Source organism: Paenibacillus phyllosphaerae (genome assembly GCF_014192105.1).
Lineage (GTDB): Bacteria > Bacillota > Bacilli > Paenibacillales > Paenibacillaceae > Paenibacillus_Z > Paenibacillus_Z phyllosphaerae.
Map to the genome: position 1 here is coordinate 1 of NZ_JACHXK010000032.1, position 54467 is coordinate 54467.

At 53.7% G+C, this 54467-nt stretch carries 43 protein-coding genes; 32 read left to right on the forward strand and 11 right to left on the reverse strand.

All coding sequences use genetic code 11. The annotated features are described in order from the left end of the window. Positions 1–69: 69 nt before the first annotated feature. The 3 genes from FHS18_RS32035 to FHS18_RS32045 are packed head-to-tail and all read right to left on the reverse strand — an operon-like array spanning position 70 to position 3406. Positions 70–771 carry a Ger(x)C family spore germination protein gene (locus tag FHS18_RS32035; protein ID WP_183604477.1) on the reverse strand — a complete coding sequence of 234 codons (702 nt, stop codon included), beginning with the start codon at positions 769–771 and terminating at the stop codon, positions 70–72. Next, positions 768–1871, reverse strand: coding sequence for an endospore germination permease (locus FHS18_RS32040; RefSeq protein WP_183604478.1), 1104 nt, complete (start codon positions 1869–1871; stop codon positions 768–770). The genes FHS18_RS32035 and FHS18_RS32040 overlap by 4 nt, the downstream gene beginning before the upstream one ends. Continuing rightward, positions 1868–3406: a spore germination protein gene (locus FHS18_RS32045; RefSeq protein ID WP_183604479.1), complete on the reverse strand. Its 1539-nt coding sequence runs from the start codon at positions 3404–3406 to the stop codon at positions 1868–1870. The genes FHS18_RS32040 and FHS18_RS32045 overlap by 4 nt, the downstream gene beginning before the upstream one ends. Before the next feature lie 199 nt (positions 3407–3605). Between FHS18_RS32045 and FHS18_RS32050 the strand changes: the two genes are divergently transcribed. From FHS18_RS32050 to FHS18_RS32110, 13 genes are all read left to right on the forward strand, one after another. Further along, positions 3606–4496, forward strand: coding sequence for a carbohydrate ABC transporter permease (locus tag FHS18_RS32050; protein ID WP_183604480.1), 891 nt, complete (start codon positions 3606–3608; stop codon positions 4494–4496). Between the two features lie 11 nt (positions 4497–4507). After that, positions 4508–5344: a carbohydrate ABC transporter permease gene (locus FHS18_RS32055; RefSeq protein WP_183604481.1), complete on the forward strand. Its 837-nt coding sequence runs from the start codon at positions 4508–4510 to the stop codon at positions 5342–5344. 34 nt (positions 5345–5378) lie between these two features. Continuing rightward, positions 5379–7142 (forward strand): sensor histidine kinase, encoded by a 1764-nt coding sequence (locus tag FHS18_RS32060; protein WP_183604482.1) that lies wholly within the window; start codon positions 5379–5381, stop codon positions 7140–7142. Then, positions 7139–8752, forward strand: a complete 1614-nt coding sequence (locus FHS18_RS32065; RefSeq protein ID WP_183604483.1) for a helix-turn-helix domain-containing protein — start codon at positions 7139–7141, stop codon at positions 8750–8752. Before FHS18_RS32060 ends, FHS18_RS32065 begins: the two co-directional genes overlap by 4 nt. A gap of 163 nt (positions 8753–8915) precedes the next feature. Further along, entirely contained in the window at positions 8916–10325 is a 1410-nt protein-coding gene (locus FHS18_RS32070) for an ABC transporter substrate-binding protein (RefSeq protein ID WP_183604484.1), read from the forward strand. Positions 10326–10416: 91 nt separating this feature from the next. Continuing rightward, positions 10417–12297 (forward strand): alginate lyase family protein, encoded by a 1881-nt coding sequence (locus tag FHS18_RS32075; protein ID WP_183604485.1) that lies wholly within the window; start codon positions 10417–10419, stop codon positions 12295–12297. Between the two features lie 13 nt (positions 12298–12310). Then, complete coding sequence (locus tag FHS18_RS32080; protein ID WP_183604486.1) at positions 12311–14707, forward strand: hypothetical protein; 2397 nt, start codon at positions 12311–12313, stop codon at positions 14705–14707. Between the two features lie 40 nt (positions 14708–14747). Continuing rightward, complete coding sequence (locus tag FHS18_RS32085; protein WP_183604487.1) at positions 14748–15065, forward strand: cupin domain-containing protein; 318 nt, start codon at positions 14748–14750, stop codon at positions 15063–15065. A 225-nt stretch (positions 15066–15290) separates the two neighbouring features. Then, positions 15291–16067 carry a DeoR/GlpR family DNA-binding transcription regulator gene (locus tag FHS18_RS32090; RefSeq protein ID WP_183604488.1) on the forward strand — a complete coding sequence of 259 codons (777 nt, stop codon included), beginning with the start codon at positions 15291–15293 and terminating at the stop codon, positions 16065–16067. Beyond that, a complete protein-coding gene (locus FHS18_RS32095; protein ID WP_183604489.1) occupies positions 16060–16869 on the forward strand; it encodes a Cof-type HAD-IIB family hydrolase in 810 nt (269 codons plus the stop codon). Before FHS18_RS32090 ends, FHS18_RS32095 begins: the two co-directional genes overlap by 8 nt. A 17-nt stretch (positions 16870–16886) precedes the next feature. Then, entirely contained in the window at positions 16887–18089 is a 1203-nt protein-coding gene (locus FHS18_RS32100) for an MFS transporter (protein ID WP_183604490.1), read from the forward strand. A gap of 96 nt (positions 18090–18185) precedes the next feature. Beyond that, positions 18186–18737 (forward strand): hypothetical protein, encoded by a 552-nt coding sequence (locus tag FHS18_RS32105; protein WP_183604491.1) that lies wholly within the window; start codon positions 18186–18188, stop codon positions 18735–18737. Positions 18738–18996: 259 nt separating this feature from the next. Beyond that, on the forward strand, positions 18997–19578 hold the full coding sequence (locus tag FHS18_RS32110; protein WP_221401550.1) for a CotH kinase family protein: 582 nt from the start codon (positions 18997–18999) through the stop codon (positions 19576–19578). A 108-nt stretch (positions 19579–19686) separates the two neighbouring features. On the opposite strand, the gene FHS18_RS32115 is transcribed toward FHS18_RS32110, so the two are convergent. The 3 genes from FHS18_RS32115 to FHS18_RS32125 form a co-directional block, all read right to left on the reverse strand. Next, a complete protein-coding gene (locus FHS18_RS32115; protein ID WP_246428036.1) occupies positions 19687–20598 on the reverse strand; it encodes an S-layer homology domain-containing protein in 912 nt (303 codons plus the stop codon). An 83-nt stretch (positions 20599–20681) separates the two neighbouring features. After that, positions 20682–21662 (reverse strand): CgeB family protein, encoded by a 981-nt coding sequence (locus FHS18_RS32120; RefSeq protein ID WP_183604493.1) that lies wholly within the window; start codon positions 21660–21662, stop codon positions 20682–20684. 38 nt (positions 21663–21700) lie between these two features. After that, positions 21701–22699 carry a CgeB family protein gene (locus FHS18_RS32125; RefSeq protein WP_425497319.1) on the reverse strand — a complete coding sequence of 333 codons (999 nt, stop codon included), beginning with the start codon at positions 22697–22699 and terminating at the stop codon, positions 21701–21703. Positions 22700–22924: 225 nt separating this feature from the next. Between FHS18_RS32125 and FHS18_RS32130 the strand changes: the two genes are divergently transcribed. Together FHS18_RS32130 and FHS18_RS32135 are read left to right on the forward strand one after the other, a co-directional pair. Then, the gene (locus FHS18_RS32130; RefSeq protein ID WP_183604495.1) at positions 22925–24523 is read left to right on the forward strand and encodes a spore germination protein; all 1599 of its coding nucleotides are present in this window, start codon (positions 22925–22927) and stop codon (positions 24521–24523) included. Then, the gene (locus FHS18_RS32135) at positions 24516–25613 is read left to right on the forward strand and encodes a Ger(x)C family spore germination protein (RefSeq protein ID WP_183604496.1); all 1098 of its coding nucleotides are present in this window, start codon (positions 24516–24518) and stop codon (positions 25611–25613) included. Before FHS18_RS32130 ends, FHS18_RS32135 begins: the two co-directional genes overlap by 8 nt. Before the next feature lie 126 nt (positions 25614–25739). On the opposite strand, the gene FHS18_RS32140 is transcribed toward FHS18_RS32135, so the two are convergent. Continuing rightward, positions 25740–26825, reverse strand: coding sequence for a GerAB/ArcD/ProY family transporter (locus tag FHS18_RS32140; protein ID WP_183604497.1), 1086 nt, complete (start codon positions 26823–26825; stop codon positions 25740–25742). Positions 26826–27066: 241 nt separating this feature from the next. Here FHS18_RS32140 and FHS18_RS32145 point away from each other — a divergent pair, with 241 nt between their 5' ends. From FHS18_RS32145 to FHS18_RS32200, 12 genes are all read left to right on the forward strand, one after another. After that, the gene (locus tag FHS18_RS32145) at positions 27067–27777 is read left to right on the forward strand and encodes a metallophosphoesterase family protein (RefSeq protein ID WP_183604498.1); all 711 of its coding nucleotides are present in this window, start codon (positions 27067–27069) and stop codon (positions 27775–27777) included. 191 nt (positions 27778–27968) lie between these two features. Beyond that, the gene (locus FHS18_RS32150; RefSeq protein ID WP_183604499.1) at positions 27969–29147 is read left to right on the forward strand and encodes a polysaccharide lyase 6 family protein; all 1179 of its coding nucleotides are present in this window, start codon (positions 27969–27971) and stop codon (positions 29145–29147) included. Positions 29148–29168: 21 nt separating this feature from the next. After that, positions 29169–31523: an AraC family transcriptional regulator gene (locus FHS18_RS32155; protein ID WP_183604500.1), complete on the forward strand. Its 2355-nt coding sequence runs from the start codon at positions 29169–29171 to the stop codon at positions 31521–31523. A gap of 169 nt (positions 31524–31692) precedes the next feature. Next, on the forward strand, positions 31693–33366 hold the full coding sequence (locus FHS18_RS32160) for a type 2 periplasmic-binding domain-containing protein (protein WP_246428038.1): 1674 nt from the start codon (positions 31693–31695) through the stop codon (positions 33364–33366). 104 nt (positions 33367–33470) lie between these two features. Continuing rightward, positions 33471–34424: an ABC transporter permease gene (locus tag FHS18_RS32165; protein WP_183604501.1), complete on the forward strand. Its 954-nt coding sequence runs from the start codon at positions 33471–33473 to the stop codon at positions 34422–34424. A 12-nt stretch (positions 34425–34436) separates the two neighbouring features. Further along, the gene (locus tag FHS18_RS32170; RefSeq protein WP_183604502.1) at positions 34437–35312 is read left to right on the forward strand and encodes a carbohydrate ABC transporter permease; all 876 of its coding nucleotides are present in this window, start codon (positions 34437–34439) and stop codon (positions 35310–35312) included. A 19-nt stretch (positions 35313–35331) separates the two neighbouring features. After that, entirely contained in the window at positions 35332–36465 is a 1134-nt protein-coding gene (locus tag FHS18_RS32175; protein WP_183604503.1) for a glycoside hydrolase family 88 protein, read from the forward strand. Positions 36466–36571: 106 nt separating this feature from the next. Continuing rightward, on the forward strand, positions 36572–38866 hold the full coding sequence (locus FHS18_RS32180) for a chondroitinase-B domain-containing protein (protein WP_183604504.1): 2295 nt from the start codon (positions 36572–36574) through the stop codon (positions 38864–38866). A gap of 101 nt (positions 38867–38967) precedes the next feature. Then, positions 38968–39984, forward strand: coding sequence for a glycoside hydrolase family protein (locus FHS18_RS32185; protein WP_246428039.1), 1017 nt, complete (start codon positions 38968–38970; stop codon positions 39982–39984). A gap of 116 nt (positions 39985–40100) precedes the next feature. After that, the gene (locus tag FHS18_RS32190; protein ID WP_183604505.1) at positions 40101–40745 is read left to right on the forward strand and encodes a hypothetical protein; all 645 of its coding nucleotides are present in this window, start codon (positions 40101–40103) and stop codon (positions 40743–40745) included. Beyond that, on the forward strand, positions 40745–42451 hold the full coding sequence (locus FHS18_RS32195) for a GMC family oxidoreductase N-terminal domain-containing protein (protein WP_183604519.1): 1707 nt from the start codon (positions 40745–40747) through the stop codon (positions 42449–42451). The genes FHS18_RS32190 and FHS18_RS32195 overlap by 1 nt, the downstream gene beginning before the upstream one ends. Positions 42452–42523: 72 nt before the next feature. Next, a complete protein-coding gene (locus FHS18_RS32200) occupies positions 42524–43072 on the forward strand; it encodes a DUF3231 family protein (RefSeq protein ID WP_183604506.1) in 549 nt (182 codons plus the stop codon). A 125-nt stretch (positions 43073–43197) separates the two neighbouring features. Here the strand turns inward: FHS18_RS32200 and FHS18_RS32205 are convergent, their stop codons facing one another. The 3 genes from FHS18_RS32205 to FHS18_RS32215 form a co-directional block, all read right to left on the reverse strand. Further along, complete coding sequence (locus FHS18_RS32205) at positions 43198–45036, reverse strand: alpha/beta fold hydrolase (RefSeq protein ID WP_183604507.1); 1839 nt, start codon at positions 45034–45036, stop codon at positions 43198–43200. Between the two features lie 73 nt (positions 45037–45109). Then, positions 45110–45700: a TetR/AcrR family transcriptional regulator gene (locus tag FHS18_RS32210; protein ID WP_183604508.1), complete on the reverse strand. Its 591-nt coding sequence runs from the start codon at positions 45698–45700 to the stop codon at positions 45110–45112. Between the two features lie 96 nt (positions 45701–45796). Further along, positions 45797–47782: a beta-galactosidase trimerization domain-containing protein gene (locus tag FHS18_RS32215; protein ID WP_183604509.1), complete on the reverse strand. Its 1986-nt coding sequence runs from the start codon at positions 47780–47782 to the stop codon at positions 45797–45799. 134 nt (positions 47783–47916) lie between these two features. Between FHS18_RS32215 and FHS18_RS32220 the strand changes: the two genes are divergently transcribed. Then, positions 47917–48840, forward strand: coding sequence for an AraC family transcriptional regulator (locus FHS18_RS32220; protein WP_183604510.1), 924 nt, complete (start codon positions 47917–47919; stop codon positions 48838–48840). A gap of 14 nt (positions 48841–48854) precedes the next feature. Here the strand turns inward: FHS18_RS32220 and FHS18_RS32225 are convergent, their stop codons facing one another. Then, positions 48855–49703: an AraC family transcriptional regulator gene (locus FHS18_RS32225; protein WP_183604511.1), complete on the reverse strand. Its 849-nt coding sequence runs from the start codon at positions 49701–49703 to the stop codon at positions 48855–48857. Positions 49704–49809: 106 nt separating this feature from the next. On the opposite strand from FHS18_RS32225, the gene FHS18_RS32230 reads away from it, so the two are divergent. The 4 genes from FHS18_RS32230 to FHS18_RS32245 are packed head-to-tail and all read left to right on the forward strand — an operon-like array spanning position 49810 to position 54160. Next, on the forward strand, positions 49810–50718 hold the full coding sequence (locus FHS18_RS32230) for an aldo/keto reductase (protein WP_183604512.1): 909 nt from the start codon (positions 49810–49812) through the stop codon (positions 50716–50718). 12 nt (positions 50719–50730) lie between these two features. Next, entirely contained in the window at positions 50731–52686 is a 1956-nt protein-coding gene (locus FHS18_RS32235) for a DUF8034 domain-containing protein (protein ID WP_183604513.1), read from the forward strand. Then, positions 52677–53510, forward strand: coding sequence for an amidohydrolase family protein (locus FHS18_RS32240; RefSeq protein WP_183604514.1), 834 nt, complete (start codon positions 52677–52679; stop codon positions 53508–53510). The genes FHS18_RS32235 and FHS18_RS32240 overlap by 10 nt, the downstream gene beginning before the upstream one ends. Continuing rightward, positions 53507–54160: a hypothetical protein gene (locus tag FHS18_RS32245; protein WP_183604515.1), complete on the forward strand. Its 654-nt coding sequence runs from the start codon at positions 53507–53509 to the stop codon at positions 54158–54160. Before FHS18_RS32240 ends, FHS18_RS32245 begins: the two co-directional genes overlap by 4 nt. Positions 54161–54467 lie beyond the last annotated feature (307 nt).

The following is a 54467-nucleotide window of genomic DNA, read 5'->3' on the forward strand; positions in this document are numbered from 1 at the left end:
ACAAAACGGCGTCGCTTCCGACGTGATCCACAAAAGTACCTTCAAGAAGCCGAAACTAAGCATTGTATGTTAATTGGTCAGTCGTAGTTTTTTTTGAAGCATACGAAGCAGCATGGTTTCATTCATGGTCAAAGAAGCGGTATAACGCCCTTCATGATTAAGCAGTGCCGTTCGGGACAGCTGCAGCTCGGAATCCAGGTTAATTTGCGGAAGAGCAGGCGTCTGTCCCTTGTCCAAAATTGTCCGTTGAAGCTCTTGAAGCGTTGTCTCGACGCCCAAGGAACTTGAATTTACGGACTCTTGAAGGCTAATCAGCTGTAGCGGCAAAATCGGTTTGTCTTTGGGCTGGTACTTAAATAAATCGCGAAGCTGACCATCAAAAACCATAACGCGAGAGGTGAGAGGATTGCGCCCATCACGGAAGAAGACATCCAAATATCGAAACCACTCTTGTTTATTTTCCACCAGATGCTTACTGAGGACGATAACCTGAAGTTTACGTGGTTGGAAAACGCCGATTGCCCTTATTGCGGCTTTATTTCGGCCCGCACGAGGCGAGGGTGCATGGATGATAGTCTCTTGGGTTTTCTTCTTCGCATTTTTGTTGAAGGCCGGGATTGAACTATAAATGATTAAATCTCCATTCTCATCGAGGTCAAACCCGAGCACGAGCGTAAAAGCAGCTTCCTCCATATCCAGACGGTCGTAGCATCCCGAAAGCGTCAACAGTAAGGCGATTGCTATCGGCAGATTCAGGAAGCGTAGTTTCATAGTTGGTTCCTTTCCGTTTTCACTCGTCCATAAATCCATAACAATGCGATCAGACAACTGGGGGCTGCATATTCGATTGCAATCCCGGATTCGCCAAGCCATATACTAATTTTCTCAAGCTCATCATAAGTGGGGATATAGAATATGGAGCTTGTCCCGATCATGAAGAGGATCAGACGCAATGGTATTCGATGATCGGCTCTTCCCATAACCCAAGATAGACAGAACACCGTGAAATAAAGCGGCGGTATCCACGATAGGGAAAAGATAAAAGCGTAAAACGCGATGAACAAGCCCTCTACCTGTTCGATGAATGACAATTCGATCGATTTCAAGACATAGATCGCCGGTTGGTGGATGATTGTGGCTTCGTCAGGGCTTAAGAACATCGTGCAAATTAGCGTAATCGACAAATAAGATAAGATCGACAGACTGTTTGCGATCAGCAACGCGATAGGCGCTTTCTTCTGATGCTTAATAAAAGGATAAAGAATGATCGAAGAAACGAACCCGAGATAATAAAATAGGGTTCCCGGCACGGCTGATAAAACCGGCTGCCAGCCCCCTTTAAGTATCGGCAAAAGGTAGAGTACATGCAGATGCTTGACGGTATACATATAGACAAGCGGGATCCACAGCGAAATAAACACCGCGAATTCCGCATATCGTCCCACAATCCGGAGTCCATTGCGTACAATCGTATAGGTAGGCAGCAACAGCATGAGCATGATCAGGAATGCCGGCGTTTCCATCAGCATCCGTCCCTTGATTAATCGAACCGTATAGATCAACCCATCATAGGCGTACAGCAGAAAATACAAAGCAAACAGGATGGCGGCCGCTCGGCCGGCCCATGTGCCGAATTTTTGCTTCAATAAATCGAATAGCGTGCCATGAGGGCTTTTTTTCATGAGCTGAATGGTAATGAAACTGGCCGCCATGGTGATCAATCCGCTGATCAGGATCGTGATCCAGCCATCCGTTCCGACTTTAGTGGCCATCATGCCGGGGATTTCGATGAACCCGAAACTAACGGACATGCCATTGATCAGCATGATATATTGCATAAGCGTAATATCATTAAGTGCGTATGGTTTCACGATCCATCACCTTCTGGTTTATTATCGCCCTGCCTGACCGATTGCGTGGCGTGCACGCTAAGCGGACGTTTGGTCATTTTCCACAGCGGCGCCCGGATCAGCGTGTCTTTCCAGTCTGCGAATCGCATCGGAGCAAATGGACTTCCAAAGGGAGTGCCAAGCGATTCGAGCGCGATCAAGTGTCCTGTTAATGTCATTAAGCCGATGACGATGCCGAAAATGCCAAAGAACGAAGCCGCAATCATCATGAGGAAACGGATCAGGCGAACGCCTGCGACCAAATCGTAATTAGGCAAAATAAACGAAGCAATCGCGGTAAAGGCGACGACAATGACCATGATGTTGCTGATTAATCCCGCTTGAACGATCGCTTGGCCGATTACGATGCCTCCGACGATGCCGACCGTTTGTCCGACCGGAGCCGGCAGCCGAACCCCCGCTTCCCTCATCATCTCTAGCGTCAACTCCATGAAGATCGCTTCAATAAACGGCGAGAACGGCACGCTGCCTCGATTTTCGCCGATCGTAAGCAGCAGCTTTACCGGAATCAACTCAAAGTTATACGAGATAACGGCAATATAGAAAGCCGGCAAACAAATGGCCACAAAGAAGGCGAAGAAGCGAAGAAGGCGTATGAATGTCGCGATCGACCATCTTGTGCTGTAATCATCCACGCTTTGAAAAAAAGAAGTGAATGTGGTCGGACCGACGATAACGCTTGGCGAGCGGTCAACTAAGACCACCAATCGTCCTTGGGCTAATTGGGAAGCAGCCGTATCCGGCCGTTCGGTCAGCATCAACTGAGGAAAAGGCGAGTAGGGGTTATCCTCAATCAACTCAGAGAGCTCACCGGTATTAATGATCACGTCTACATCGATGCGACTGATACGATCTTGCAGCTCTTGCCTGATCTCAGGGTGGGCGACATCCTCCAGATAGAGCATGCTGACTCGGGTATCACCGCGCCTGCCGACTTGGAAGTTCCGGATCTTGAGCTCTTGATGAGGGAGATAGCGCCGGATAAGGGCTATATTCTGATCGACCGACTCGATAAAACCTTGATGCGCGCCTTTAAGCGAGGTCTCCAGCTGCGGATCCTCGATGGCTCGCTGGGGCCATCCCTGCGTGCCCATTGTCAACACTTCAGCGCTTCCATCCACGAATAACGCGCTGTTCCCCTTCAGGATGTTGCTCGTAATCGAAGCCCATTCATTTTGTACGGTCATACGTCCAACCGTCATCACGGCATGGTTGAATGGACCGCTGGCGTTCAGCAGAGGTTTGATCACATTATTATTGATCGAGTTCTTGTCGGTCAGGCCTTCGATATAGACGAGGGCAGCTTGTCCTCCCGTATCCCCAATGGGAATCATCCGAATATTCATATCCGGCGTTTCCGTAAATAAACGGCGCAGCACTTGAAGATTTTCTTCCAAGTCATAAGAAACAGGCTCGTAAGCCGCGACGGATGAGGCCGATCGGTTATTTGCTGCATGCGAAAAAGGTTTTCGGCGGAGCCATGACCGTACGTTCATCTCTTTCACCTCACCACGAAATTATTTCCAATTGACGGATTTCGTATGCGAAGGTGTTGCAGGCGAGATTCCCTTCTGCCGGGAAGAGGGAGGTCAGAACGATACAGTCGTTTCGTCCCCCCAGCTTCCCGTTTTGCCCTATCTCTTATCGCAAGCGTCATTTAATACAATGAAGCTATAAGAGGGAGGAGATGAAAGCATGCATAAAAATCGAATCGGAGCTTATTTGTTCAGTTTTCCCAGCTTCTTTCTGACAATCGCTCTTGGCATATATCCGGTGCTCTGGGCCCTTCGTTATATGTTCTATGATTATCAGGGGTATGGGACGCCGCGATTCATCGGGATCGGGAATTTCGAGCGGGTTGCTCGGGACGCCGAATTTTGGCAGTCGGTCGCGAACACCTTCGTATATGCGGGCGGAAAGTTAATCATCACGCTTCCTCTATCGCTAATCTTGGCCGTTATATTAAACCGCAAGCTCCGCGGTCGCCACATTTTTCGAGCGGTCTTTTTCCTGCCGACGATATTCAGCGCTTCGGTCATGTCTATCGTGTTCTATATCGTATTCAACTCGTACAACGGCATTATCAATCAATATCTGCTGAAGCTGGGAATCGTAACCGAGCCCGTGGACTGGCTTGGCGCAGGCTTCGCGATGCTGACGACGATCATTATCGCGGTATGGGGAGCCGTGGGGAACTATATGCTGCTCTTTATTGCCGGACTTCAGAATATTCCGGAGGATGTGTACGAGGCGGCCTCCATCGATGGCGTCAATCCTGCTCAGCGGCTGTGGTACATTACCATTCCGATGTTGGGGCCCGTGCTCCAGATGATCATTATGCTGGCGATCACAACCTCCTTGAAGGGTTACGAGAGCATCATGGTATTAACGGAAGGCGGCCCGTTCGGCAAGACGGAAGTCATGTATCTATACCTCTATAAGTTGTTCTTCCCGCTCACGACTACAGGCTCCTCCGTACAAAATATCGGTTACGGCAGCGCAGTCGGTTTCACGACGGCCATAATCGTCGGATTGGTGACGTGGATGTACTTCTGGTTGTCCAAAAAACTGAACAACGTCTATTAGGGGGGAAGACAATGATCATTCGCAAAATGCTGCTCCGCTCGCCGGTATGGGCGCTTCTGCTCATCACGGCTGGATTTATGCTATTCCCGATCGTAACCGCTATACTCGGCTCCTTCAAGACGAACTTGGAGCTCACGACAGGCGCGACGCTTCTCCCTGCCGATTGGCAATTCAAGAACTATGTGCAAGCCTGGAACCAAGCCGATTTCTCCGGCTTTACCTTTAATAGCATCTATGTAGCCGTCTTTGCTACGGCGGGCACGTTGCTCGTAGCGGCCATGGCAGCTTATGCGGTCGATCGCGTCGCTTTTAAGGGGAAGAAATTGTACATTTTCATCCAATCCTTTACGCTATTTATCTCGATTGGCGCGGTCGTTCTGCGGCCTCAATTCAATCTTATGGTAGCGATAGGTTTACAGAAATCGCTTTGGGGTGTCATAATCATTATCATCAGCGCGCATGCGACGGCGTTCTTCATGGTGATCGGCTTTTTCCGAGGCATACCGAAGGATCTGGACGAAGCCGCGTTGATCGATGGATGTAATTTCTATTCCACGTTCTGGCGAATCATTCTGCCGCTCCTGAAACCCGCATTGGCAGTCGTGGCGCTGTTTACGTTCCGGAATGCATGGAATGAATACATTCTGCCCCTGGTGTTCTCGCTATCGAGGCCCGATCTTCAGACGCTGCCCGTCGGATTGGCGAACTTGAGATACGGGGCAGGGGCAGCCGTCGAGAACCAACTGATGCTGGCCGGCGCTTGTATTTCGATCCTGCCTTTGCTGATCGTGTATGTATTCGCGAATCGCTCATTCATGCAAGTAACGGTAGGCTCCGTCAAAGGGTAAGCGCTTAATCCCATAGATTGAGGCGATGAATAACATGAAACGCATACTGAGAAAGATGTCGCTCAAAAGACGGCTGTGGGTTTCATTCGTATTCTTGACCGTCGTTTGTATATCTGTCACGGGAACCTATGTTTCCGTGTTTTTTTCTAATCAAATGAAAGCGCAAGCAGCCAAAACAAGCCAAGATACGCTTAACAAAACGGCGCAGGTATTCGACGAGCGCCTGCGCAATATCGTGGTGTCGATCTCCACCTTGATGATGGGCGAATCGTTCCAAGAAACGATGCGCGATGTGCAGGCGAATAATAAGCAAGACTATTTTAAGAGACTGTCGCAGCTGCAAACGCCTTTTGCCCAAATGATGATGACCGAACAATCGATCGATTCCGTATTGATCCATACGCCGATCGGGGATTTCTACCCGACGGAAAATAGGAGAAGCACAACTTCCTTCGAGGAGACTTACATCAATGAGATGATCGTAAACGCTCAAACAAGGTGGAGCACGCTGTGGATACGGGGGCATGAGGAGGAACTGTTCCGCAGAGGCAATCCGGTCATTTCCTTGGTGATCAAACCATTGTTCGAGCGAACGCTGCCGAACGTGTACGTTGTCGTCAATATTCAAGAAGAACGCTTATTAGAGCTCATTCATGCCCATCTGCAGGAGGGGAGCCTAAGGCAGCTCATCATGGACCGCAGCAGCATGCCGGTGTTCTCCTCTGTCCCCGTTAGTACGGACAATAGCAAGTCGTTGCAAGAAGCGATCGGCGACAGCTCCACGGGACACTTCGAATATGTTGCGGACAGCGGCCTCCCGTTCTTGGTCAATTACGCGGCGCTGGATATGAACGCGGATTGGATGCTCGTGGGGTACCAATCCAAGTCCGACTTGCTTGCTCCTGTCCGGCACATGCGCTGGACAATCGTAACGATCATGGGCGTCTGCGTCGTGCTTGCGCTCATCATGTCCAGCATGCTGTCGGAGCTCTTGTTAAAGCCGTTGTTCAAGCTGAGAAACTTGATGTTGAAGGTAGAGACCAACCATCTGGATGTCAAATTCGAGAGCGTGTTCGAAGATGAAATCAGCCAGGTCGGCTACAAATTCAACCGGATGCTCGAACAGATTAAGGAATTGATCGAAGAGGTCAGATCGACCGAGCAGGAGAAACGCAAATCGGAAATCAAGGCGCTGCAAGCGCAGATTGACCCCCATTTTCTCTATAACACCTTAAATACGATCTATTGGAAGAGCGAGATGCAAGAGCAACAAGCCGTCAGCGGGATGATCGTGTCGCTGTCGCAGCTGTTCCGGCTCGGCTTGAATAATGGCCATGAAATTACGACGCTGCGCCAAGAGCTCGAGCATGTATCGCAATATTTGAGTTTGCAGTCGATGTGCTATCCGGATTTGTTCTACTACGAAATCGCCGAAGTCGATGAAAAGCTATTAGATGTTCCCATTCTTAAGATCCTGCTGCAGCCCCTCGTCGAAAATTCGATCTTGCATGGCTTTCAGGAGCTGCCTCACCAGGGACGGATCCGAATCGAAACTTCGGCCCAAGACGGCATGTTAACGATAAGCGTGAACGATAACGGCGTCGGCATGGATGTTCATCAAGTCCAGCAGATGTTGAGCCGGCGGGGCAAAGAATGTTCAAGCTATGCGCTCTCCAATGTTCGCGCCAGACTCGCGCTCTATTACGGCAGCAAAGCTTCCTTCATCCTGGAAAGCGAATCCTGCGTGCGAACGTCTGTCAGATTGGTCATTCCTATTCGTGAGGTGATAGAAGAATGAACGAAATTACGTTGTGCATGATGGACGATGTGCCAGCGGTCATCGACGGCCTGCTTAAGTTGATCCCTTGGGAACAACACGGAATCCGAATCGTGGGCACGGCTACCAACGGCCACGAAGGACTGAAGCTCATTCGAGACAAGAAGCCGGACATCGTGCTTACCGATATCCGAATGCCGATGAGCAGCGGAATCGATATGATCCGAGAGTTGAAGGAGACGTGCGAGGTTTTTCCGAAGGTGATTTTCTTCAGCGGCTACTCCGATTTTGCCTATGCCCAGGAATCCGTCAGGCTTGGCGCCTTCGATTATTTGCTTAAGCCGTTCACCAAGCAGCAAATCGTCGACGTCGTCTTACGTGCCAAAGCGGAAATCGAATCCCAACGAATCGAACAGTCGGACCGGATGATGCTCGAGCGCAAATTAAGGGAGAGTCTGCCTTATTTACGCCAGGAGTACTTCCGTTTGTTGATTCGGCACGATGAGCTGCCTGAGCTGGCGAGCCAAAAATGGGATCTGCTCGGTATCGATATGGGAACCCGCGGATTTATCGTCATGTCCGTTCAGATCGACGAATTGATGAACCTGCGCACAACGCTGCCTCTGCGGGAATTGGAGCTGAGCAGCTTCGCCGTCCAGAACATCATGGAGGAGACTTTGAACAAGCAGACGAAAGGGATCGTGCTCCGAGAGCAGCTGGGACAGTTCGTTATCGTGCTGAACCTGGACGAGGATGCGGACGTGCTCGCTATGGCGGAAAGCTGCAAATATAACGTCAAGCATTATTCGAAGCGGGAGATATCGATTGGCGTGGGCAGTTGGGTCGAAGGGATTGCGAAACTCGGGCTATCGTATGAACAGGCCAAGACGGCGCTTAGCTACCAGTTCTACTCGGGGGCCAGCTGCATTATTTCCTACCGGGATATTGATCGGCAAGGCCATATGACGCCGCATTATTCCCCGGACAAGGAGACGGAACTGTTGTACTGCCTGCGCTCCGGGAACAGGGAGGGGACGGAACGATTGCTGGAGAGCATCTCGGAGGAATGCCTGCGATACCCGGCGCCGCCTGATCCCGATGTCATGACGAACCTCTTCTATGGGCTAGCCTTCTCCATGTACCGCGTGATTGCCGAGAAAGCCGAGCCGAAGCAGCGAATGTGGCTGGACGAACGATTGCGCGCCATGAAGAAAGGGAACTATTCGTCGACTTCCGAGCTTGTGCGGGATGTGAAGGATCTTGGGATCACGGGCTGCGAATGGCTGCAGAAGCGGCAGAAGAATGACGTAGGCAGGCTTATTCATCAAGCCTTGCGATATGTGAGCGAGCGTCTGGGCAGCGACCTTACGGTGCAGGAATGCGCCGGCGTCGTCCATTTGAGCCCGAGTTATTTCTCCAACTTGTTCAAGAAGGAAGTCGGAATGACCTTCATGCAGCACGTCACGTCTGCCCGAATGGAGAAGGCAAAGGAGCTGCTGCTGGAAGGGATGCAGGTACAGGATATTACATTCGAGCTCGGATATCGGGACAGGCCGTACTTCAGCGAACTGTTCAAGAAACATACGGGCATGACGCCGTCCGAATTCCGCATGAAGTACGAGCGCGTCTAGCCGCAAGCCGATTAAAGCGGAATCAAAGTGATTTTCTCCTCTTAGAATCGTGATTTTGCCCTTCATGGCCACAGACATATCGATGCTACACTTAGGTCAGTAAGGCAAATGGCAAGGCTTGAGCCGAAGGGACACGACTTGCCTAACAAAAGGGGGACTGTGAATGAAAAAACGATTCGTTACGAAAAGCACGGTTTCAGTCAGTTCACTGCTTGTCATGGCCATGCTTGCGGCCTGCTCGACGAACAACGGTACGAATACGGAGCAGACGCAATCGGCAGCGCAGCCGGAGAGTACGGCCGAGAAAACCAAAATCTCCTATTGGTCCATCGACCGGCATGATATGGATTACATGCAGCAGCAGGTGGATTCCTTTAACGCAACGAACACGGACAACATCGAAGTCGAGATGAAAGTCATGGCGGATAACTACAATCAGGCGGTTGAGGTTGCGTTCGCAAGCAAACAGGCGCCCGATATATTCCGAAGCGGGGATTTTCAGACTTTCGTGAGCAAAGGCTATTACGCCCAGCTGGACTCGCTGCTCAGCCAGGAGTTTCTGGCCAAGTTTGACGGCTTGCTGGTCGAAGATATTTATTCGAAGGACGGCCATGTCTATACGTTGCCGAACAGCGGCCAGTTCTGGCGCTTAATCTATAATGCGGATCTGATGGAGAAGGCCGGCTACGCCGAGCCGCCTAAGACGCTCGATGAGATGGTGGACGCGGCCAACAAAATAACGGAGCAAGGTAAATCTGCAGGCGTCTATGGGTTCGCGAGCAATTTCAAGAACGGCTCGGGCTTTACGCGTCCTGCCTTTGCATCGGGTTCATTGAGCTCGGCGACGAGCCATGAGGGATACAACTACCAGACCGGCGAATTCGACTTTGGCATGTATCGCGATATCGCATCCGCAATGCGCCAAATCAAGGAAGACGGCAGCATGATTCCCGGCGCCGAGTCGCTGGACATCGACCCGCTTCGCGCGCAATTCGCGCAAGGGAAAATCGGCATGTACGTGAACCACTCCAGCGAGCCGGCTGTCTACGCCTCCCAGTTCCCGACCGACATTCGTTGGGCCTCGGCGCTCGTGCCGACGAAGGACGGTCAGATGAATGGCGTAACCTGGGTGAATGCCGGCGGTTATCTTGGCATCAGCGCCCAGTCGGACAAACAGGAGGCAGCTGCCAAATTCCTCGAGTTCTTGTACGGCACGGAGCTTCGTGCGGAGTATCAGGAGAAAGGGCTGGGGCTGTCCGTCCTTCCTTACGTGAGCGAAGTGGCAGGCAAGCCTGAGCTGGCCGGGATCGATGGATTCCTCCCGACCAAGTACGATGGGATGTATCCCGTGACGCCGCTATCGATTACGGATACGAAGCTGGAAGGCAAGAAGTTCACCGATGTCTTCATTGAGTATATTCTAACGGGCAAACCGGATCTGGAAGAGGCGATCTCGGATTTGAATGCCAGGTATGCAAAAGCGCTCGCGGCCGCTCGTGCCGAGGGGCTGACGAATATTGAGGCGAATCCGTCATTCAATGCCGCAAGCCTCCAGGGGACGCTCGGCGAATAGGCGATAGGAGACGAAAAGGCTGCCCGCGTGCAGCCTTTTCCTATAAGGAATAGGAACCGCTGTTGCGACAAAAGGAAAGGCGGAGGAACCGATGGACCATCTATTCTTCAAGGCAGAGGACAGAAGCGAGTGGGGAACAAGCTACCGTCGGCTGTTCCCGCAGAAAACGGAAGAAGCGATTGCGGAGGCGGATCGCTGGTGCCAAGGCAGCAGCTTTCTCTGGAAAGGCCGCGAGATCGACATGGGCGACCCGATCGATTGGCTGCATAACCCGACGGGAGATAAGGAATTTACGTGGGGGATAAACCGATTCAAGCATCTGCGCGCGCTAGGTATCGCATATGCTTGCACCGGCGAAGAGAAATATGCGGCGAAAGCGCTGGAGCATATCCTCGGATGGATCGAAACTCAGCCGTATCCAAGGGAATTGCCCGCACAGGAGATCGTGTATTTCCAACGGCCGGGTCCTTGGCGGTTGCTCGAGACGGGACTTCGGCTTCGGCAGTGGGTCTATGCGTACCACTTCTTCCATGGATCGGACAGTTGGAACGAAGCGGAAGAGCGCCGATTTTTCGCATCGGTGAAGGAACATGCCTGGTTTCTGTCGACTTATCCCGCCAGCATAGAGATCAATCATTCCATCATGCATATGATCGGCTTGCTCAGCGCATCGCTAACGTTCGGATCTTGGGACGAAAGCGCAGCGTGGCGTGCATTTGCGATTGAGCGCCTTGAATCGTGTATCCGGGTCCAGGTGCTTCAAGACGGGGTACATACAGAGCTGACGCCGCACTATCACATGGTTTCGCTTGAACTGTTCATCGATTGCGCCGATATGCTCCGCAAGCGGGGGCTAACGTTCTCGGAGGAGTATGAACGCATACTTGCGGGTATGGTGCGATTCTCGCGCTGCATGACCAGGCAGGATGGGAGCATGGCGCCATTCGCGGACTCGTACGCCAGTCATCCGCCGGATGTGAATGCGGCTGCGCTGTACTATGGCCGTCCTGATTGGATTCTCCATGAGCAGATTCATGAGCAGTTCTGGACGGTTGGCCCCGAACGGCTGACGACATTGATCGAAGGTGCTGAGCATAACCAAGATATGCCGATTGCTAACGATGAAGGTCTGCCCTTTGCATTCCCGGAAGCGGGCTACTATGGGCTTGGCGACGCTCAGCACAAGCTGATCTTCGATGCAGCGGCGCTAGGCGGACCGCATGGACACGCAGACGCGCTTTCCTTCGAATTATGCGCTTACGGCGAAGCGTTGTTCGTCGATCCGGGCACGTATACCTATGTGGAGAATCCATGGCGCCGCTATTTCAAGAGCACGTCAGCGCATAACACGGTTCTGGTGGACGGTCAGGACCAAACCCCATACTTACGTACGCAGCGTTGGGGTACGCCAGAGGCGCAAGTTACCTTAACGAACTGGGAGCCAGAGAGACAGCTCATCTGCGCGGAACATAACGGCTATGAAGCGCGCGGCGTAACGCACTGCCGAGCCGTATGGTTTCTGCCGAGCGGGGAATGGGTCATCTATGACCGCTTGACCAGTACGGGAGCGCATACCTACCAGCATCGGCTGCATAGCAGGTTGTTGGAATGGAAGATCGAGAAGCTCGCTGAGCAACAGCATGCCGCATTCTACGCGAAAGGCGCCGGACTGCTTACTGGCCAACAGCCATTAGGCTGCGAAATGCTCGTGTTCGGACCGAAGACGATGGAGCTTGACGTGGAAGACAGCTGGGAATCGGTCCATCCGATGACGATGGCAGCCTTAAAGGTTGTACAAGGACTATTGACTACAGCGGAAGACGGTTGGTTCATCACCGTGCTCAAGCCTTTCGTTGGGGAGGGCGAGTTGCGGCCGGCAGAATGGCAAGTTCACGCCGAGCACGGACAGCCCGTCTTGAGCTGGATTCGGGGACGGGAAGCCGCTTATTTTCATCTGCCTGCCCAACAATGACGGAGGTGAGGACATGACATTCACGAACGGTTTTATCCATCATTATTACATTGCAGGACCGGTATTTACCGATTTCATCGCGGATAAAACAGACAAGAACCAGATCCGTTATGAGCAATACCTCAGATCCATCGTAGCTGACCGAGATCAGCCCGCTCCCGCTGGCAAGATCATCATCGGTGAGCTAAGCGAGCTTGGTCTTCCCTGGGAATATTACTATCCGAGCAGCGGCTTTGTTAATGTCAGCCAGTTCTCGTATACGCCGCAGAAGGTGGAGTTACTGGCAGCGACCTGTCTCGTTGCCCAAGAGGACATCGAGGTTCAAGCCATCGTCTGGACCTATACCGCACTGGATGTGTGGCTCGATGGCGAGAAGATCTGCTCGGTCCATGAACCCGTCTATAAACCGATCAAGAAACAGCCGATCACGTTGAATCTGACCAAAGGCCAGAACACGTTATTGATCCGCATGCAGAATTTGGCGGTCAGAGATACGCGGAATATATTCGGCATTCAACTCTTGGAGCACCTGGAGAAAATCGAGTCCGCGCATCCGGATGCCGGAAACGCCCAGCCGTTCCTTGATTTGGAGAACTGGTTAGCCGGTATCGAGTTGAAGGGGAATAAGCTCTACCTTCCGCAACATGCGCCATGCCGGGTTTATTTGAGCTACGATGACGATACTGCGGGCAGCGCTGGCATCGAGATCAGCAGTGAGAACATCGTGGATATCAATGAGCGTGCAACCCTAGCGGTTATTCATGGGGAAATCCAACATCGAACCATGAGCCGCAAAATCGAGTTGTTGGCGCATAAAAAGCCGACGTACCGCAAGCTGCCTTCCTTGGAAGCGACTCAAAGGGACATGTTCGATGAGTTGGCCGAATTGGGTACGGATTCGCCGTTTCGTCCTCTGCGCTTCGGCTTGTTCTACGTGCTGGCACGCTGGAATTCGGGAAATCGGTCCGAGCATGATGAAGCGCATATCATCCGGGCGATCGAGCAAATTGAACGAAGAGAAGACTGCTCTGACTTTCATCTGGCCGGTTTACTCCGTCTGATGCGGTTCCATTCCTTGCCCGAGGATATATCCGCAAGGGCACGACAAGCCATTCTGAATTACCGGTATTGGATGACGGAGAAGGGCTCTGACGGCATGTGCTTCTGGAGCGAGAACCATGCGCTGATGTTCTATATCTGCGCCTATATGGCCGGCGAGATGTACCCGGAGAAGCATTTTCCAAGATCGGATCGAACGGGCCTGGAAGTCAATCGAGTCGCCCGGCATAGGATACGGCAATGGCTTGCGGACGTAGAGGAATACGGTTTCGAGGAGTTCCTGAGCGCGGATTACATGTGCGTCACGCTTGGCGCCTTGCTTAATGTCGTTGATTTTGCGGAGGAAGAATCGTCACGCGCGTCGGGCTTAATCGATCTCATGCTGAAATCGTTTGCCTGCCACGCCTTCCGCGGGTCCATCGTTGCGCCGCAGGCGAGGATCTACCGTTCCGTCATTCTTCCCTTCACGCAATCCGCGCAGGCGCTCATTCATCTTCTGAATAACGATACGCCCGTCGGGAACAGCGAATGGATCGTCTTCTTAATGAAGAGCCGTTATCAGCTGCCTTATCATTATGCCAGCCTGATGGAAGAACCGATGAAGATGGAGTATCCAACCGGCAACGCCTATGTGAAACTTACCAAACACAGGCACTATATGTTGACCTCGGTGCAGTCGCCTCGATACGACGAGAGACCGTCGTTCTGGGAGAACAATAGCTTTGTGGAGTCCGTTGATATCGAATCCAATGATTATATCAAATCCTTTAACGAACGCTTTCACGGCACGTCCCGGTTTGAGCCCGGCGTGTATGGCTACCAGCAGCATATGTGGTATGCGGCGCTCGATAACGATACGGTCGTATTCACGAATCATCCCGGTGAGATGTCGGATGACGGAGGGATGCGCCCCGGTTATTGGTACGGGAACGGCGTTATGCCAGCCATCAAGCAGCAGGATAATCGGCTTGGCGTGATCTACGAGATCGGGGAAGAGCATCCGATCGCATTCACGCATTTGTTTTTCCCATCGGCCAAATTTCATGCCGTTGCGCATGTCGGGAATTGGTTGTTCGGTCAGAAGGACGGCGGCTATGTGGCGATTTGGTGCAGCGATGCCTTGCTCCCTCATCACGATCGCTTGATCGATTGCGAGTACCGGGCGTACGGGAGACGAATGGCCTATCTTTGCGAGTGCGCTTCAAGGGAGGAGTTTGCGACCCTCGATCCGTTCATCGCCTATTGTCAGCAGCTTCAACCGGCATTCGATTCCTATCAACTTCGGTTGTATACAGCCGATGGATATTCGTTAACCGCGAAGAAGTGCGATAACATCACGCAATATATTTAGTACGGGAATGACTAACTCTTAGACGAAGGTGGTTATGGCAATGGGTCGAATCAACGAGTGGGAGAACGCCGAGCCGGGCGTCAAGCGGAAAGTGTTCGCGCCGGGTCAGCATCTGATGATGATGGAAGTCCATTTTGAGGAAGGGGCGGAAGGCTACTTGCATCGCCATGTCCATGAGCAGTTATCTTATTGTCTGGAAGGGAAGCTGGAGTTCCGCATTAACGGAGAGATAACGCTCCTTGCGGCCGGCGAAACCATCTTGATCCCGAGCAATGCCGAACATGGATGCCGGGCACTGACGAAGAGCAGGCTATTGGATACCTTCACTCCGCTGAGAGAGGATTTGCTTAAAGAGTAGATCCTATCACGAATACAAATACGTTCAATCAAATCCGCTATTAACGCGGATTTTTTTTATTTGGTGCGCAAGTTACGAACTGCACAATTGCGCGCAAATATATGTCTTTACAAATAATACGCATCGTTATTGTTGCGTAATTGACGATATAAATATAAAATGACTTATATAATGTTGCATATCGACTTATAAAGACGCATAAGTCAGAAGAGGTGATCGTCAGTTATGTTCCAAGAAGAACGCATCCATATGATTATGGAACAAATCAACAAGAACAAGCGGATCGATATCAAGGACATCTGCCAACAGTTCGACGTTTCCCGCGATACGGCACGCCGGGACCTGTTAAGGATGGAAGAACTCGGGCTCGTCCTGCGCACGCATGGGGGAGCGGTCCTGCCGCAGAAGTCGAAGGAAATATTCGAATACAAGGAACGGTTGGTCAAGGAATCCAGCGTGAAGCGGGATATCGGGCAACTGGCCGCCTCACTCGTGAACAATGGCGATTTCATCATGATGGACGCGTCGACCACCGTGCAGTTCGCTGCCGAACATCTTACCGCGGAACAGGTCGTTACGGTCACGAATTCGATCGATATTGCGGACGCGTTGTCGCGGAAGAAAGGGGTACGAACCTACCTCTTGGGCGGAGAGCTGAACGTGCATCATCGTTTCCTCTTCGGGCAGGCTGCGATCGACAGTTTGGCCAATTATCAGGTGGACAAATTATTCCTGGGCGCGTGCGGGATTACGTCCAATGGCTTGTCTTATCCGGATGTGGAGGACGGCGTGGTGAAGCGCGAAATGATCAAGAAGGCGAAACAAGTCATCGTACTGGCGGACCATACGAAATTCGGCGACCAGATGTTCTACCAAATCGCAGGGCTGGACGCCATCGATCTGCTCATTACCGACCAGCAGCCAGATCGCCAATTCATGGAGAAACTTGCCGAGCATCATGTGGAATTGCTCGTCGTATCGGAGGAGGAGCTCGATGATTAAACTGATTGTTAGTGACTTGGACGGTACGCTCCTGGATCATGAGAAGCGTATTAACGAACGGGATCTCCGTGCCGTTGCCAAAGCGTATGAGCATGGGTTCGACCTCTGTATTGCGTCTGGACGGATGAAATCAGAGATTCAGATTCTATTGCAGCCCTTTGCGAATCGCTATTATGCGGTCGGCCAGAATGGGGCCACCGTTCATCTGAGAGACCAGCGAATGCTGGCATCGGCGGAGTTCTCTCCGGAGCTGTCGACGCAGCTGATCCAAGTGACGGGACGCGACGAGTTCATCCAATTCATTCATAGTAACGATGATTCGTACTACGTACGCGAGTGGAGTGAAGCTGTCGTGCCGTACGAAGCACGGATTATGACCGCGATCTCCACCCATGCCGACCTGGAGGGAGCCATCGCTTCGGACCATATGCGGTGCAGCAAGCTATCTTACTTCGGAGAGCTGGATAAGCTGGTCGAACTGCAAGCAAAGTTCGAGAACGGTTTCGCCGGCCAGATCGAAACCTTCATCAGCGATAAAGATTGTCTGGATGTGATGCCATGCAGCGTCTCCAAGGGAGACGCGTTAAAGCTGCTCATTCGGGAGCTCGGGATCGCGCCGGATGAGATCGCATGCATCGGCGATTCGTTCAACGATCTATCGATGTTTGCCTTAACGCCGCACAGCTTCGCGATGAGCGAGAGCCGTGAGGAGATCCGCAGCCGGGCGAGCGCGGTCGTGCATTCCGTTGCCGAAGCCATCGACCGGATCATTGCCTACAACTATACGTCCAGTACGAAATAGGGCAGGGAGATGAGCATATGAGACGAATGGTTTGGTTAGGCTGCTTCGCCTACTTTATGGTAGGGTTAGCTACCGTCGTATTCGGGGCTTTGCTGCCGGAGCTGCTGCAAGACTACGGCAAAAGCTACACGAGCGGCGGCCAGCTGGTATTCGCGCAGTTCGCGGGCTTCTTCCTTGGGGTAGCCTTGACCCCAAGATTGATTTATTGGCTCGGGTACCCGAGGATGATCTGGCTAGGAATGCTTAGCCTGACAATCATCCACGCAGTCTTCTTCTCCGAACCGATGTGGGGGCTCGTGATCGCATTCGCTGCGCTTAACGGCTGTGGGTTCGGCATTACGCAGACGGCGCTCGGCACTTATTTGCTCGAGACGACTGATCAAGCCGCGAAGACGATGAGCCGATTGGAGGTTGCATTCGGCATCGGCGCCTTATTCATGCCGATCATGACGGGCATGCTCATCGCCAAGGTTGACTGGATCTGGGCGTTCGCTATCGTATCGGTCGCCGCTTTCGTCAATCTGCTGTTCTGGACCAGAAGTGCGCTGACGGCTAGCCGTCATCAGCCAATGAAGACTGTCGCTACGGTGGACGCAGCCGGAGATGTCTCGATGGACAAAACGCCGGTATCTCCAGCATTGCTGCTCTTATTCGTAGGCTTCATCTTCCTCTATACCGGTCTGGAAACCAGCCTCAACAATTTCTTGCCTTCGATCTTCTCGCAGCAGTTCGCGCTCCATTCCTCGGACGCCAGCCTATCGGTGACGTTGTTATGGGTGGCGATGGTCGTCGGCCGGTTCGCCACGGGCTACATTGCCGATCGGATTCGGTACGATCGGTTCCTGCTGTACAGCGCGATCGGGGCAGGCTTAAGTCTGGCGTGCATGACGATGACCGGGCATCCGATCGCCGCCTTTGGCTTAGTCATGACGACAGGCCTGTTCTTATCCGGAATCTTCGCTGTTCTCATTGTGTATGCGAACCGAGTATTCGCGGGGAATACCAAGCGGATCACAAGCACGCTTATCGCATCGGGAGGCGTCGGCGGTGCTGTTTTGCCTTATGCGACGGGCTGGAGTATGGATACGATGTCAGCGTCCGGCACGGTCTGGCTGCTCGTCGGCTGCGCTTTCTTGATGCTGACGTGCATGCTCCGAATCAGGATGACCGCTCGTAGACGTAACGCTGTATCCGTGACGATCGATACTTTTGCGGGGTAGAGGAGTAGTTTATGTTATTGGACAGCGCTCCAATCGTTTGTGCTAATATGATAGAGGAATATTATCATTTCACACCGATAACTGGAGAGTCCTACGATGAGTTATACGCTAACTGTCAAGTTAAAGGGGCTAAGTGATCGCGTTATCCCCGACTGGCTATCCGAGATCAACAAATTCAACATGACAGCAGAAGTTCATCCTGATTTTTCGTTCGATACGCATACCGGTTTTCTTCCCTTCAAGATTATCTTGAACGATTGCCCTAATCGAGCTTTCAACCATACCGAACTCATGAGCGGCTTCGAATTGTTTATTCATTCTCTTGAGAGTAAAAGTGACCCTGGCCTATTAAGCAAGTGGTTTGGAAGAAAGAAACCGTTGAACCCGATAGAGGAAAAGCTGCACGAAGCAGAGACGGAACTCATCTTCAATATCAGCGCGCACGATAGTTTCGAGTTTAGAATGGGATGGTATTCAGCCGCCTCGCTTGCGCTCTTGTGTAATGGGGTGCTGGAAGATGTGCAAGAAGAGATCCAGTTGGAGGGGCAACAACTCTTCCGACACGCACTCAAAGTTGTCGTAGAAGATGAACGTACCCTTAGCGAAGATGAGTGGCACGTGCATAAGTTTGAAGGATGGTTGGGATAGCAGTAAACAGGCCGTAGTCCGATGTGTTCGGATTATGGCCTATTTCTATTGCTCGGCCTGCATACGAGTTAAGTTTCATTAAAGGTTTCGCGTGTAAGCTGATATCAATCACGCGCTCGCACTCATCTCGGCTCAATACCCTCGGTTAAGAAAGGGAGATTTCATGAAAACAAGATTGATTGCAAAAAATATCGGATACGTTCTCATATGCGCGACCATGTTGACGGCCTGCAGCCAAGTGTGAAAACAAATTGGCATTTTGCCGTGGGATTACAACTTATCGTTCGGCGGGTTCCAAGGCGGATCGGCATCGGACGTCGTCAACCTTGCGATCGATACGCTGGTATCAGGCATAAGCCTCGAGGAACGCCCGCTGCTCGCTAAGCTATTGGAAGTCCCCGAATATAAGGAGAAGTATCACGAGTATTTGCAACTGATTATCGATGGCTACTTTGCGGATGGAAAGTTCGAGGAAGCGGTCAATAAGCTGGATCAATTGATTTCGGATGAAGTGAAGAATGATCCTAGTTCCTTTACTACATTCGAGGCGTATCAAGAGGCCGTAGCCGAATTGACGAAATTAGGAACGCTTCGGGCGGAAAGCATTCAAGGGCAGCTTGATGGCGCAATTCCTTCTACAACCGAAGGACAGCAAGCGGATTCCAGCACGCTTATCGATTCGTCATCCGTGGATCTTACGAAGCTTGGGAATCAAGGCGGGAATAAAGGGCCGGGCGGAGGAGGCTTCGGAGGATCAGGCGATTTCCCTAGCCGCACGGACGGTGAGTTCCAACCGGGGATGAAACCGGAAAGCGAACAGCCGGCCGCTGATGCGCAATAGGAATCGGCTTCGTTAACAATCCAATAACGTATCCGATAAGAAAAAGACCAGAAGGCCCTTCGGGGATTCTGGTCTTTGGCGCGTACATTTGATTGAGTGATTTCCAGCTTATTGTCCCGATGTCAGAGGTGGATTAGGATCAATCGATGTGCCCGGATTGGACTCCGCATTAGGATCCGTGGACGTATCTGGATTCGCCCCTGCATTAGGATCCGTCGACGTATCTGGGTTCGCCCCCGCATTAGGATCCGTTGACGCACCCGGATTCGTCTGCGTTCCACCGCCCGTCGATGGGGTCGGAGTAGGCTCAGCCGGTGTAGTAGGCACGGACGGTTGCGTCGGTTCAGTCGGCTCGGGCTCTTCGGTCGCCGCTTGCTCAGCATCGATGATTTGTTTGGACTCATACGAGCCCAGAACGAGCAATTCGCGGGTCGCGTTGGTTTTACCGCCGAATGTGCCGTCTTCGACACTAGGAAGGAGCTTCAGTTCAAGCGCCAGTTCGACGTAGCCTTTTGCCCAGTTCGATACGGTCGGATCGTCGGACTGGGTATTCTTGTCGACCTCGGAATCCTTGTCAACCACTCGAACGAGGAACGTGGCTAGCTGTTCTTTGGTGACTGTGCCGGATGGATTAAACGTCCCATCACCAACGCCCTCCGTGACGCCTGCATTTTTGAGAGCCTCGATAAAAGGCAGCGCGTAACCGAAACCGGGATCGTCCGATACGACGTCTTTGAAGCTTGATGTTTCTAATTTTGTATCGATTTCAAGGCCCATGATAAGGGCACTGACTTTGGCGAATTGAGCGCGGTTCATTTCTTCTTGCAAGCCGAAGTGACCTTCAGAGACGCCGTTAAAAATGCCTGCCTGAATCATAGCATCGAATTTCGCTTTCGTTGCTTGATCCAGACTCTTCAGGTCATCAAAATCGGCCGTTGTCTTCGCAGCATTCGCAATGCCAACGACGCCGGACAAACCTAGCAGTGATGCAACCCCAAGACTTAGCAGCTTCTTCTTCATTCCACACATTCCCCCAATAAAGGTAATCGTATCCTAAATAATTGTTCGACGAGGGAGGATCATTCCCTTCACTCAACCTTCCATTAGGGGATTATTTTATGTTTCTTCAATTGGGCGATCATGTATTGGGCGCGTTTCTTGTAACTGTGCTCTCGTACCGCTTTTCTCGCATGATCGCGAATTTTCTCTCGTTCTTTGGGATGGTCTAAGTAGTAGCGGACCAATCGTCGCGTCTCGGCTGCGGAATTGGAGACAACCAAATCTTTTCCGGGCCGGAACAACCGTCTAATCTCGGGAGTATCGCTTGTCAGCAGAAAACCTCCCGAAGCTAGAATTTCATACGTTCGCTGCGTAACTTGCGTGAGTTGATTCTGAGGACCGATCATGATCTTGGAGGAGCTATAGATCTTGCTAGCCTCCGTGTAAGGCAAGTAGCCATGAATCCAATCCGAAGGGACTTTAACGCCGAGCACAGGCTCGACTTGACTCCACTGCCTGCCGTATATCTCGATGCGTGTCCAGTCCTCGACTAAGGGACGAACCAGGTGCTGCAGCGATTGAATACGATAATGCTGGGGATACTTCTGCAATATTTTGGAATAGCCGTTGGCGACCATGGAGATATCGCTTTGATATTGGGGACTGCTTTTCTCCCTTCGGTGGACGCTGTCATGATAACCGAAATCCATATGCGCGGAAGGTATGCCCATTTTCCGATACGCTTCGACTTTAGCGCGGCATATCGTGAACACAAAGTTTGGTTGGACGGTGCGTACATAGGGACGCGAGAACGTTTCGTGATGCGTCGGATCTTCCGTGGCCCAGAAGACGTGCGGGATTCCGGATCCTGCCACGTATTTTCGCACGAGTTGCCGCTTGTTCCTTCTATGCTCGGGCGTCCATCCCAGACTAATAATCAACTGCGGCTTGAAATCTTGAAGATGATGCAACAAGCTTTTCTCTGTCACGGGACCGGATATTCTCACATGGTGACCCGCTTCACGAAAACCGTTCGGAAGCCCGTGAATCCACATAGGGTGACTTTCTAGAAATAAGACTCTCATGATCGGCTCCTCCGGAGGTTATCTGTATGGGAGACTCGTTATCGATCAGCAATTATCCCGTGTTCTCTCAAGGTCGCAAGCATATCGCGTGCCCGGTTCGTATACGTATGAGATGAAATCGCTCGACGACCGTTGCGTCTAACTTTCTCGCGTTCTTTGGGATTGGCCAAGTAGTACCGAACAAGTCGAAGCGTCTCTTCCGGCGTCGAAGACATCGCTGCGTCTCGGCCGGACTTCAATAGGGCGCTGACGCCGGGAGTTCGGCAGGTGAGCATGAAAGCGCCCGAGCCGATCGCTTCATAGGTTCGTTGCGTAGCCATATCGGTATAGTTTTGCAATCCGATCATGATTTTCGCCGAGCTATAGACTTGGTTGGCATCCTTATAAGGAATGGGGCCTTTCAGGCAGCGCTTTGGTATTGCCGTTCCCAAATAAGGCTTCATTTTCTCCCAATTGCGCCCGTAGAAATCGATGTTGAACCCCGCTTCTAGAAGCGGTTTGATGAGGATATCGATGGCTTGCCGACGGTACAAGCGGGGATAGCGCTTCAATACAGCCGGATAAGCATTAGCGACGACCGCAATATCGGCCATATATTTGGCGACAGGCTGAACTTGTTGATGAACGTTCGGGTGATAGGCAAAATCCATATAAGAAGCGGGGAATCCTTCTTCGCGAAGAGCGACCGCCGTTTTCGCTGACACGGTAAACACATAGTCGGGTTTCATCCGCCTGAGCAGCGGAATCGTGAATACCTTCGTGAAATTGGGATCTTCCGTTGACCAATAGATGAGCGGGATATCGAAGCGGGTGGCGATCGTTCGTACGAGGCGTTGCTTAATTGGCGTATGATCGGGTCCCCAACCGACGGAAACCAGCAAATCTGGCTTGTATGTCATTAGTTGCTCGGCGAGGGATTGTTCACGGACGAGGCCGGACATCCTCACCTCATGCCCCAGATCACGTAGCCCGTCAGGCAGACCATACCGCCATAAGTTCCCACGTTCCAAAAATAGAATTCTGATCGCGCTCACCACCTGACCGAAGTTTCCATTTAGGCGTTATTATTATATTCGCAGAAAAGTTAGCGGTGTAGGCCGTGACAGATACAGGGGCATTCGATTTGCCTTGAGCCGGAACAATCTGGTGAAGCAACGCTAGTAATGGGGAGCAGGCGTATTCGGCGTACGAAATGTTAATATTGGTATCCTTGGTTATAATACACAAATACAACCATGATTTGAATCTTTTGGAGGAGGGAAATGCGTTTGTTTAGGTGGTTACAAAGTCAAAAACATTCGGGCGAAAACATCAACTCGAATCAACCGAGATCAACGGATCTTCCTCTTCTGAATGATCAAGAAGAAGCGTTATGCACCGAACTGGCTATTAACGAAGAAAAGCTTAGGGATTCATTTCGAGCATGTACCGATATCGTCTTTCGTTCCGTCAGCAGCAGTCCCAAAGTACTTTTGATTTTCGCCGATGGTTTAATCGATACTAGAACGCTGGATGAAGTTGTGTTGTTGCCAATCCTTAATGGAACTTCAAACAGGTTGGACGGGGACGCGATTACGGCAGAGATCATTCAGGATCAGTTGCTTGCTATTGCGCAAATTCAAACGGTTTCTACGATTAACGAAGTGACCGATGGCATATTGAAAGCGAATATCGCGTTATTGGTAGCAGGAGAAAACAAAGCCATAATCGCGGATCTCAAAGGATTCGAGAAACGCTCGGTCCAGGAGCCTGCGGCAGAGGCCTCTGTTCGCGGGCCCCGAGACGGCTTTACGGAAACGTTGCGTATCAATACAAGCCTCATACGCCGACGAATTCGGAGCTCGAGACTGAAGATCGAATCGATTACGATTGGCCGCGTCTCTCAGACCGATATCGCGATTATATATATCGAAGGTATCGTATCTCTGACCATTCTGGAGGAAGTCCGCAGAAGAATCGGCCGAATCCAAATTGACGGGGTGATTGAATCCGGTTATATCGAAGAGTTTATTGAAGATGTCACTTGGTCTCCATTCCCGCAAATCCAAAATACCGAGCGTCCCGATATCGTTTGCGCCAGTCTGCTCGAAGGGAAAGTCGCGATTATCGTCGATAACACCCCGTTTGCGCTTATCGCTCCGATGACATTTTGGACGGGATTGCAGGCGGTTGAAGATTACTACGAACGTTCCATCTATACGACCTTCATTCGATTTGTTCGTTACTCCTTATTTAATATCGCTCTGCTGCTTCCGTCTATGTACGTCGCACTCTCAACTTTTCATCAGCAGCTAATTCCCATGAACCTGCTCATCAGTATCGCTAATTCCAGGGAAGGCGTCCCGTTTCCGACTTTCGTCGAAACGTTATTGATGGAATTTATGTTCGAGGGGCTCAGGGAAGCGGGCATTCGCATGCCTAAAGCTGTCGGCTCGGCCGTTAGCATTGTCGGAGCACTCGTTATTGGGCAAGCCGCCGTTCAAGCAGGGATCGTATCCGCGCCCGTCGTTATCGTCGTAGCCACGACAGGGATCGCATCGTTTGCTATTCCTCGTTATAATTTCGGGACCGCATACCGGCTTCTCCGATTCCCAATGTTGATATTCGCAGGGATTCTAGGGCTGTATGGGATTATAGGAGGATTATTCCTCATGATCGTACATCTTCTTGGCCTGCGTTCCTTCGGAGTTCCGTATATGAGTCCGGTCATCCCGCAAATCCCCCAAAGTCTAAAGGACGTTTTCATACGCGCGCCTAGATGGATGATGACCGAGCGACCTTCCTTTGCCGGAGCCAATAAAAAGCGCATTCCGGAGGGTCAACAACCAAACCCAACACGAAGGAGTGAGCAAAATGAGTAGGAGATGGCGTTGCATCTGTCTGATCCTCCCGCTCATGTTCGTAACAGGTTGTTGGGACAGTTCGGAAGTCAACGATCTTGCCATTGAACTCGCCTGGGGGATAGATAAATCCCCAAACAAAAAAGTAAGGATCAGTATTCAGTCCATCATTCCATCGAAAATAAGCGGCGGGCAGGGAGAAGGTGCAGGCGGCACAAGCAAGGGTAAACCTTTCTTTGTCGTCTCGGGCGATGGGATCAATACGCTGGATGCGATTCAGCGCATTCAGACCAAGCTTTCCAGACAAGTGTTCCGCGGCCATCGACGGGTCATTGTAATTGGGGAATCCATGGCTAGACAAGGCATCAAGGATGTCATTGATACTTATACAAGAGATCCCAACCTGAAACTTCGTACCGATATTTTTATCGTTAAGGGGAGTACCGCCAAGGATTTCTTGCAAGTGTCTTACCCGCTTGAGAATATTCCGGGTCTTGGGGTCCTGGGAGAGTATAATCAGTTGGGAACCCTCATGGAATTGGGATTCTTAAACTTCTTGCTAGCCGCAACCAGCGAAGGGAAGAGTCCGTCCGTACCTGCGGTTGCCATTGGCATGAACGCTGCCTCCCAAGATGAAGGAAGCAAGAAAGGTCAACCCGGTACGGATAACGAGGGGTTCCGAATCGTAGGGACGGGCATTTTTAATAAGGAATTAAAGTTACTCGGATTCGTTAATTTAGAGGAAGGGCGGGCATTGCGATGGGTATCCGGGAAGTTAAAGAAGATGACGGTATCGACGACGTTACCGGATGAGACAGGCGATGTTAGTATGGACATCTACAATCTAGGCGAGAAGATTCAACCGTCTATTCACGGCAATAAGTTGAATATCCAAGTTACGTTAACAGGGGATGGCGCGATTCGTGAAAACAACACGAATCTAGACCTTACGCAGGTTGACAATATTGCGTTTCTCCAAGGGGAACTGAATAAACACATTGAAGAAACGGTTCTTCATACGATTACCAAAGTGCAAAAAAATATGGGACTGACGTGTTTGGATTCAGCGATGTCATTCGCATTAAAAATCTTCGACTGTGGAAATCCTTAGCGAACGACTGGGAAACGGAGTTTAGGGAAGCCGAGGTTTCCGTATCTGCAAAATTAAAGGTTCGAAGAATCGGAATAACGGGGCCATCTTTACAGTTAAATCCGAAAGAAGTAAAGAAATGAAGGTTCATTGCTTCATCTGCCGCAGCCATGTAACAAGAAGAAGAAGGATTGGCAAGACTAAGAGCAAAGGCACCCAAATATAGGGTACGAGTATTTCAAAGTGATGACGGTAAATGTGTTCCGATATGTTTTGTGACATCGTCATCCCGAGGACCAGCGTGATGGCGCTTCCCGGGATGATAAGCACGCGGTAATTCTTCATGCGCGTTAATTGCTGAAAGCCCCTTACTGCCGCGAACATATGCACGACGCTTTTCAGAAGTGCCGTCATTAAAAAATAAAGGACGCCGAACATCTGTAAGTTTTCAATAAAGTTGCCGATACTGATTAAACCCAATACGGTGTAAAGCGGATACAGAAAACTCGAAAACATCCCGCCGAATATTAAGATCGCCATCACATCTAAGCAGGTTAGCATGAGGCCAGACATGATCGTGGCGAGAATCGTGACCTTCATCACTTTTTCAGGATGTTTGGTCTCTGGCCATAACATAGCAAGGACGATTGTTTCACCAAAGGATTGCGTGATGCCTGCAGGATAAACAACCTTCCAGACAGGCTCCCACCCATGCTCGAGAACAGGCAGTATATTATTAATCCGCACGGCACCGGAGCCTGAAAGAAGAATCACTTCAATGATAAACATAATCAAAATGACGGGGAGGAACATTTCTCCCAATCTAGATACGAGCTCAATGCCGCCATACACGGAATAGGCAATGATGAAGACGAATACCCCTGTAATAACGAGCAGCGGCGTTTTCGTCAATACGGTTGTCGAGACCATGTCCCGGATATCCGCAATGATCCGTCCGACAACATACAGTGACATTAATGGGTATAGAAAAGCAAGCGGCATCCCGAGCCAGCGCCCTAATTGCGCCGGAAACCACTGGACAAACGTTAATCCTGGATTCTTTTTCATTAAAGCGATGTAGACCAGAACAAGGAAGACGCCAAGAAAACAGGAAACCAACTGACCAATCCACGCATCCCGCCCGGCAGAGCCGCCGAAACCGAATATAATGGTCGTGCCTAATTGAAAGATAAAGGTTATGGCGAATAGCTGATACATGGAAATTTTATTCATTGGATCCTTTCGAAACGAAGTGGGAGGGTTCAGTTCTAACCGTTAGCAGTTATTATTTCCAATGGAATTTTAGGGTAATCAATACGTTGCATATTTTTACATTTTCGATGTCCATTTCAAGAATTGCGGATCGGAAGTCGAACGATTTGAAGGCGGTTTTAGCTTCTGACGATTTAACGAAGTTCCATCTTTTTATATAAAAGAGGGAGCGGGAGTTAAAAGCAGAGGAGCTGAACCAAATATGAAAGCATTAATTATTTCGGATATTCACAGCAACGTCCATGCGCTGGAGGCGATCCGCAAGGCAGAGCCGGATTGTGACCGGATCTATTGCGCGGGAGATCTTGTCGACTATGGCCCTTTTCCGCGGGAAGCCATCGAATGGGTGCACAAGAACGATGCGATTTGCGTTCGCGGCAATCACGATGACGCGATTATTGACTTATACCGCAACGGCAATGGCGGGCACGATGTGTCAGCGGATGAGATCAGATGGGCGCATCGCAATGCAAGGCTGCTTAGCGAAGTGGAAATTACCTTCCTCGAGAACATGCCTGTCTACCGCACCTTCGAGTTGGACGGCTATAACTACACGATGCAGCATCTGTACGACAACTATTCGACGATCGACAGCTTGCCCAAGTACGATGCGTTTTGGTCGGAGCGGTGCGGCGGGACTAGCGATGCCAAAGAAAATCGTCGCATTATTTTCGGACATACGCACCGTAGATGCATTCACTATTTGAGCGATACCAGTCTGTGGCTGAATCCGGGAAGCGTGTCTTACCGGCGACGCGACGATCCGTCCAAAGAAGCGCACTATATCACGATAACGGATGGCGTATTGGCGTTGAGAAGCCTTGCCTATGACCGCGCGCCGCTGCTCGAAGCAACTCGAAGTTTACGGTTGAAGGAAGAGGAGTTGAAGACCGCATACTTCTTTTTCGGATAGGCAGGCGTAATCGGTTCGAGCCGCAAGTGTGCGAATAACAAGCCATTTTTACATTTTAATGATTGCTTCATTTATTAACACTATGGCATGGAAGACGGATCTTCCATAATAAAGGCTGTGAAGTAGCGGATAGGATCCTGCGTAGGCGCGGGAAATCCTATCCGCCTATTCTATAGGGAGCAGGTGGGAAGATGACTTCGATGTATCGGGTATCGAATAGCGACGAGTTGGCGGCAGCCATGGGACGGGCAGAACCTGGATCCTCCATCCTGTTGGCAGACGGCGTTTACGAACGTCACGAAGATTACCTCTTAGAAGGCAAAGAGGGATCGGACACGGCCATATTAAGTATCCGCGCGGTAAATAAAGGAAAAGCGACGATCGCCGGCGAATCAAGTATACGCATCGTGAACTCCGCTTACGTAGAGGTCTGGGGGTTGAATCTCCAGGTCGAGCGGCGCGAATCTATCGTACTGGACGGTTCGAGGCACGTCAGGATCGCTCGGAACAGATTCAAGCCAAGGCAGGTTGGGGCGGAATATAGCCTGCTATCTGTCGTGGGAAGCGGCAGCGGCTGGAACCGGATCGAACGCAACGAGTTCGGACCGAAGGCAGACCCCGGACCACTCGTTATTTTTGATGGCGATGGGGAACGAATCTCGCAGCATGACGTGATCGAATACAATTATTTTCATGATATCGGACCGCGCGTCGCCAATGGGCTTGAAGCGATCCGGCTCGGCTTATCCGGCATCTCGCTCTCGGACGGATACATTACGATTCAACGCAACTTGTTCGAGAATTGCGATGGAGAGCCCGAGATCATTTCGGTTAAGAGCGGCAGGAATACGATTCGCTACAATACCTTTCTGAACTCCGCCGGGCAAGTAACCGCTCGTCACGGCCATGGGAATCGCTTTCATCATAATGCGTTCATTGGGGACGGCGTGAAGGAAGAGATGGGCGGGTTTCGCATATACGGCAACGATCATCACATTAGCGATAATTATATGGAGAACTTGACGCTGGATGCGCTTCTCATTGACGGCGGCAACTACGACGGCGGGCCGGACGGCTATCCCGAGGCGCCGACACCGGAGGAACTGAGGAAACATTGGCGCGTCTATCGTGCCCATGTCGTGAATAATACGATTGTCGATTGTCGTCACGGCATTACGCTCGGCAAGCGTATTCCGTATGCGCCGGAACAAAGTGTAATCGCTTACAACCGTGTATGCGGGGAGCAGCCGACCATTCATGAATATCGGCCGTCTCCGGCGGTTTGTATCCATAATCATAAAGCGGATGCCGCGGATATTCGCCGCCCGGCCATTCTGACAAGAGCGGAGGTCGGTCCCGACTCCGAATAAAGCTGACATGGAGGAGAGCCTATGGCCCAAACTCGAAACCGGTGGACCATCGATCTGAAGCAGCTCCGGCACAACAATCGCAGCGTATTCCTGACTTGGATGCTATCTTACGTCTCGGTGCTGCTCGTGCCCATTCTGATCAGCGGCGTCATATACGGCGCGACGCTGAACGTGGTGAAGGCCGAGATTAACCGTGCCAACCAATCCATTCTGCTGCAAATGGAGCAAGCCATAGATAGCCAGTTCAAAGGGATTGAGAGTTTAAGCCTCGAGGTAAGCCTTAACAGACGGATCGCGGCCTTCATGAAGGCCGATGAGCGGCTGTCGGATTCGGATCACTATGAAATCTACGAGATCGCCAATGATTTGCGCGTGTACGAAATCGCTAACGATTTTCTTGAAGGCATCTATGTCTATTACATCAATAGCGATGCCGTCATCGCTAGTAACGACCGAATGAACAGCGAAGGGTTATACGATCACATCCGCCTGGAAGAGCATATGCCGTACCAATCGTTCCGGGAATACCTGAACCAATGGTACATTAAGGGCTATCGCTCGGTTGTGGTGTCGGAAGCGAATGAGTGGAAACCTACGGTCATGTACGCCCGGAATGTGACGTCAACGATCATGAATCAGCAGGGCGCTGTCTTGCTGTTCATGATTGACCGCAGCAAGCTGCTGGAACAAGCGCCGGCGCCTGAGGAAGGCACGATCCTTGTTCTGGATGAAGATAATCGATTCATTGCGTCTACCGGCGAACCACTGGCGGAACTTGCGGTCCAATACGGCGATATGCCGGAAGAATCGGGGCAGCTGGAGATCGAGTCTGCCGGCCGACGGCTTGTTGCCTCCTACACCACCTCATCCATTACGGGATGGAAATACGTCATGACGCTGCCGGCGAACGTATACCACCAGAAGATGAACGTGGTCGAGCAATTGATTATCGTCAGCATCTTGCTGTGCCTCATTGTCGGCGGAGCCGTTACGTATTGGCTGCTGAAGCGGAACTATCTGCCGATCCATGCGCTGATTCAGAGCTTGTCGTTCAAGGCCGGCGTTACGTTCGATCGCGGCTCCAACGAATACACCTTTCTGGAGAAGGCGCTGAGCAGCACCTTCCATGAGAAGGAAGAGCTTCATAACAAATTGAATCAGCATAACAATACGCTCAGATCGCATTTCCTGCAGCGGCTGCTAAAGGGGCAGCTCGACAGCCATATACCGCTGCACGAATCGTTCTCCGCCTATGACCTGCGCTTTTCGCAAGACGGATTTTCCGTCATCCTGCTGAGAATCGAGCATTTCGGCAAGTTCCATCGGGAGAATGAGGATCAGGTGCACAACAAGCGGCTGCTGCAATTCCTGATCGCCAACGTGGTGGAAGAGGTCGCGCGAAAGTCCTCCCACGCCTACGCGGTAGAGCTGGACCGGGAGTTGCTCGCCTGTATCATTAACCACTCGCTTGCCTCCCCGGCGGAGCAGCGGGAGAAGCTTCGGCACATCGCGGATGAAACGATGTCGTTCATCGCCGATCATGCCCATGTTCAATTGACCGCTGCCGTCAGCGCGCAGCAGGAAGGCGAATACGGCATCTTCCAGGCGTTCCAGGAAGCGGTCGAGGCGATGGAATACCGTATCGTGGTTGGCAGCGGGGGTATCATCCATTACGGGGACCTCAAGGGCGGCGACGGCCAAGCGACCGCTGCAGGCGGCTACTTCTATCCGCTCAAAGCCGAGCAGCAATTGATCGTTATGGTGCGCGAAGGCCAACTCGATAAGGCAAAAGCATTCGTCATGGAGATCATCCAGAAGAATGTGACGACGGAGCCGTTTTCATTTCATGCCGCCAAATGCCTCCTGTTCGACCTGATGGCCACGCTGCAAAAAGCGATCAGCGAAATCCGAATCGTGGGCAAGCCGGATGTGCCGGATGGCGTGCGCGCCATTGAACGCCTCATGCAATGCCAGACGGTAGGGGAGATGCGCGGCCAGCTCTTCGAATTGTTGGAGCTTCTGTGCGCCTACGTGAACAATAACCGCGATTACAGCAGCAATCCGCTGATCGATAAGGTCATGAAATACGTCAACGATTATTACCGGGACGAGAACCTGAATATCTCGACGATCGGCGAAGCTTTCTCCATGGCGCCGTCGTATATTTCCAAACTGTTCAAGGAGCTTGCAGGCGAATCGCTGCTCGACTACATCAACAAGACGCGGCTGGCGCAGGCCAAATTGCTGCTTACCGGCGAGAAATATACGGTCAGCGAAATATCGGTAATGGTCGGTTATAACGATGTGAATACCTTCCATCGCATATTCAAAAAGTTCGAAGGGATTACGCCTGGGCGCTACAGGGAAGTCAAGTAGCTCCCGGGCTTTCTTTTGAAGAAAAGCAGTAAACTTGCGGTTTTGCTGCACTTGTTTTTGAGGAATTGCAGTAATTTTTAGGTTTTGACAATAGCCTGCGGCACGGGTTGAAGTTACGATGAAAGCGTTCACACCAACTAAATCGAGACGATAGGAACGGAGGAGCACTATGGCGGAAAATCGCAACGGCAAGAAGCGTAAACGGCTGCAGCTCACACTGGGGATCGCGATGGCATTATCAATGTTGTTAAGCGCATGCTCCAACAATAATGGGAATGCCGGCAACCAGAACAAGACAGAGCCGGCTAATAGCGCCGTCAATAATTCGGACACTAGCAGCGATAGCAAAGGCGACGACGGGGCGCCTAAGCCGGTTTATCCGATGGATACCAAAGATACGTTCTCGTACTGGGCTCCCATCAACGGCAACCTCATTACATTCGCGACGAATTTGGGGGAGGCTCCGATCGGCAAGGCGATTGCGGAAGCGACAGGCGTGAAAGTGTCCTACATCCACCCGACCGACGGTCAAGCGGAAGAGCAGTTTAATCTGTTGTTGGCTTCCAGCAAGCTGCCGGACGTGCTCGAGTACGATTGGAGCATCTATCCGGGCGGACCGGAGAAGGCGATCGCGGACGGGGTTATCGTGCCGCTTAACGATCTGATCGACCAATACGCGCCTAACCTGAAGAAGATGCTCGAAGCGGATCCGGAGCTGGATAAAATGGTGAAAACCGACAGCGGCCAATACTACGCTTTCCCGATGGTGCGCAACTCGGAAGGCGTCGTCTTCCGCGGGCCCATCCTGCGCAAAGACTGGCTGGATGAACTGGGGCTGCAAGTTCCCGTAACGATTGACGATTGGCATACGGTCCTGACGGCGTTCAAAGAGAAGAAAGGAGCCGTGGCTCCGCTGACCGCGCAATACGCCGGTAAGATGAACCTGCAGGACGCGTTCTTCGGCGCGTACAAAACTTCGCACGGCTTCTACCTTGACGATGAAGGCAACGTGAAATACGGTCCGCTCGATCCGCAATATAAGGATGTCATGACGTTGTTCCGCCAGTGGTATTCCGAAGGGTTGATCGATAAAGACTTCCCGATCGTCGAACGCAACACGCTCGACAAGCGGATGCTTAACGGCGAGTCCGGGGCGACCGTTTACCTCCTTGGCGGCGGTCTGGGCAAATGGCTGGAGTCCGGCAAAGCCCAAAACCCGGCTTTTGACCTCGTGGCGGCTCCATATCCGGTGTTGCAAGCAGGCGATAAACCGTTCACCGGACAGCGCGATTTCAAATATAACCCGAAAGCAAGCGCAGCCGTGACGACCTCGGCCGAAAACCTGGAAACGATCGTCAAATGGCTCGACTTCGCATTCAGCGAGCAAGGAACGATGATGTACAACTTCGGCGTGGAAGGCGAGAGCTACACCATGGCGGGCGGCGTGCCGACTTTCACGGATATGATCGTGAAGAACGACAAGTACACGTCGCAGCAGATGCTGGCGCAATATACGGTGCCGAACGGTCCTTATCCGATGCATGAGCAGAAGACGACCAACACGTTCCCGCAACAGGACGAGGCGGTCCGGATCTGGTCGGAGACCGATGCGGCGAAGCATATCATGCCCGTGTTCATTACGCCTACGGCCGATGAGAGCAAGAAGGTAGCGCAGACGATGACGGCCATCAGCACGTATCTGGAAGAAATGTTCATCAAATTCATCATGGGCAACGAGTCGCTTGATAACTACGACAGCTTCGTCAAGCAGTTGGAAGATATGGGTATCCGCGATGTCATCAGCATCTATCAAGGCGCCCTGGATCGCTACAACGACAGGTAACTTCCAGCATCGTCCCGCCGCAGGCCGCAAGCCGCCGCGGGGGCAGGGGAATGGCGCCGCCACCCCCTTCCGACGATGCCGCATGTGAATAGGAGGAGTAGGAGATGGCTCAGTTGAAGCTGGGACGCAGCAGAGTCGCACATGCCGGGCGTCTGCCGCTTAATATCGCGAAAGATATCGTGAAGAACAAGTATTTGTACATCATGCTTGCTCCTGTATTGGCCTATTTCATTATTTTTCATTACGTTCCGATGTATGGCGCGGTCATCGCCTTCAAGGATTTTAACCCTCGTCTTGGGATCGGGGGCAGCGAGTGGGTGGGGTTTGCGCATTTCCGAGACTTTTTCGGCGGCATGTACTTCTGGCGGGTGCTCAAAAACACGCTGATGATCAGCTTCTACGATCTTCTCTTCGGTTTTCCCGCGCCGCTTATTCTTGCCTTGCTGCTGAATGAAGTGAAGAATGCGCTGTTCAAGCGCTCGGTTCAGACGATTACGTATTTGCCGCATTTTATTTCGCTGGTCATTATTGGCGGCATGATCAAGGATTTCACGAGCAGCGACGGCGTCATCAACGATATTATCGCGTTTTTCGGCGGCGAGAGGATTACGATGCTGCTGGATCCGTCTTATTTTCGGACCATCTTCGTGTCGTCGAATATATGGCAGCATGTAGGCTGGGGGACGATTATCTATCTGGCCGCGCTGTCCGCGATCGATCCCGAGCAATACGAAGCTTGCAAGATTGACGGAGGGGGCCGCTGGAAGCAGATGCTCCATGTCACGCTGCCCGGACTGCTGCCCGTGTTCGTGATCTTGCTCATCTTGGACATTGGCCGAATCATGAGCGTCGGCTTCGAGAAAGTCATTCTGTTATACAACCCGACCACTTACGTGACGGCGGATGTCATCTCTTCCTATGTGTACCGGATCGGGCTTCAAGATTTTCAGTACAGTTTCAGCTCGGCCGTCGGGTTGTTCAACTCCGTGATTAACTTCGCGCTGGTGATCGGCTCCAACTGGATCAGCCGGAAGCTGAACAATACGGGGCTGTGGTAGAGGAGGGTTCGCATGCGAGTAAGCTTGGGTGAACGTCTATTCCGGGTCTGCAATACGTTATTCTTGTCCGCGCTCATGATCGCGACCGTGTACCCGATTCTATACGTGGCATTCGCTTCCTTCAGCGAACCGGCACTGATGATGGCGCACAAAGGGATTCTGTGGAAGCCGCTGGGCTTCTCGCTGGAGACATACGGAGCGGTATTCAGCAACCCGATGATTCTGCTCGGCTACCGCAACACGTTATTCATCGTCATAGTCGGCGTGGCGCTCAATTTGCTGCTCACTTCTTTTGCCGCATACGCCTTGTCCAGGAAGACGCTGCAGTACCGCAAACAGTTGACTTTGTTTATCGTGTTCACCATGTTCTTCGGCGGCGGCTTAATTCCGTTCTACTTGCTGGTCAAAGGATTGGGCCTTGCGGATACGCTGTGGGCGCTGATCCTGCCTACCGCAATAAGCGCGTTTAACTTCATTATCATGCGAACCTCGTTCGAGGCGGTGCCGGATGCGCTGGAAGAGTCGGCCAAGATCGACGGCGCCAACGACTTCGGGATTCTCTTCCGCATCTACCTGCCGCTGTGCAAGCCGGTGCTTGCCGTGGTAGGCCTGTATTACGGGGTAAGCCATTGGAACTCGTGGTTCAACGCCATGATCTTCTTGCAGGATCGGTCGCTGTACCCGCTGCAGCTCATCCTGCGTGAAATCTTGATCATCGGCGAGGCGAACGCCATGGCGGAGGGAGCATCCCAGGATGAAATCATCATATTGGGCGAGACCTTGAAATACGCCACGATTATGGTAGCGACCCTCCCGATCTTCATCGTATACCCGTTCTTGCAGAAGTATTTCGTGAAAGGCGCCTTAATCGGCGCGATTAAAGGCTAGCAGAAGGAGTGGAATTCAAATGATGAGCCATGAAAACGTGAAGCTGCAACCGGCCGAGTTATCGGCTTGGTGGGACAAAGTGAAGACGAAGGTCGATCGTATGATCGAAGCGGGCTGGACAGAGGCGCCGCATGTGTCGGCAGCGGGCAAATATGACCAGATTAAAGTGGATCAGTGGATCTCGGGATTCTGGCCGGGCATTCTGTGGTTGATGTACGAAATGACCGGCGAGCGGCGTTACCGGGATGAAGCGGAGCCTTGGGACGAGCGCATGGAGCAATGTTTCTTGCGCGACAACCATTTCCACCACGACGTGGGCTTTCAATTCCTGCCGACATCGGTTATCCGCTACAAGCTGACCGGCGACCCGGACGCACGGCGGCGCGGGCTGTTCGCCGCCAACTATCTGGCAGGCCGGTATAACCCGGCCGGGCAGTTCATTCGGGCCTGGCCCCGCAACCAGACGGGGTGGTCGATCATCGATTCCATGATGAATTTACCGCTATTGTTCTGGGCGAGCGAAGAAAGCGACGATCCGCGCTTCAAGCATATCGCGGTCGCCCATGCGGATATGGTGCTCCGCTCGTTCATCCGCGACGACGGTTCGGTGCATCATATCGTGATCTTCGATCCGGAGACGGGCCAAGTGGAGCGTTATGACGGCGGGCAAGGTTTCGCGCCGCAATCGTCCTGGTCGCGCGGCCAGGCATGGGCGCTCTACGGGATGAGCTGCGCTTACCGCTATACGGGCGAGATCCGTTACTTGAATGCGGCGAAGCGGGTGGCGCATTATTTCATCAGCGCGCTTCCGGAGGACGATGTGCCTCATTGGGATTTCCGTGCGGCGGCCGACTTGACGGACGAACCTCGCGATACTTCCGCGGCAAGCTGCGCTGCATCCGGCCTGATCGATATCGCGTCGCAAGTGTCGCCTGAGGAAGCCGCTTTATACCAGCGCGCGGCGACGCGCATTCTTAGCTCGCTGTCGAACAACTACAGTACGCTCGACCAGCCGGAGTATGAAGGCATCCTGCTCGGCGCAACCGGGCATAAGCCGGTCAACAGCAACGTCAACGTATCGCTGATTTACGGCGATTACTACTATATCGAGGCTTTGGCGAAGTGCAAAGGATGGGGACGGCACATTTTCTAATCGAGAGGAGTGTAGACGTTTTCTCGTCTTGAGAGGAGGTGCGATCGCAAGCGAGGGCATGATTTCATAACCATCAATTCATCATGGAGAGGATGAAGAATGAATCATGGGAACCAAAAGGATGGCGTGCGTGATACTGTTCTGTCTGTTGGTTGCGTTATTACCGGGTGCGGCGACAGCTGCCGACGCGAAGTTCTCGATTGGCAGCTCCGGCGTGACGTCGAGCGGACACGACGGCAACGTTCCCGCGAACACGGTGGACGGCGATCTCGGCACGCGTTGGTCGGCAAGCGGCGACGGGCAATGGATCCAATACGATCTAGGCGCAAACAGCAAGGTGTCTTCCGTCAAAATTGCTTTCCTGAACGGGTCGAGCCGCACCTCGACGTTTGATATTCTAACGTCTACGGACGGTACCGCATTCACGACCGTCATCAGCGGGGTGGTGAGCGGCCTTGCGGAAGGCCTGCAATCGTTCGATATTCCGGATGTCGATCCTGCCCGCTATGTGCGGATCGTCGGACACGGCAATTCCTCCAACCTATGGAACAGCTATACAGAGGTTGAACTGTATGGTACCGCGAGCAGTCCTCCGGCGGGCACCGGCAAGCTGGCGATTACCATACCGCAGCTGATGGCCAGCGGAGATGACGGCAATATCGTCGCGCATACCATCGACGGGGATCTGGGCACGCGCTGGTCGTCGAGCGGCGATGGGGAGTGGGTCCAATACGGCCTTGAATCGAGCAAACAGGTGGAATACGTGAAGATCGCCTTCACCAACGGGGCGGCGCGTACGTTCACCTTCGATATCCAGACTTCCTATGACGGCCACAACTTCAGTACGGTTCTGCCGAGCGCGGTCAGCAGTCTGAGCAACAGTTTGCAGACGTTTGATTTTGCCGATGTCGCCCCGGTCCGCTATGTTCGCATCGTCGGACACGGCAACTCGGTGAATGCCTGGAACAGCTATGCTGAGGTCGAAATATATGGCAGCGCTGCAAGCGGCACCGGCAGCGAAGGATCGGTCGTCGAAGTAAGCACGTCCGCGCAGTTGGCTGCCGAGCTGGCAACCGCCGCTTCAGGCAAAACGATCGTGCTGGCCAACGGTACGTATTCGAGCGCAAGCCCGTTCGTGGTGCAGAACAAGAACGGCACCGTGAACGCGCCCATCGTCATTAAGGCGAAAAACCGCGGGCAGGCCATCATCTCCGGCGCATCGGGCTTCCGCGTCGAGAATGCCTCGCATGTGGTGCTGGACGGATTGAAATTTATGAACACGACCAATGCCGCGGTGGTGTTGGAAGGCTCGCATCATGTGCGGCTGACCCGCAATACGTTCGCGCTGCCAAGTTCGGGCGGCGACCTGATGTGGCTGCAAGTGCGGGGTACGAACAGCCATCACAACCGTATCGACCGCAATGACTTCGGGCCAAAGAGCGACACCAGCCCGCTGATCGCTTACGAAGGGGAGAACGGCACGGGGCAAATTTCGCAATACGACATGATCGAATACAATTACTTCCATGATGTCGGCCCATGGGTTGACAACGGTAAGGAGACGATCCGTCTCGGATTGTCCGGGCTTACGCTCTCACACGGCTATAATACGGTCCAATACAATGTGTTCGAGAACTGCGACGGCGAGCCGGAAATCGTATCGGTCAAGAGCAGCAGCAACACGTTGCGCTTCAATACATTCCTCACGTCCAAAGGCAGCCTGACGCTGCGGCACGGCCATAACAACAGCGTATACGGCAACTTCTTCCTCGGGGATGGCGCGGAGTCGGATCAAGAAGGCATCCGGTTATTCGGCAATGACCATAAGATCTATAACAACTACTTCGAGAATTTGACAGGCGAAGCCATCTACTTGCCTAACGGCGATTTCGACGGCGGCACTACAGGTTCGCCTCCGAGCCCGACGGCCGAACAATTACGACTGCAATGGAAAGTGTACCGGGCGTATATCGTCAACAATACGATCGTGAACAGCGCGACCGGCATCGTCATCGGCTCTGGCAAAGCGTACGCGCCGCAGGATTCCGTCGTGGCGAACAATATCGTGCGCAACAGCGCCGGCACGCTATACTACGAGGCGGCAACAACGAACACGCTGTTCCAGGGCAATATCGGATATGGCAGCACCGTTAGCAACCTCACGCACAGTTCGGGGCAGATCAGGAACATCGATCCGCTGCTGACCACGATAAGCGGCATCCAGAAGCTGTCCGCGAGCAGCCCCGCGATTGACGCCGCTGTAGGGACATATGCGTTCGTGCAGGCGGATATGGATGGGCAAATGCGGGTAACAGCGGATGTGGGGGCGGACGAATATTCCGCCGCTTCTGGCCTGAATCGCCCGTTGACATCCGGCGATGTGGGGCTGAATACGCCTTAAGCTTGTAAGAGGCGTGATGCATGCCGGCGGGCAGGTCCGCCGGCATAGCTTTGTCGATCCTTAGCTATCTTGAGTAACGGGTAAAGGTGAGGTGATGGACCATGCATACGAGCTTCATGCTGCCGGCCCCGCGAGGCGGCGGCTTCCGCATGGAAGGGTATTGGGTATGGTGCGGTTCCGTCGTGCGAGGCGAGGACGGCAAATTCCATATGTTTGCCTCGCGATGGCCGAAGACGCTGCCGATGCATCCCGGCTGGATGACGGCTTCGGAGATTGTCAGAGCGGACTCGGATACGCCGGAGGGACCGTACCGGTTCCGCGAGGTGGTGCTACCGGCGAGGGGAGCGGAATATTGGGACGGACGTTGTACGCATAACCCCCATATCGTCAAACACGACAACAAATACTTGCTTTACTATACCGGCTCGACCCACCCGCTCGGAGATCCTGATCCGCCCGGGAATTTCGGGTTAACCGATCCGCAATGCATCGTGGCGCGGGCGAACAAACGGGTTGGCTTGGCTATCGCAGACAGCGTATTCGGCCCGTGGCGCAGAATGGACGAACCGCTATTGCCGACTCGTCCCGGCCGATACGACAGCTTCCTGACCTCCAACCCGGCTCCGTGCGTTCGGGAAGACGGTTCCGTGCTGCTGATCTACAAGGCACGCCGTTACGAAGGTAACCAGCATGGCGGCATGACGATCGGTGTCGCATATGCGGATCATTACGATGGGCCGTACCGAGTGCTGAGCGACGAGCCGGTGTTTCCTCCCGAGTCGTTCCATATCGAAGACCCGTTCATCTGGCATACAAGCGAAGGCTACCATTTAATCGCCAAGGATATGGAAGGTCATCTATGCGGTGAAAAATACGGAGGCATCTATGCAGGATCGGCGGACGGGCTGAATTGGCGCTTGCATGCGCAGCCGCAAGGCTATTCCCGCACGGTACGCTGGGATGACGGCACGGTGCAGACGCTAGGTAATCTCGAGCGGCCGTTCTTATTATTCCAAGACGGCAAGCCGACTCACTTGTTCGCGGCCGTCTCGGACGGCAGCAACGGTTTTATGGACGCGACCGAGACATGGAACATGGTTATTCCCTTGAAGCCATGATCGATTAAAAAGCCGCGAAGTTGCGGCTTTTTTTTGCGGAGGAACAGACATAGCGGCGCCGATCATTTAATAAATGTTATAAGATAGGAGCCCAATCGGATATTAGGGGGAAACCAATGGTGCCGGTAACAGCCAACGTACATGTGCGGGCAACTTTTCAAGCGGTCGTCGATGCCGTCATTCCCTCTGTCCTTCTGCCGACTTGCCGTATTGCGCCTCGGTTTATCGAGGGGGCTGTCCAGCTGGGCATCGATCTTTTCGTAATTATGCAGATCGATCATTCGCAGTTCGTACCCGTCAATTTGCCTTCTGCCAACCAAGAACCGTTATCCCAAGCGACGGCGCAGCTTCTTGATCTAGGAGCGGCGGAACTGGTTCGCACCAATCAAGATACAGCGCCTCTTAACCCTGCCATGTATCCGGGGGGAGGCCTATTTGCTTCAATGTCGCGCATCGATCGGCTACGCACGATAACCCTGTTGAACCATGTAGGGGTTCCGCTCGGGCAGCTGCCTCTTCCGTACCAGAACCATCCCGGGCTCGTCCAGACGATGATGGACTCGCTGCATCAGCTGACGATGTTCGGTTATTACTCGGAATGGTACGGTTACGGCACGACGCGGCTGCTTGCGCCCGTGGACCAGAAAGTCGAGTTCGATCCCCCGAGCTGGCCGCTGATCGGCTATCCGGGCCCAGCATACGGATACCGGGCGCTGCGCGGTTTTGTCCTCGCCATGCCCGATCGGAGGAGGCCTCAATGATGCAACGACCTGATGTCATCGTCATCGGTTCCGGAGGCGGAGGCGCGGTGATCGCCAAGGAACTCGGGGAGAAGGGCCTTACGGTTCTCGTGCTGGAGGCGGGTCCATGGTATGGGAATGCCAAGTGGCCCGATCCGAATCGGCAGGCAGGCGCTATTGGCAGCAATTCCGCGGACGATCTGGATATCGCCTTGTTCAGGCGGCAGTATACGAAATATGAGGGGGAAATGAACGATCTGATAACCGGTCGATTGCGATGGGGACCTGCGAACCGGAATCGCCCGACCTGGTACCGGAATATGGTGGAGCGGGGATTCGTCTGGCAGGCCGCCGGCGTTGGCGGATCGACGCAAGTGTACTTGGCCAACTCGCCGCGCGCCTTCCCGCAAGCGGTCGATTCGGTATGGCCGATTTCGTATCGCGAGCTAATCCCGTACTACGAGAAGGTCGAGGATACGCTCCCCGTAGCGTTCGCCCCGATAACGCCCAAGGAAGAGTTGTTCTTCTACGGTGCCAAGAAAGCCGGCTGGCCCCTGATTCCGACGCTCAATGTGACCAGCGCGGGCTATCGGCCGCAGCCGAACGCGATTCTGCCGCCGAATCCTAACCTGATGAATCCATCGCTCTCGCTGGAGCAATTGTCCGAAATGGAGGGGTGCACCCTCGCCGGACATTGTATCAACGGATGTCCGCACGGACCTTCGATCGACAAGGTCGCCAAGCGTGCCACGAACGTTAGTTACGTGCCGCTAGGGCTGCGGACCGGACGTGTGACCATCCAACCCAATTCGTACGTTACCAAAATCATAACGGCCCCCCATGCCGCGAAAGGACTCGTAGCAACCGGCGTCCAAATTCGGCATACATGGACCGGGGAGACGGAAGAGATCATGGCCGATGTAGTCGTCATGTCAGCCGGAGCCGTCGAAACTCCGCGTCTATGGCTGAATTCGGGGCTTCCCGACAATGGGTGGGTCGGCAAAGGTCTGGTCAATCATTATTTTGATTGGGTGACAGGGTTGTTCGATACATGCGACCTGATGTCCATCCTGGGATCGCCGGGGACGGATCCATTCGTCGGCCATACGTCAGGAGGCAGGTTGGATATTCCCGGATTGGGTTCGATCTTGGTCACCGGCTTAAGTCCGGGGCTGACGAGTTCCATGAGTTTCGGGCTAACCCAATCCGGTTATGCCGCCCTGCATCCCTACGCGGCGGGGGTGCCGAAATACGCGCAAGGGTGGGTCGTGGGACAGCAGCTGCAGGAATGGATGACGAATTACCGGCAGACATTGAGCCTCGTTATTTTTACGGAGGATGAGGTTCAGCAGCGCAATGGCGTTTCGTTGGATCCGACTTTGAAGGATGAGCATGGCTATATCCCCAAGATCAGCTATGTTCCCGGTCCGCGAGCGATCCGCAACCGGAATGCGCTCGCGAAAATTGCCGTTGAACTGCTGCGCAAGGCCGGCGCGAAGAAGGTGCTTCGATCGGATTGGCCGGCGGCCCTCATGATTCATCTCGAGAGCACGATGCGGATGGGGCTGGTCGTCGATACCGACTGCGAGACTTTCCAAGTCGGCCGGCTGTATATCGCGGATAATAGCGTCCACTTCAACAGCCTTGGCGGAGCTAACCCCACCTTGACGACGCAGGCGCTCGCCACGCGAACGGCGGAGAAGCTGTATGAACGGTACTTTGGTTAACCGGATAGCAGTTGTTGAATAATGGAACCGGACAAAAGGGCAACCTAGCAGTAAAAAAATGGAGTGGCAGCCATGAATCTGTTGGAAATGCTAAAAGACGCAATCAGCCCGTTGACGGACGGGGAGAAACCGCCGCTGCATGTGGGCGAGGTGATGAATCTGTGGTTCTATTTGACGGCTACGGAACAGACGATGCGCGGGGAGCAGGTAGCCCTGAATACCGTCTCGGATCCCGAACTGAGAGAAAAAGTCATGGACATCATTCACAACGTTCACACGCCGATCCGTGAAGAAGTGAAGGATTTTCTGCGGCAGGAAGGGGTTCCGCTTCCTCAATCAACGCCGGACAAATCGCTCGGGGATTTCCGGCAAATATCCGATAATGCCAAGCTATCGGACGAAGAAGTGGCCAATCTGCTCAGCTTTAATTTGGTGCTGGGCATTAATTACGCCTGCCGCGGGCTTACGGAAGCCGTCCGTCCGGACGTCGCATCGATGTTCGCCAAATTCCAGATGAAGAAGGCCGGCTTTGCGGTGACGTTCCGGCATCTGATGATCCAGAAGGGCTGGCTGTTGGTTCCCCCGTATTACAATCAGCCTCCGACGGGTAGCGGCAACTGAGATACGCGGTCGATCTGCTTTTAGTTGGGCTATAAAATCATAAAGGATTATAAGTCGCACAGTTGCGGCTTTTTTCTATTGACGATATAAGATCAATAGTCAATGCCAGTTAACAGCTCTGCCGGTTAATCCGTGGAAAAGGTAAGGCTGCCTTTCACCCAATCCACGGCTTGAACCGGAACCTCCATCGGGAACTGATGCCCAAACGGGATGAAGGTTGTGTCCAGATGTCGGAAGGACGCTGGAATCTCGTAAGTCCGGTCTTGCGTGCCCCATAAAATCCGGACCTTGCCGGGATCCCAGGTCGATGGCTGTAATGATACGTTCTCGGGCTGCGTTAAGGCCGCCATGACTTCGGCGTTCGCGGCACGTATTCGAGGCGATCGCAGGTCATCCATGACATGCCGGACATACTGATCCATTAGCGGGCTAGGGGACGTAAAATCATTCGTCTTGAGAAGCGTGCGCCTGAGTGCTGACGGGGAGAGAAGCTTCAACACCGATTTCGTGACACCAGCGTACTTGTAGGTCCGCCGGGCGGGATGAAGGACAGGTTGCATCAGCAACAGCTTGTCGATCCGTGAGCCGACTCGTTCCATGACTTTCGCCGCGATCAAAGCGCCGAAGGAATGGCCGATCAGGATGACGGGACGGTCAAAATCATCGATTAATGCGGCGACGGACTCCACATAGCCATCGATAACGGAGGCGTGGCGATGCAGCGGCGAATGTCCGAAGCCCGGCAGGTCGACCAGACAGATCGGAGAGCCTTCCAACGCATCGGCGATTGGCATGAGACAGGCCGCACCGCTAAAGGTACCATGCAGGAAGATGACAGGGGTACCCGGTGCCTCTCTTTCCAACACGACAACATTCGATCTCCTGCGCTGGGTGTAGCTCCCGCGTTCGCGGTCCACTCCGGGATGACTAAGCCGGGCATCCAAATCCGCGATGACGTAGGGAAGCGTGTCAGCCACAACGGTCGTTCGTCCTCCGTTCTGTTCTTCCAACTCGAGCTTCGTGTCCACGGGGAAGTCCGTTCGCACGATAAAATTCATCGACTCCGCGGGAATGCCTAATCGTCTGCCGATTCGCGTACCAAGCAAGGGCTTCAATACGCCGAGCGGAATAGAGCCGACAGGTCGTCTCATCCGGAGCTCATCCGCCATGCGTTCGACCAGTTCGCGGACATTCGGGCTGTTCCGCTGGCTATCCAGCAAGTAATAGGTATTGCTCTTCGCTTCTTCCTCGTTAGCGAGGTTGGCGATGAAGGAAGCGGCATGATCGATATGCACCATCGGGATCCAGGATGAACGGCCGCCGGGTGCAAGCGGCATGAGGTTCCTGCGCACGGCGTCCACCAGGATGCTCAATCCGCCGATTTGCTCCGTCATGCCGGAGAATGAATCGCCGATGACCACGCTCGGATTCACGGTCGAGAGCGGGATTCCTTCCTGATGCAGCGCCTTGCGCAGATACAGATCGGCCTGAAACTTCATACGTTCGTATGGCGGCATGTCTTCGATTGCACCATCGTGATCCTGCATAAAGTTCTGCCCGTTGTACGGACTCATGAACCCAACTAGATGAATGAATTGCTTCAGACCCTTCGTCCGTTGAATCTCTGAGGCGAGAGCAGCCAATTCCACAATCGGCTGGAGAAAGGAGCGTTCGGCGTCCGCTTGGCTCAGCTGAATGTTCATCGGTCCGCCGGCATGAATGATCCGATCGGCAGTCAACACTTGCTGACGATCGGCAGCCGACATCCCAAGCTGAGCCTTAGACAAATCGCCTAGAATCGGGATAATGGAAGACGCGTCTTCCACCTGCAGCTTGCGCAGCGTCTGGGCGAAACGTTCCGAATCGCGGATTAAGACATAAATGCGATGCTGCCTCTGCGAGGCAAGCTTGGTAAGGACCTGTTGGCCGATAAAGCCGGTTCCTCCGGTTAGAAAAAGGTTCATATGGTCATCTCCATTCTGGATTTACTAGTACTAATTAGTACTAATCGGATCAAAAAAAGAGCTTAAGCAGCATTCACTTAAGCAAAGCGAGTAATCCTTGCAGCAGATCCTGCAAGATCCTCGGATTGTCGCAGGCTTTCGCGATGAACAGCGCGCCTTCGATCGAGGTTAGCATTAACGCGGCGGTGGGCTGGACTTGAAGGTCCGATCGCAGCTCTTGGTTACGGACGCCTGCTTCAAGCAATCGTTCCAGAGCGTGGAGCTGCCGATCGAAAAATTGTTTAATTTGGGACCGGACCTGCTCGGATTCCGTCGACGTCTGCATATAGAGCGTCAGGAACGGGCAGCCGCCCAGCACATCCATCGACGATTGATTCGTCGTCAGCATGTTCACGATTCTCTCTAGACGGACCGCTATTGTCAGATCCTCTTGAGCGGCAACGGATAGAATTTGCCTTTCATAACGAGCGGTCAGCTGATCCACCATCGCGATCAGCAGTTCTTCCTTACTCTTGAAATGGTAGTAGATGTTCGTTTTGGAAACTTTGCTCGCCTTAACGATATCGTCCATGCTCGTCACATGGTAACCTTTGGTCAGGAACAGCATCATGGCCGTCTGAAGCGCGACATCCTTATTGGAAACGGTTGGTTTTGTTTTCGTCATAGTAGTACTATACGGTACTACTCGGATTCGGTCAAGAGGGAGGGGAAAAAGGTTACCTTGAGCCGTTGTTCGTTGACGGTGCGAACGTTCATCGATCTACGCCAGTTCCAGCACGATCATCTGATGATTCTCCACATACGGCACCGTATAGCAGATCGCGCCATCATCGGAAGCCGTCAGCGGTAGCTCCTCCATCGACGGAGCAAGGTAAGCCCGTTGCACCGGCGTTTCGGAAGGCAGGCGCAGACTTACCGTGACGTTGTGCAGCGGAACGATGTCCTCGATGACTTCGATTTTTCCTTTGAGTGCCGGCGTTGCATAGAGCAGATGATTGACATATCGTTTCTGTTCCGCTTGATATTGGACAGTCGTAATTCCGCGCGCAGGCAGATTGCAGCGCAGCGTCGGCTGCGGGAGCAGCAAGGCGAGCGCATGTAGAGCGATTTCCTTCAGAATCAGGCTGCCGTTGTCCGCATAATCCCCGAATACAGGCCACGCGAAGTAGATCCCGTTGCCGCTCTTGACCATGCCCGGCCCGGCTGCTTCCATGCTGCTCGGCGTATGCTGATGCGAACAGAACGTGAAGACGTCGCGGTTGAAGTACGGATTCTCGATCGACCCAAGCGAGCGGCCGCCGTTCAATTCAACGAGCTGACCTTCCCCGTACATGACAAAGGAGGCACGCCCTAGAGCGGATAGATCAAAGTCCGGGCGGAAGTACGCCGGATGGAACGTGTTGGTTCCACGCCATGTGACGCCAAGATCCAGCGCAAAAGCGTCGCCGGTAGGCTTCATCCCCGAGCGGCCCGTGACGAGCAGCTTGCCGCCTTGTACCGTATAAGCTGCGAGCGCGCGTTCCAATTCCGGCCAGACCGGCACCTGATCCGGCAGAATCAGCACCTTGTAGCGGCTGAAATCCGCCTCCGCATCAATCACGTCGAACAAATAATGCCCTTCGGTCAATATCCGCACCGCTCCGGCGTCGGCCAAATTCGTCCGTTCATGCGGGGCCGGCGATTCCGGGCACGCGTACCGCGCCGCTTCCAGCGACAAGATCGCGATATCCGCCACAGAATTCGTCCCGACGCACCACGGCTCCTTCGCTTCCACTTCGGCGTAAGCCGTGCCGATCAGCGCATACGTGGCTTCATCCATCAGGCCGGCAGGATGCAGCTGATCGCCGATCGAGCATTTGGCGCCGTGTGCCAGGCTGAGCGCGGTCTCGAAGCGCAGCGCGTTCGGATGCTTATACCCGCCGAATTCGCCCCAAGACGTATGGAATTTGCCGGTCATGCCGAGATACTCCATGCCGAGGGTCTGGGCGTAACGTGCCGACAGCGGAAAATGGTCGTAGCCCCAGCCGCCGGTCGGCAGCGATTCCAGCTCCAGATGGCTGTTCGCATAAGCGAGGTCCCGCCGGCCGCGCGTCTGATGGCCGCCATTGTGATAGACGGGCAGACCGGGCTTGACCGCATCGATCGTCTCCCGAACGCGCCGCGTGTAATTCAGGAAAGTGCGTTCGCCAAGCGCAAGTACCGCCTCATTGTCGCGCGGATCCGCTCCCGCGGCCAGCAGGTCGGCCACGCAGAACTGGCAGCAACATTGTCGGATGCCGACAATATCAAGGAAGATGCCGTCCGCGTCATAGCGGGATACGACTTCATGGAGCTGAGCCAAGAGGATGTCCAGATAAGGCGTGTTCAAGCAGAACTCGTGATAGCCCGGCGTCATAAAGTTCTTCACCCAGCGCGTGCGGTCCTCCGCATCGCGGATGAGCCACTCCGGATGACGACGCGCAAGTTTCTCGTCAAGGCCAACCGACAGGTACACGGGCGTCTTCACGCCGATCTCATGCGCGGCCGCGATCATCTCGCCGAGCAGATCGAATTCGAGATGCGGATGCGTCTCGTTGGCTTCGCTTGGATGGTAGGCCCATCCGTGATGGCACTTGGAGAAGACAGTGACCGAATTGACTCGGCCGACTTGCAGCATGGCTTGAAACTGGGAGCGCGAGAAATGGCGTCCGATGCCCGGGATGGCTTCGGATGTATGGAAATCGAGGTGCACTTGGCGGAATCGCATGACGAAATCGTCCTCCTGATTCAAAATGATGAAAACGGATTCTTTCGTCAATGTACCTCTTTTGGAGAAACCGAACCAGTGATAATATGGACTTAATTTAGCACAAAACCGACTTCACGTTAGGTGGGAGAGACATGTTGTGTCTGGAATTCGCGATACCGCCGCTGCCGCAGTTCGTCACCGCCGGATATGCCGTATGGCCGCCTGGCGACCAGCATTTTGCCCGTACCTTCGACGTGTATGATCTGCTGCTGGTGACGAAGGGAACGCTCTATATGACGGAAGGAAACACGGAATATGCGATCGGGCCGGGGAAGCTGCTGGTGCTGGAGGCGGGTGCGCCTCATTACGGTCATCGGCCCTGCGAGGAGGATACGGGGATTTATTGGGTTCACTTCGTTCATGGCTCGCCTTCGGTTGCTATTGAGCGGGAGGATATCCCGTGGACGACGCTCCTCTCCAAAGGCACGGATCGGGATGTGGCGCCGTCTGCGCAACAGCGGATGTATATTCCGAAATTCGCGTCCGTCGACGTTCAGGCGATCGAGCCGATCCTGCGGGGGATGAACGAAATTCATAACCGGTTGAACGGCGAGAATGCGCTGCGGCTGCATGTCATGCTGGCCGAGCTGTTCACGGCCTTGCAGGCCGAATGCGCGAGAACGGCCGAGCCGGAGCCGTCCGCGAGACTGGCTCGGGCGGCAACCGCGTATTTGAACGGCTGCTGGCGCGAGCCGTTCGATATGGCCGTACTGGAGAAAGAGCTGCATTTTCAGGCGGATTATATCGCGAGGTGCATGAAACGGCATATCGGAAGAACGCCGTTGCAGTACGTGATGCATCTGCGGCTGGAAGAGGCCAAGAAGCTGCTTGGCGGCACGGTGCTGGGCCTGCCGGAGATTGCGGAGCGGGTAGGGATCAAGGATACCAATTATTTGACCCGCCTGTTCAACGCGAAGCTTGGCGTTACGCCGGTTGCATATAGGAAGCTGTTGCGGCAGCAGGCTCTCGGTGGTCCGGGACAAGCGTATAGCGGTAACGACGAGGCACTCACGTAAAGCGTCTGCGTCATCTACGTTCCGTTAATCGGCAGCTTGTCGCCGGCGCTCTCCAATCTGGCCTTCTCCCGGTAGGCGGTCGGGGATAGGCCGATCGTCCTTTTGAACATCCGAGAGAACAGCAGCGGATCCGGATAGCCGACGGAACGGGCGACTTCGGCGATGGAGAGCATTTGCATCCGTAGAAGGCGGCACGCTTTGCGCATACGCACATCGGTCAAGTACCGGTACGGCGACATCGACAGACGCTGCTGGAAAATGCGGCACACATATTTGGCATCCAGTCCGAGATGATCGGCAATGTCGGGGAGACCAATTCGGTCGGCGTAACGGGCGTTCATGAACGCGACCGCTTTGCGCACATGAGGTCCTGCGTCGGGACTTGCAGGCGGTGCGGAAGGGGGAATGGCAAGCAGGCCGAACAGCCGATAGAGCGCGCCTGTCAGGAGAAGTTCCTTGGCATGCGTATCGCGATAGCCGAGCAGCTCCCGGAACAGCGCATCGATTGGATCGGCGGCATCCGGCTGACGCACGAGCACCGAACCGGAGAAGCCGGCTTGCTCGAACAGACGATACGCGTATGTACCGGTAAAGCCGATCCAGGAATATTCCCACGGCTCGCTCGGATCAGGCGAATAAGTATGGACGGCATCCGGCAGGATGAGGAACAGTCTGCCTGGTCCAATGTGCGCGGTATGCCCGCCTGTCGTATAAGTGCCGAATCCGCGATGCACATAATGCAGAATGTACATATCGCGGACGCACGGACCGACTGCCATATCCGGCGAGCAGGCCTGCGTCCCGACTTCGAGAACGGCCAGATCGGTTAGGCCGACCGGTTCGGTATAGATATACTCCATCATCAATCGCACCTGCCTTCAACTAGAGAAGATATGCTATAAGAAGCGGAAATCTGGCTATTTCATTATAAGAGAAGTGCCCTACAATTTATAGTAGGAGGGATGGCAGATGGAGTACACGACTTTAGGGAATACGGGACTTCGCGTCTCCAAGCTCGGACTTGGCGGGGCCCCGATCGGCAACGTGTTCAGACCGGCGGATGAGACCGAGGTCGAGAAGATGATCCATGAAGCGGTTGACGGCGGCATTAATTTTATCGATACGGCGCCGCGTTACGGGAACGGCGAATCGGAGAGGCGCATCGGCAAAGCGCTCCGCGGCGGGAGACGCAGCGGGGTGGTGCTCGCGACCAAGGCGGTCGGCGCGGATGAAGCGTTCGATTATGCAGGCACGATCCGTTCCGTGGAGCGAAGTTTGAAGCTGCTGGATACCGATTGGGTCGACCTACTGCAAATCCACGACGTGGAGCAGACGTCTTATGAGACGGTCATGAACGAGACGCTTCCCGCGCTGGAGAAGCTCCGTGCGGAAGGGAAAATCCGGTTCATCGGCGTATCCACCCGGAACTTGAAGCTGCTTCAGACTTATATCGCGACCAACCGCTTCGACTGCATCCAATCTTATGCTCGATATATGCTGATCGATCATACGGCGAAGGACGAACTGCTCCCGCTTGCCTCGGCATCCGGCGTCGGCGTCATCAACGGCAGCGTGCTCGGGCTTGGACTGCTGGCCGATATGCCGGCCGCGTTCCTGCGTGAGCCTATCGTCGCCGAAGCGGCGCGGCGAATCGAAAAACTGGCATTTCTGCGGCACACCGCACCATACGGGCTCGTCGAACCGGCCATGCGCTTCAGCCTGTCCGAGCCCGGCATTCATGTTACGCTTACCGGCGCCGGCTCGCGCGAGGTGCTGCGGTCGAATATGGCGATGTGCGACGGACGAGGGCTTGAGCCAGAGGAGCGGCGCCGCGTGTTCGAGCTGTTCCAGGGCCAAAGCCTGTTTCCGGCGGAATAGGAGGGGACGGACATGACTGAACAAAGGAATCCCATTCCGCGGATCGAGGCGAACGAACGGATGGTGCCGCCGGAGTGGGCGCTTCAGGAGCAGTGGCTGATGACGACGCTCAATCAGGCCGCCGTCGAATTCGTGGGCCGCTACACGCAGCCGGACGGTACGCTCATCTGGCAGGAGCAATGGCCGGGCATGGACGGATCGGACGATCCGTACGAGGGCTTCATGAATTTGGCGCTGTTGTATGTGCTCGGCGGGAGCAAGGAACTGCACGGATTATCGCGGAAGATATGGGAATCCATCACCTGGCAGTGGACGGAATACGGGCAGATCGACCGGGAATTCGATGCGTATTACGACTGGATGCATCATGGCGAAGGCTACTTGTATCTCTATTTTCTCGGGTTGGCGGGACCTGCGACGTTGAAGGACCGGCAGCGCTCGGTCCGGTTCGCCCGCATGTACACCGGCGACGATGAAGCTGCGCCGAACTATGACAAGTCGCTCCGGCTGATCCGTTCGCCGCTTACGGGAAGCAAAGGACCGCGGTTCTGCGTATCGGAGGAAGATTGGAGCACGCATCGCGGCATACTCGATCATTACCCGCCTCCGTACGAAGATATGCCTGGCGCGGATTACGCATCCGGCACCTGCGCCTGGTCGGACGATATTGCGTACAGTCAGCTGATCCGCTTCATGAATGAGCGGATGAACCGAGGCGACGTCCCGCTTAATTTGAACGCGACGGGATTGGTTACGCATGCCTATCTGCATACGGGAGATGACTATTACCGCGACTGGGTAGCCGGTTATCTCGAAGCATGGGAGGAGCGGACGCATCGCAACGGCGGCATGATTCCGGACAATATCGGGTTATCCGGCGAGATCGGCGAATACAACGGCGGTAAGTGGTGGGGCGGCTACTATGGCTGGCGATGGCCGCATGGGTTCATGACGATCATCGAGCCGCTGTCGAATGCGTGCATGAACGCGGTGCTCCTAACAGGCGACATGAGCCGGTTATCGCTCGCCCGTTCCCAATTGGATGTCAATTGGTCGCACCGCAAGGAAGAGAACGGCCAGACCCTCGTGCCGAACAAACACGGGGATAACGGCTGGCATGACTGGCGCAAGCCGCTGACCAAGTATGCGATATATTTATGGACGATCTCGATGGCCGACGAAGATATCGAGCGGATCGAACGTATCCCGGCCGATCATGATTGGAATGAAGTGATCGTTCCCGTCGTTTCGGGCCGTGACGATCGTACCGGTCGGGAGACGAAGCATTATATCGGGAACACGGAGCCGTGGTTCCGATATATCCGCGGCACCAATCCGGACTATCCTCAGCAGATACTCGCCGCGAATATGGAGCTCGTCGGCCGGCAGCTTGCGCGGATGCGGTCGGAGCAAGGCGATCCGCGCAAGTGGGAACGCGGCTACCATGACGGGGACTTCTCGAGCATTCATATCTGGCAGGAGATGTGCCCGCTATACTTTGAGGCCCTCGTGCAGCTGACGCTGGGCGGCCCGATGCATATTTCGCATGGCGGGCTTCAACACGGACGAGTCCGGTATTTCGACGCGCTCGAGAAGCGCCCGGGTTTGCCGCAAGGCGTATCCGCGCTCGTGGAGATGCTTACACCTGACAGCGTGACGCTGCAGCTTTGCAATACCAGCTTATTCGACTTGCGCGAAGTCATCATTCAGGCGGGGACGTTCGGCGAACACAATTTCAAGATTGTTCAGCGGCTGGATGCCGCAGGGCACGCAGTCGGCGAAGAGATATTGCTCGCAGGCAAATGGCTTGCGGTCTCGCTGCAGCCTGGCGCCGGAATCAGGCTGCGCCTCGGCATGAACCGTTATGCCAATGCCCCGACGTACGAGATGCCTTGGCCGAACCAATATGCTACGGCTCCCTTGCTGACGGGACGCACGCGGTCAGGAGGTGAGCCGGCTTGTACGTAGACAGCCATGTTCATTACTGGCAGCTTGCCCGCGGCGATTATGGCTGGCTCAAGCCGAGCAATCCGTTGCTGTATCAGGATTATTTGCCAGATCGATTATCGGGCGAGTTGGGAAAATACGGCGTTGAAGCTGTCATCGCCGTTCAGGCTGCGCCGACATTCGAGGAGGCCACGTACTTGCTTGAACTGTCCGGGGAGCGGCCTGAGATTGCCGGCGTGATCGGCGGGCTCGATCCGCTCACAGCCGGATTTCAGGAAGAGCTTGCAGCGCTATGCGCGAACAGGCGATTTCGCGGTATTCGAGTGGGAGGCAGCGTATTCGATCCGGGACTGCCTGATCATGACCGCAAGAAAGTGCTGAGCGCGCTTGGAACTTGCAAAGACGCAGGACTTGTCGTCGAGCTGCTCGTTGATCCGCGCAGACTTGCTGAAGTCGCAGCTACGCTTGCGCAGCTGCCTGGGCTTACGGTTGTCGTGGATCACTTGGGATGCCCAGCCGTCAAGGAGCGAGCGACAGAACAATGGATGGCTGGAATGGAGAGGCTGTCCGAGCTTCCCGGTGTCTATGTGAAGCTGTCGGGTATGATGACGATGGCTGGGGGGCGGCGCCCGGAACTGCTTCGCCCCTATACCGATCGACTTCATCAGTGGTATGGTGCAAGCCGGCTTCTGTTCGGCAGCGACTGGCCGGTCGCGCTGCAGGCCGGCGGATACGTCGACGTCGTAGACTTGTTCGAAGAGCTGCTGCCGGACACGCTGACATTCGAGGAGAAAGGATGGATCCGCGCGGGCAATGCCAAGCGGATCTATGGGATCGAAGGATGAGAAGAAGGATGTTCCGGGCGCAGGTGAAGGCGTCATGCAAGGCGGAATTCGTGCGTGCGATAGAGGAAACAGGACCAGCTTGGCTTAAGCGGCTGCAAGGGCAGGGAATTCAGGCATTCACGCTGTTCGAGAAGGACAACGGCCTGTTCCTGTATATGGAATCCGCTGACTCGGATGATCTGTCATGCTGGACGTGGCCGGATCGCTGCGTTGCCCTGTTGGAAGCATGGCCGGGAGAGGACGGCAGAAGACGTTTTGAGGTACCGATGTTGGATATTTTCCATGACGGGGATAACGAATTGTTGGAGAACTTGCAAGCCGGCCGGGAGCGGCGGGAGCGGATCGGGTCGCTTGCCCGATTGAAACCGGAGATGTACGGCAGCTATGTGTTCTATCATTACGCGATGCAGGAGGAGAGGCCGAACGGCTTTAATCCGACCTACATGATCGGTGCGCAGGAGCAGCTCCTGTTCTCCTACGAGGAGCGTCCGGCACCGGGCGAACGCGGCGGCGCTTCGCGGCGGACTTGGCCTGCGCCGATCGTTCCCGACAATTGGCACGAGGTGATGGAACCGCATTTCAGGCCATGGCCAGGAGATGAGCAGGGTTCGAAGCTTTGGGTGAAGATGAACTTAATCCTATCGTATTAAAGGCAAAGCCGGCAGCTTCCGTGAGGAGAGCTGCCGGCTTAGTCGTGTTAGTGGATTAAAGAAGCGTAAAGCGTGTCCGCGTGAGCGGACAAAAGCGAGAGTTGGCACGGAGCTTCTTTTCGTGCTTGTATTAGCAGGTCACCACCAAAGGCATATCGTCGTGAACGAAGCTCGAACGAAAACTTTGTCGCTAGGACAAAGCGAGCTCCCCTCGAAAACCAGCTAATACTTGTCAAGCTTTTGGACTTGGTGAGTACGAGTTTTATTGGTATACTTATTTTTGTGCATAACAAATAATCCTTCTCCA

Bases quoted from the DNA above. Each gene is read 5' to 3' on its own strand.
- FHS18_RS32035 (WP_183604477.1), bottom strand. From the start codon at position 771: ATGAAACTACGCTTCCTGAATCTGCCGATAGCAATCGCCTTACTGTTG.
- FHS18_RS32045 (WP_183604479.1), bottom strand. From the start codon at position 3,406: ATGAACGTACGGTCATGGCTCCGCCGAAAACCTTTTTCGCATGCAGCA.
- FHS18_RS32050 (WP_183604480.1), top strand. From the start codon at position 3,606: ATGCATAAAAATCGAATCGGAGCTTATTTGTTCAGTTTTCCCAGCTTC.
- FHS18_RS32055 (WP_183604481.1), top strand. From the start codon at position 4,508: ATGATCATTCGCAAAATGCTGCTCCGCTCGCCGGTATGGGCGCTTCTG.
- FHS18_RS32060 (WP_183604482.1), top strand. From the start codon at position 5,379: ATGAAACGCATACTGAGAAAGATGTCGCTCAAAAGACGGCTGTGGGTT.
- FHS18_RS32065 (WP_183604483.1), top strand. From the start codon at position 7,139: ATGAACGAAATTACGTTGTGCATGATGGACGATGTGCCAGCGGTCATC.
- FHS18_RS32070 (WP_183604484.1), top strand. From the start codon at position 8,916: ATGAAAAAACGATTCGTTACGAAAAGCACGGTTTCAGTCAGTTCACTG.
- FHS18_RS32075 (WP_183604485.1), top strand. From the start codon at position 10,417: ATGGACCATCTATTCTTCAAGGCAGAGGACAGAAGCGAGTGGGGAACA.
- FHS18_RS32080 (WP_183604486.1), top strand. From the start codon at position 12,311: ATGACATTCACGAACGGTTTTATCCATCATTATTACATTGCAGGACCG.
- FHS18_RS32085 (WP_183604487.1), top strand. From the start codon at position 14,748: ATGGGTCGAATCAACGAGTGGGAGAACGCCGAGCCGGGCGTCAAGCGG.
- FHS18_RS32090 (WP_183604488.1), top strand. From the start codon at position 15,291: ATGTTCCAAGAAGAACGCATCCATATGATTATGGAACAAATCAACAAG.
- FHS18_RS32095 (WP_183604489.1), top strand. From the start codon at position 16,060: ATGATTAAACTGATTGTTAGTGACTTGGACGGTACGCTCCTGGATCAT.
- FHS18_RS32100 (WP_183604490.1), top strand. From the start codon at position 16,887: ATGAGACGAATGGTTTGGTTAGGCTGCTTCGCCTACTTTATGGTAGGG.
- FHS18_RS32105 (WP_183604491.1), top strand. From the start codon at position 18,186: ATGAGTTATACGCTAACTGTCAAGTTAAAGGGGCTAAGTGATCGCGTT.
- FHS18_RS32115 (WP_246428036.1), bottom strand. From the start codon at position 20,598: ATGAAGAAGAAGCTGCTAAGTCTTGGGGTTGCATCACTGCTAGGTTTG.
- FHS18_RS32120 (WP_183604493.1), bottom strand. From the start codon at position 21,662: ATGAGAGTCTTATTTCTAGAAAGTCACCCTATGTGGATTCACGGGCTT.
- FHS18_RS32130 (WP_183604495.1), top strand. From the start codon at position 22,925: ATGCGTTTGTTTAGGTGGTTACAAAGTCAAAAACATTCGGGCGAAAAC.
- FHS18_RS32135 (WP_183604496.1), top strand. From the start codon at position 24,516: ATGAGTAGGAGATGGCGTTGCATCTGTCTGATCCTCCCGCTCATGTTC.
- FHS18_RS32140 (WP_183604497.1), bottom strand. From the start codon at position 26,825: ATGAATAAAATTTCCATGTATCAGCTATTCGCCATAACCTTTATCTTT.
- FHS18_RS32145 (WP_183604498.1), top strand. From the start codon at position 27,067: ATGAAAGCATTAATTATTTCGGATATTCACAGCAACGTCCATGCGCTG.
- FHS18_RS32150 (WP_183604499.1), top strand. From the start codon at position 27,969: ATGACTTCGATGTATCGGGTATCGAATAGCGACGAGTTGGCGGCAGCC.
- FHS18_RS32155 (WP_183604500.1), top strand. From the start codon at position 29,169: ATGGCCCAAACTCGAAACCGGTGGACCATCGATCTGAAGCAGCTCCGG.
- FHS18_RS32160 (WP_246428038.1), top strand. From the start codon at position 31,693: ATGGCGGAAAATCGCAACGGCAAGAAGCGTAAACGGCTGCAGCTCACA.
- FHS18_RS32165 (WP_183604501.1), top strand. From the start codon at position 33,471: ATGGCTCAGTTGAAGCTGGGACGCAGCAGAGTCGCACATGCCGGGCGT.
- FHS18_RS32170 (WP_183604502.1), top strand. From the start codon at position 34,437: ATGCGAGTAAGCTTGGGTGAACGTCTATTCCGGGTCTGCAATACGTTA.
- FHS18_RS32175 (WP_183604503.1), top strand. From the start codon at position 35,332: ATGATGAGCCATGAAAACGTGAAGCTGCAACCGGCCGAGTTATCGGCT.
- FHS18_RS32180 (WP_183604504.1), top strand. From the start codon at position 36,572: ATGGGAACCAAAAGGATGGCGTGCGTGATACTGTTCTGTCTGTTGGTT.
- FHS18_RS32185 (WP_246428039.1), top strand. From the start codon at position 38,968: ATGCATACGAGCTTCATGCTGCCGGCCCCGCGAGGCGGCGGCTTCCGC.
- FHS18_RS32190 (WP_183604505.1), top strand. From the start codon at position 40,101: ATGGTGCCGGTAACAGCCAACGTACATGTGCGGGCAACTTTTCAAGCG.
- FHS18_RS32195 (WP_183604519.1), top strand. From the start codon at position 40,745: ATGCAACGACCTGATGTCATCGTCATCGGTTCCGGAGGCGGAGGCGCG.
- FHS18_RS32200 (WP_183604506.1), top strand. From the start codon at position 42,524: ATGAATCTGTTGGAAATGCTAAAAGACGCAATCAGCCCGTTGACGGAC.
- FHS18_RS32205 (WP_183604507.1), bottom strand. From the start codon at position 45,036: ATGAACCTTTTTCTAACCGGAGGAACCGGCTTTATCGGCCAACAGGTC.
- FHS18_RS32210 (WP_183604508.1), bottom strand. From the start codon at position 45,700: ATGACGAAAACAAAACCAACCGTTTCCAATAAGGATGTCGCGCTTCAG.
- FHS18_RS32215 (WP_183604509.1), bottom strand. From the start codon at position 47,782: ATGCGATTCCGCCAAGTGCACCTCGATTTCCATACATCCGAAGCCATC.
- FHS18_RS32220 (WP_183604510.1), top strand. From the start codon at position 47,917: ATGTTGTGTCTGGAATTCGCGATACCGCCGCTGCCGCAGTTCGTCACC.
- FHS18_RS32225 (WP_183604511.1), bottom strand. From the start codon at position 49,703: ATGATGGAGTATATCTATACCGAACCGGTCGGCCTAACCGATCTGGCC.
- FHS18_RS32230 (WP_183604512.1), top strand. From the start codon at position 49,810: ATGGAGTACACGACTTTAGGGAATACGGGACTTCGCGTCTCCAAGCTC.
- FHS18_RS32235 (WP_183604513.1), top strand. From the start codon at position 50,731: ATGACTGAACAAAGGAATCCCATTCCGCGGATCGAGGCGAACGAACGG.
- FHS18_RS32245 (WP_183604515.1), top strand. From the start codon at position 53,507: ATGAGAAGAAGGATGTTCCGGGCGCAGGTGAAGGCGTCATGCAAGGCG.